Genomic DNA, 57,671 nt, shown 5'->3' with positions numbered 1-57,671 from the left:
GGCCCAATTCACGGGCCGGATAAAACCGACCATAAAACGCCATGCCAGGGTAAACAGGATAAAACGGCTTTTAAATATTTTAGATAAGGCGGAGAAAAAAGGCGGGGTTGTTATCTATTCCCTGGTTTCTGCAGAGCTTAGACAATGCATGAAAGAGCAGCAGCCCAGACCCAACCTCATGTTCATAGACCTCATGGGGCCTTTGGTGCAAAAGGTGACTCAAATGCTGGGGATCAAACCCACCGAAGTCCCCGGCATGGGTCACACCCCCCTGGAAAAATCTTTTAATCTGGCCAAGTCCATAGATTTCACCTTGCGCCACGATGACGGAGCCGGGCTAAACACCTTGGGCAGGGCTGATGTCATAATCACCGGAGTTTCGCGAACCTCCAAGACTTCCACCAGCATCCTCTTATCCTGCAACCATAACCTTAAAGTGGCGAACATACCGATCATCTTCGGTCAGTCCCCCCCTGAAAAGTTGTTGACCTTAAAAAGGCCACAAAAGGCGGGGCTGATTATATCCCCCGGCAAACTCTTCACACTACGTAAAAAACGCTACAACGGGGCGCTGCTTCCCGGATATGCCGATATGGAATCCATAAGACGGGAATTAACCTATTGCCGCAGAGTCTTTAGCCTTATCAAGGACCTGTTTATCATAGACGTAACCAACCTTTCCATAGAAGAAGCGGCCGCCAAGCTGGCCCAATTGAACAAGCAACGGGAAAAAAAATGTAAAATCCTATAAGAAAATGTCGACGGAAAATGATCGTGTTTTACTGTATGCGGAAGAAGTTTTTTTACTCACAGGCCCTGGCGCGCAGGCAGGTTGTGGTATATGTTTCATTTGAATGCCAAAGACTTTTTATTGGCGAAAAAACCTGAAACCTCGAGCCAACCCTGCCTGACTATCCGGGACTTGAAGCCCCGGCCTAAGAGGCGGGGCGTTTTTTATTATAGTGCCGGGAGATGCATCGATGAACTCCAACTTACCTGAAAAAGCAAGATTGCTAGAAGTGCTCCGGCGCGGCGGATTCAATGTGCCAGACTTTATTTACGTTCCGGCAGAGGATTTCAGAACTGAAAACTTCTCCCAGTTACAAGGTTTTTTACAAAAAAATGCCGACGCTTATAAGGTAATCGCCAGAAGCGGCCACCCCCAGGAGGACCTCTTTAAAGGCGGAACTTTTGATTCCCTTGAGACCTACGCCGATTTAAGCGGTGTACAATACGCCAGAAAGCACATCATCAACGCAGCCCACACGGAAAAAAAGCTCTCTATACTAAGGCAGCAAAAATTCACCAATGCTCCGGAGATAGATCTGGACAATATGGGTGTAATTGTCATGCCCTTTATAGAGGGCTTAAGCGTAATGGGCAAAGTGGTGGGGGATCACTGGGAGTTCGGCTATTGCAGGGACAGCAGCCGCAGGTTCCAAAGCGAGCCCTACATCACCTCCACGCCGCATGATCGCAAACTGTTGACCATCTCCAAAGATATTCAAGAATATCTGGGCTTTAAAACAGAGATAGAGTATATAATCAGCCCGGACGGTGAGATCAACGTTGTCCAGGCCAAGGATATCTCCAAGATAGACACCTTGGAATTAAAGGAAAGCGGCCTTTCGGTGAAGCTTGACGGCCTGCGCCGTATAAGGAAACGGCGCAACTACCGGGAGCGCCCGGTTTTTGTCATGGATGTCAAATCGCTTTACATTGAGATCATAAGCAGGTGCGAGGATGTCTTTTCAGCCAAAGCCGATGAGCTTCCTTTGGACATAGAAGCGGTTTTGGATTTGGTCGCCGCCTTTGAAAAGGAGATGGAGGTCTTTGCACTTAAGCACGAACGGTTTGGGGTTCTGGGCATTACAACCGAGGTTCCGGCCGATCTGTTCCAGATAGCCAACCACTACCTGGATGACTATCCCGAGTTGCAAAAGCAGCTTTCCCCTGTTCTGCACGGCAACAATTACAAGATCGACCAATTTTTGTCAGAGGCTGATACGGTCATCACCCAGGAAGGCTTTCACAGACGCCTCTGCTCTCACGACGCTTATGGAATCAATACGGTGCGCAATCCCATATGGTCCGCTTTTTGGCGGGCTGAAAGGGCGGACGAGGTTGTCAACCTGTTCAGGCAACTTGGCTATAAAACCGGTGACACCATTGGCATAGACGTTGATCAGGACGACATCCCCACCATGCATCGCCTGTAATTTTCAAAGAAGATAAAAAAACCGGGAAGACAGGCATCTTCCCGGTTTTTCATGCTCTGGCGACACGTCTCTGAAGGGCGCCTAAAACACCCTTTTTTACAGGCATTATCTAGCTCAGCACATTCTTTATAGTTTCAAGCATATCCACAAAGCGGTAGGGCTTGGCCACAAAGTCAACCGCGCCGGCGACCAGGCTTTCTCTTATTTTGGCTTCGGAAGCATACCCGCTGGCAACTATCACCTTCAGGCCGGGTTCAATCCGCAAAAGCTCCTTTAGAGCCCGGCTGCCGCCCATGCCCGGCATACCCAAATCAAGAATCACCAGCGCCGGGGGGTCATCCAGTTCACCCACCAGGTCCAGGGCCTCTTCCCCGCTTCCGGAGGTCAGCACCTGATAGCCGAACTCAGAAAGCATCTGACCGGTCATATCGGTTATGGCCTTTTCATCATCTACTAAGAGGATAGTCTCACCTTTGCCCTTTTCAGGCTGTTTAACCTCTTTGGCTTTTTCAACCTCACCGGCCACCTTTGCTGCCACGGGCCAATATATGCTGAAAACGGTGCCCTCTCCCGGTTCGCTTTCACATTCAATGCTTGCACCATGGGCCTTAACAATGCCGTAAACCATGGAAAGGCCCAACCCGGTTCCCTTACCCACCTCCTTTGTGGTGTAAAAGGGATCAAAGACATGCTCCTTGGTTTCAGGGTCCATGCCCATGCCGGTATCCCTGACTTCAAGCAGCACGTACTCCCCCGATGACAACTTAAAGGGGGGCTTTCCCCTTTCGTCAGTCAGCATTTTCAGTCTGGTGGAGAAGAAAAGCGTTCCTCCCTCAGGCATTGCATCCCTGGCATTGGAGCCCAAATTTAGAACCAGCTGCTCCACTTGATTGGCGTCGCCTTTAATGCTCTTTAGGTTCTCCGCCAGATCAAGGCGGATTTCAATCATGGGGTCTAAACTCCTGCGCAGAATCTCCGAGGCCAGTGAGACCCGATGGTTTAAATCAAGGGGTTTGAAATGGGGATCAACCTTGCGGCTGAAGGTGAGCATGCGCCTGACCAGGTCCGAGGCCCTTTGGACCTCACGATCCATTTGCTCAAGGTGCTCAAGGTCTTCGACGCTCCTTTGAGAATCCTTTTTCATTAATTGGATATCGCTGGTTATTATCTGAAGGATATTATTGAAATCATGGGCTATACCACTGGCCAAGGTGCCGACCGCCTCCATTTTCTGGGCCTGCTGGAGTTGGGCTTCCAGTTGAGCTTGCCTTTTTTCGCTTTGTATGCGCCCGGTTATATCTCTCACCACAGAAAGTAGAATCAAATTGCCCCTTACGGTGATCACATTCAGATTTACTTCTGTGTCAAACTCCGAACCATCAAACCTTTGCTGACGCCAATTGAAAAACTGGGGTTCACCTGAAAGGGCCTTTTCGGTGTATTTATGCCAGAGTCTTGTTGATTCATGACCACCGGCCTGTTTGGCGGGAACATAGTCCAGGGGCTTGGTTCCGATGAGTTTTTCACTTTTAAGGCCAAACATCTTTTCCGCTGCCAGGTTGCAATCCGCATACACCCCGTCGATCAACAAAAACATGCCGTCATAGCCCGACTCAAAAAGCGCCCTGTAGCGGGATTCGCTTTCCCTGAGGGCCTCGTCAGCCTCCTTACGCTGGGTTATATCCCTGATAATCCCCACAGCGCACCATTCTCCCCTGAGCCGCAGGGCATTTATCGAAATTTCTATGGAAAACTCCGAACCATCCTTTTTTTTCGCGATCAACTCCGTTACCCGGCCCACAATAGCTCCCTTACCGTTTTTCTTGAACACTTCGAATGCAACCTGATATGCAGAGTGATATTTGGCGGGAGCCAAAAGCAGATGCAGATCCCGGCCCAATGCCTCGTTTTCCGAATAACCAAACATACGTCCGGCTGCCTTGTTCCAGAATGTGATCTTGCCTTCATGATCTATCATGACTATTCCGTCCAGCGCATTGGCACTGATGCTACGGAATTTGCGTTCACTATCCTTTAGAGCTTCCTCCACTATTTTACGTTGGGTAATATCCGTGAGATTCACCACCATGCCCATGGGAATCTTTTCAGTATCCTTGTACATGGCGGCGCTGACGCTCACATCTATAACTCGGCCGTCTTTAGTCAGCCGCTTGGATTCAAAGGGAAGATGCTCTGTCTTGCCTGCGTAGAGCAATTTTATGGCCTGCATGGTCTCCGCCTTGTTTTCAGGCGGTACAAAATCTATGCGAGACCCGATCAGTTCCTCGGGCTTCCAACCGAACAACCTGGTAAAGGCGGGGCTTATGTATTCCGCCCTGCCGGTATGGTCGTAGACAATCACCGGGTCCGGAGAAGACAAAAAAACGGCTTCGTATTTCTCTTTGGTGTGTTTATAGGCCAGCATTGCTTCTTTGGTAGCCTTTTCAGACTGATACTGGCGATAGGTGAGGTATCCGGCCAAAAGGCCAATGGGTATGAGAATAAATATTCCGGTGCTTATGAACCGCTTTTCCATACGGGCCATCTCGGCCTTGACATCCTCCAGGTAAATCCCCGTACCGATAATCCAGTCCCAGGGTTTGAATTCCTTGACATAGGATAATTTCGGGGCAGTGCGTTGGGGATCGTCTTTCCATTGCCATTCATATTGGACAAACCCCTCACCTGTGGATTGAACGACCTTAACCATATCCCTAAACAAATATTTTCCTTGGGGGTCTGTGTAATCATAGACGCTGGTGTTTTCCAGTTCCGTGCGATAGGGATGCATGAGAAGATTATAAGAAAGGTCATTGACCCAGAAATAGTCTTTACCGTCCTCGCCGTAACGCAGATCCCTGATCTGGGCCAAGGCCGCTTTCTGGGCTTGGTATAAAGTCAGAACTCCTTGTTTTTCCTTCTTATTATAGGTTTCCAGGATACTTATGGCAGTGCGGCTCAACTGCTTGAGCATCTCTTTTTTCTTGAGCATTATGGCTTTTTCAAAACCGGGTAGGACATAACCAAAGCCGATAGCTCCAAAAAGAGCTATACATAAAAAAGCCGGGATGAATATCCCCATATGGCGGAGAATTCGGTTTAGCATGCAAAGAGGTCCATCAGCCTCACTCGTTAAAACAGATAACTCCCCCCCAAAACCACGATTAATTATTTACAGTCGACTCCTTTTGGGTAAATAGTAAAAGGCCTTTAATTTAAATTTAAGTATAGCCCCCTGATATGCTATTCGTCCACAATCCCTTCAAACATCCCCTGATCCGAATAAATGGGAAAGAAAAGCCGGAAAACAGACCCCTCACCAGGGGTGGTCTCAATATCGATGTGTCCGCCATGGGTTTTTACCATGCCATAGACCATGGGCAGGCCCAGGCCGGTTCCCTGGCCCACTTCTCTGGTGGTGAAAAATGGGTCGAAAATACGGTCTTTTATCTTTTGATCAAGCCCTGGACCATTATCCCTGATCTGCAGCAGGGCATACTCTCCCGGAGAAGCCTGGGGATGCTCACGGCAGTAATCGATATTCAAATCCACCTTTGCAAGATCTATCCCCAAACGTCCGCTTTGCTCCATGGCCTGAACCGCATTGGAGACCAAATTAAAAACTATCTTCTCCACCTGGGCCTGATCAGCCTTGACCAGTAAAGGATCTTTTGAAAGCTCCACCTTAAGATCAATCTCCGAGGGCAAAAAATCCCTTAACGAGCGGCTCACCGCCATCACCACCTGGGTGAAATCGCAAGGTTTGAGCTGTGATTTATTCCACCGGCTGAAGAGCAGGATCTGATCAACCAGCCCCTTGGCCCTTCTGGCTCCGTCCAAAACCTTTTCTAATAAAGCCGGATCCACCGACTGGCTTCTGGCGTCTTCCATGCATAATTCGGTGAACCCCATGACACTCGTTAAAATATTATTAAAATCATGGGCAAAACCGCCGGCCAAGGTGCCCAGGGCCTCCATTTTTTCAGACTGCTTCATATAGGCAAGCAGACGGTCTCTTTCCAATTCCGCGATGCGCCTGTTAACCTGGTTCTTCACCCTGGCCTGGACGATCATCTTATGGTAAGGCTTTTTGATATAGTCACAGGCCCCAAGACCAAGGCCTCTGGTTTCGTCTGTAATTTCGTCCATGGCGCTGACAAAGACAACGGGAATCCGCTTGGTGTCCGGGTTATTCATGATCTCCCGGCAAACCTCGTAACCGCTCATCTCAGGCATCATCACATCCAACATAATCAAATGAGGCAGAGGCTCGGTTTTCAGTATCGTAAGGGCCTGGGACCCGCCAGTGGCCCTTATGGTTTCATAATCATCAGCCAAAACCCTTTCCAGCACCTTTGCATCCATGTCTGAATCATCAACAATCAGTACTCTTGGCCTGGATACTCTGAGCTGCATTTTCTTTTCCTTTATGCGGGCAAGCTTTACGTCAGGGGATTAAGGTACCAACATTTTCGATCGAAGGAGTAATCACAATCCATATTGTATAGTGTAAAGAATTACGCCCACAACACTCAAACCTTTAACCAGGGCTCTTACTTTAAACCCCCAAAAAGCCTCACCGGGAATACCCGGTTCTATTTTTCAATTAACTTTAAAAAAATCCTTTAACGCCCGATAATTAAAAAATAATCACCGTTTCATAGCCCTTGCATAACTATAAATCCGAAAAAGAAATAAAAAAACCTTGCAGTCTGCCCATGGACAGCCTGCAAGGCACGCAACATACGGGTGACACCAGTCTGGTTGCTTAATACAACCGTTTTACTTTTCTTAAGAGGTAGTTATCCTCTATTCTGAACGCCGCAGGAAACGGCCGGGGGTCGAACCGGTGGGAAGTCCTTTTTCCATGACCGGCTCGCCGTTTACCATAACCAGTTCCATGCCCGGAGGAGTTTGACAGGGATCGTCATAGGTGCTTGTATCTATAAATTCCTTTGGATCAAACAAAACCAGGTCCGCGATGAATCCTTCTTTTAACATGCCCCTTTTTTTCAGGCCCAGTCTGGCCGCGGGCATGCCTGTCATCTTATGCACTGCCTCGCTTAAGGAGAAAATGCCTCTTCCCAGAGCCAGGCGGCCAACAACCCTGGGGAAGGTTCCATAAAGCCTGGGATGGGGCTTTGAGCCTGCGGCAATGCCGTCTGAGCCTATCATGGCAAAAGGCAGGGACAAAAATTTCTCCATCACCTTTTGATCCATCATTTCAAAAACCGCGGAAACCGAACAGTTATCCTGAATCAAAAGGTCAAACAAAAAATCAAAGGGGTCCCCACCCGCTTTTTCCGCCAGATCAGCCAGGTTGCCGCCCTCCAGATGCTTCAAGTCCGCGGACTGCACACCAGCTATGCGCACTTTTTCCATTGAAGAATCCAACAAAATATCATGCCAGCCCGGCAGGCCCTTTATAATCTCGTCTCTGATGCGCGCTCGCAGGTCCTTTTGTTTCAGCCGCTCCATGATGCGGGCGGCTCCACCTTCCAACGCCCAGGGAGGCAACACAGCGGCCAAGGTGGTGGCCGAGGCGGTATAGGGGTACACATCACAAGTTACATCCAGGCCCTGTTTCCTGGCCTGTTCCAAAAGTTCCACCACTTTATCGGTCAATCCCCAGTTTTGTTTTCCGCTTATCTTCAAATGGGAGATTTGCACAGGCGCCCCGGCCTTTTGCCCGATAAGGATTGCCTCTTTAAGGGCCGGCAAAACCTCGGTTGATTCATTCCTGATGTGCGAAACATAAATACCCCCTTTTTGGGCAAGCACCCTTGCCAGGGAGATCAACTCTTCCGTATCTGAATAACAGGCAGGCAGATAGATAAGCCCGCTGGAAAGGCCCATGGCTCCCTGCTCCAGGGACTGGGCCAAAAGATCTCCCATTTGGGCAAGTTCACCAGGGGAAAGCCGTTTTTCAGACAACCCCGCCACCAGGGTGCGCAGGGTTCCGTGCCCCACAAAGGCAGCCAGGTTTCCGGTGAGGCCCTTTGCATCCAAGGTGTCTGCATAAGAGGCAAAATCAGAAAAATTCATTTCGGATTCAGGCTCGCCCAGAATGCCGGTGAGGTTCTGCCTGGCCTTGATTGCATAGTCCCCGCTTAATGGAGCAGCGGAAAAGCCGCAGTTACCGCCTGTATCCGTGGTGACTCCCTGGCTCAGCTTGATCAGGGAATCCGGATAATCCAAAAGGTGCAGGTCTGAGTGGCCGTGGATATCAATAAATCCAGGAGCCAAAACCAGGCCCTTGGCATTGAACACCCGCCCGGCCTCAATGCCGGATTCAAGCCCCAACAGCCTTATGCGGCCCTTTATAACGCCTAAGTCCCCCACTTGCCCGGGTTTGCCTGTGCCGTCCACAATCAGCGCATTTTGGAACAGATAATCCAACATTTGGTCTTCCCTTCAGTCAGAACAGTATCCATGAAACCACACCACCGTCTGGGGCCGGTCAAGTGCCCCCAGCATAAACCAACGGCTTATTTGAAAGCCACCAACAAAAGCCTCTAGGCTAATTGAACGGCAAGCACTGGCAATCCAACATCAGGCAGGCCGGAGCGGCTTTTTGGTTGGCAAGCTCTTTCAATTTTCCGGGTGAAACCTTAGAATGGGTGAGAGGGCAAATTCCGTAAAAACTCCGTTAGTTTTGCAAGCATACTTTCCCATTGGCCTGTCTCTGCGCTGTGTTAGCCCATTGCCTTTTGATTCCATGGTGACTTAAGGAGAAGTTGTTATCCCAAGTCGTATTTTGACGGTTTTATTTCATGCCGCCCCTTTCCAAGACATTGTCCCATTTTTAGATAGTTCAAAAATCAGGCAATCCGGGAGGAAGCAAATGAAGCACAGCAGACTGGTTTTGGCGGTAATCCTGGCTATGGCTCTTCTGGCCTCGCTTTTCAGCGCAGGCTGCGCCAGCAAGGGGGGCACCGGGGCCCTGGCCGGGGCGGGTGTGGGTGCGATCATGGGTCAGGCAATCGGGCGCAACACAGCCGGGACCCTGATCGGCACGGCGATCGGAACCGGAGCCGGTTACATCATCGGTAATGAACTGGACAAGGCAGAGGCTCGAAAACGGCACACCCAGGGCCTGCCGCCGGAAACGGGCAATCTTGCGGGAAGCAGGTGGAAAGCCGTAAAGGTGGACCCCATGCCCCAACCGCCCTATGAAACCTATGTGATCGAGTTTGGCAAAGACGGCTGGCTCCGAACCACGGAGACCTTTGCCAACGGCGCTCAAAAGACAGACAAGGAGCATTACCGGATCAAGGGAGACATACTGATCATCCATAATCCGGGTTATCTTATCAACGCCAAATACACCATTTTGGGCGATCGTCTGATCATAAGCTCCCAGGAGTTCACCGCTGAATTCACCCGCATGTAGATTTTAAGGGGAAAAGCGGCTAAGAATAAAAAAGACCCGGTGAATTATCACCGGGTCTTTGGAAGGTTTTTCAAAACCTTTTAAACTCTGGTGGGCTGCCAGTGGATCGAACACTGAACCTACGGATTAAGAGTCCGTTGCTCTGCCAGTTGAGCTAGCAGCCCTTGGTGTTTGTGACCGTCTTTTCTAACAGGCGAATTTGGATTCGTCAATAAAACTTTCATTTAAATGAAATAAAAAATCCGCATTTTTGAGCCCATATTAAAACCGCCTGAAAATAAACGCCTTTTACCTACCTAAATACACTCACTAAAGACCGCATCAGGCATGACGGTAAGCGATTACGTGGGCCTTTTCCAGGGTGACCAGACCTTCTGTGATCATCTCATCCAAGATGGGCAGAAAGTCCTCTATATTCTCGGGCGTATCCACAATCTCCACCACCACCGGCATGCTCTGGGAAAGGCGCAGTATCTTGGAGGTGTGAACCATGGAATTGGCCCCAAACCCCAGCATGCCCCTATAGACCGTGGCTCCGGCCAGGCCTTCCTCCCTGGCCTTGAGCACAATGGCTTCATAAAGGGGCTTGCCCTGAAACTTGTCATCCTGGCCAATGAATATGCGTAAAAGCTGGGCATCGGTGGGCAGCCTCATGGTTTTCCTCCTACAGGTTTTTGGCCAGGGCGATCCCCGCGAAAAGGGCCACAAGCCCCAGCAAATTCTGACCCAACAGGTTCAAAAGAGCGGCCATCCACTGGTTGTCTCTGATAAGCATCTGGCTCTCAAAAATAAACGTGGAGAAAGTGGTGAAAGAGCCCATAAAACCGGTGAGCACGATCATGCGGTGATCTGCCGTAAAAAAAAGACGGTTTTCAGCCCAGGACCAGATAAAACCAAACAAAAGGCAACCGGTAATATTCACAAGAGCTGTGCCCCAGGGAAAAGACTGGGTCACAAATCTATGCACCAGGCCTCCCAGGCTGTAACGGGCCAGCGCGCCCAGCCCGCCTGCTCCGGCCATTAAAACATATTTAAGCAAAATCAAAAACTCCTTGGACTATTTGATCATTGTCCGAGGTTTTACCACAACGGCAGATGCGATTCATGAAAAACCTTGTAAACCGGCTGTCAACAGAAGCTATATGTTTTGTCCCAATTAGGGGAAGACAAGTCAAGTTGAATTGGGGCATGGTTAAAGATAGACCTTAAAACGATCTCTTACGCGAAAAGGAGCAACATGAAACTTTTTCTACGCCTGGCACCCATTATCATCCTGGTCCTGGCCTGGAGTCCGGCCCGGGGCTATGAAAAACTGGGTCCGCCCGACCTTGGCAACAATCCCGGGCTTGATGTGGTGGTCACCAACCCAAGGCCTGTTTTGAGTTTTTACAATGCCAAAGGCGGGGTCAAGCCCAGGGCCTACACCCTTGAGCTGAGCCCCAATCCGGAGTTTACGGGCCCCGGCCTTTTGGTCTATGAAAACCTATTTGAGACAGATAAATGGGTCACCACCTGCCGTATAAAAACAGGCGATCAGTTGCAGGATAAAACCACCTATTACTGGCGGGTGCGGGCCACGGACGGCAAGAGCAACCAGGGCCCCTGGGCCGAAAGCCGCTTTCTGGTCGACATTCACAGCGACGACCATTTCATGGGGCTCAGCCGGGCCGAACCAAAGCGCCTGGCCGCTTCCAGCGGATACAACCCCCAAAACGTCTGCGATCTGGACGACCCCGGCCAAGTCAGCTTTTGGCAATCCGCGCCCTTTGACAAATCACCCCAATGGGTGGAGCTGGACCTGGGCAAGCCCCTGGTCATACAAAAAGCCTGGGTGCTCTCCAACCCGCAAGGTGAAAACGGCCGTCTGCTTAAGTTCTCCTGGCAATACAGTCATGATCGGAAAACCTGGGAAACAGCGCCCGGAACCGAACGTGAAGATAATTACACTCACAGAAATATACTGGATTTCAGCCCGCAGAAGGCCCGCTACTGGAGGATCAAGATTGACAAATGGCAGGGCTACTGCGCCCAGATCAACGCCCTGACCCTCTACACCCCGGAGATGCCGCCGGTTCACAAAGCGCCCCAAGGCGACTATGTATTGATTGTGGGCGATCAAAAAAACGGCTACACCTTCACCCAGTTGGAAAGGCGGGTGCTCTCCCTTGGACTGGGGCTTGAAACGCTGGTGGTCCCCCATTTTAAAATTTCTTTGAAGATGGTCGAATCTCTTACCAAAAAGCCCGTGGCCATCATTCTCTCGGGCAACAACGCCGACTACACCAACCTGCCGATGTTTGAATACAACGGAGTCTATGAGCTGATCAGAAAATGCCCCCTACCGATTCTCGGCATCTGCTGCGGGCATCAGCTTACTGTCATGGCCCATGGGATCACCTTTGCCAGGGGAATGGGCTTTTCCGACATCACCGACCTCAGCCCAAATCCGGCGGAAAAGCGCATCAACATAATCACCCAAAACCCGCTTTTTCAAGGCATTGAGAGCCCCTTTTCCGCCCCTGAAATTCATGGCTGGGCTGTTTACACCCTACCTGAGAACTATGAGGTGCTGGCCAGGAGCAGCTATATTCAAAGCATCAGAAGTAAAGTGAAACCGCTTTACGGAGTTCAGTTCCACCCAGAGATAGAAACTTCTTACAACCAGGCCATGGCGGTTTTGAAAAATTTTCTTTTAATTGCAATTAAAAGGGTGGAGACAAGGGGTAAAACCGAATAGTATTAGCCGGTTCAAACTTGCCCTGGCCTGCCGGATAAAGACAGAACCGACAGAAATATAGAGATTCTTGGCGCAGTATTTACAACCGTCTGCGTGAACACGGCCACAACTAAGCCTTGATGAATTGGGAAAATAAGTGCCTACACGAAAAAAATTAACCTGTTTTTTCTGTTTATTAACTTGGATTATTCTGATTGCTCAGCCCAGCCCAGCCCGGGAACCAGGCCAGGCGACCAGGCCCCATGCCATGGTCACTTCATCAAAACAGGCCAAGGACCCACGAAATCCCCGTCATATTGACCTTAAGCTGCTTCACCCCACAAAAACCCTGATCGCCGGACAGACCGGCACAGTGGAACTCACCGCCAGAATCAAGGAGCAATCACCAGACTGTGGCCGGCATGAAGGCCTGAACTGGGACTGGAGAACCAAAGCGCCTTTGACTGTCTGGATATCCACTCCCCAAGACAGCGGCATAACCTTTTTGGACAAAGACAACCCGGATTCTCCCCATCACCATATCCTGGTGAGGTTCAGCACGAGTTCCCTGCCCCACTCCAAAACACTCAATAAAAAGATCCAATACACGGTGGCCCCGCGCACCAAGACCGGCGACCACGCCTTTTGGCTGGAGGTCTCAGGAAAATTGAGCACCCAAAAGGGTGAGCTGATCGAAGACGCGGGCATAGCCAAGGTTCCTTTTATGGTGGACACCAGCCTCTCCACCAAGCTTTTGATGCTGGCCGTGGTGGGGCTGGTGGTTTTTCTGTTTATCATGGAATGGGTGCGGGTGGATGTGGTGGCCATCGCCATGATGGTGCTTTTGCCCGAACTGGGCCTTTTAAACGCCCAGGACACCTTCAAGGGGCTTTCCAGCAATGCGGTTATGGCCATTATCGGGGTGATGATCATCAGCTACGGCTTGAACCGGGTGGGCTTGGTGCAGAAGATGCTTCAGCCTATCTTAGGTTTTGTGGGCAAGGGAAAATCCCGCATGGTGATAACCTTCTCCAGCCTGATAGCCGTCATCTCAAGCGTAATGCAAAACACCGGAGCCGCGGTTTTGTTTTTACCGGCCATCCGCACTGTGGCCACTCAAAAGCTTAAGGTGCATCTTTCCCGGGTGCTGATGCCGATCGGCATGGCCGCTATTTTAGGCGGCACCCTGACCATGATCGGAACCAGCCCCTTGATCCTTTTAAACGACATCCTGCCTCCGGGCATGGCCAAGTTCGGTTTTCTGGAACTCACCCCCATAGGCCTGGCCATCGTGGTGGCCGGTATAGCTTTTTTATCAACCCTTGGCATGCGTCTTTTGGACAAACCGGCCAAGGATGCGCAACCCGGGGAAAAGCAAACGGGTAAGGAGACAGACCAAAGTCCCCTGGTCTCCTATTCCTCCATGGACGGGCCTTACGAAATCCTGGTTCCCCCTGATATGGTCTGGAACCATACTCCGCCGACTGTCTCTGAAATCCAACAGCAGTTCTTGGTTAATGTGGTGGCCATCAAAAAAAAGAACGGGACCTTGACCCTGGCGCCGCATCCCACAACCGGCCTTAAAAACGGGTTTTCCCTATGTGTCTACGGCACCCTGAAAAACATCGGCAATTTCACAGATACATATGGGCTGAAGAGGATAGAGGAGCCCCAAGCCTTTAAAGAAAACCTTTTCAATCATTCCTGGGCAGGGGTCTTGGAGGCAGTGGTTTCACCGCGCTCGGACCTGCTCTGTAAAACCATTATAGATTCCAGTTTCGGCCATAAATTCGGAGTGACCCTTTTGGCCCTGCATAGAGGGGATAAAAACCTGTATCAAAACCTGGGTGAAAAGCCCCTTAAAGCGGGCGATATCCTTTTATTACACGGCACCTGGAAGCATCTTCAGGACCTTTTTAAATTGCTTCGCGGGCTGCACACCATAACCCAGTTTGAGAAAGAATATCACCGGCCGGAAAAAGCGAATGCAGCCCTGTTTTGTTTTGTGGTCTCACTTATCCTGATGCTTATCTCAAGCTTTTGGTTCCAGAAACTGCCCTACAACCCCATCCCCCTTTCCATCTGCCTCATGGCCGGGGCAGTGGGCATGATGCTGCTTAAGGTCATAAGTGTGAACGAGGCCTACCATGCCGTGGACTGGCGCACGGTTTTCCTTTTAAGCGGCCTTATCCCCCTGGGCATGGCCGTGGACCAGACCGGCACGGCCCAATGGATTGCCAAGGGCATTGTGGAAGGACTGGGCTCTTTCATGTCTCCTCTGGTGCTTTTATTTGTCTTGGCAGGCCTTAGCTGCGCCTTCACCCTGGTAATCTCCAATGTGGGGGCATGCACCCTTTTGGTTCCCCTGGGAATATCCCTGGCCAATCACGTTGGCATTGACCCCAGGGTGGCTGCCATTGTGGTGGGGCTGGGGGTTTCCAACTCCTTTATCCTGCCGACCCACCAGGTTAACGCCCTTTACATGGGGCCGGGAGAATATGTAACCAGGGACTACCTGAAGATAGGCGGCATCTTAAGCGTTATCTATATTGCGGTCCTGGTGGTCATGGCCTATTTGTTTTATATGTAGACCATCTGACGGCAGCCAAAAAACAGCCTCGACCCGGCAATGTGTAATCGAACCGGGCCGGGGCTGTTTTTACTGACTGTTTATAAATCCAGGTGGCGGCGCATGATCCGGGTTCCGGCAAACAAGGTGAAAACCGTGAAAAGGGCCAGCCCGGTAAAAAATCCTGAATAGCTCAAGGCCTCGCCCGCCATACCGGCCACAGGCAGGATGCCCACGGAGAACAAATGATTAAGGCCGCAAAGCACCGCGTAGTTGGTGGCGGATTGAGGGCCTGCGCTGAGCTGCATGATAATGCTGTAGATCAAAACCATCATGCCCCCAAATACAAACTGATACCAACCCAGCATGATCGCTGCGGACCAGTAAAGATCGCAGACGCCCTGAGGCACAAGAGAAGAAAACCAGCACAGGCCGATACCAAACAGGCAAACCAGAATAAAACCTTTTAACGGACCCCATTTACTCAGCACACCCCCCCAGATCAAAGACCCCAGAATGGAAAGCGGCGACCCCACCCAAAGGAGAAATTGCCCCAGATCACGGGGGTTGAGCCCCAGATCCGCCAGCATGGTCAAGTGCAGCTGTTGGCCCGCATGCTGAGACATGCCTAAAAGAAGCAGAAACAACACAAACCAGCGAACGCGGGGCAACTTTAGAAAGGCGCGTGCGCTGGGCTTGAAGTCCTCGGCGGTTTCCGAAGCCTGTTCAATAGCTATGGCAGGTATCTCACTGTGAATGACGACCGGAAGAAAAAGCAGCAGGTGCAGGCCGGTCATAATGCACAAGGTGTTGAACCAGCCCAGCCACTGATAGACGATCAAAAACACGCCCGCGCCCAGCATGTGGCCTATTATGTAGCTCACTATCTGGACCGTGTTGCCCATGGATCTCTGGCTTGGTTTCAGCATGTCCGTGGCATAGCCGTCCACCGCAATATCCGTGGTGGCTATGGTCAGGTTCAACAGAAACACCACAACTAAAACCAGCGGCAAAAATTGTTTTGGGTCAATAAAACCCAAAGCAAACAAAAGAATTATGCTTAATCCGGACAAGGGGATGATCCAGGTTTTGCGTTTTCCAAAACGGCTGTTAAAACGGCGGTCCACCTGCGAGGCCCAAAGGAACTTGAATGCCCAGGGGCTGTAGATCAGGGCGCTTAAACCTATGCTCCCCAGGCTCAACCCCTGCTCCCGCATCAAAAGGGGTAAAAGGGTCCAAGTGAAGCCGAGTGAGATATTCTGCAGGACAAACAACACAAACAAAAGGCCCATCTTTTTCCAGACTGGAGCCTCGACCGGTTTAGCTTGGGGCATGTGTCCACTCACATTAACTTAAGGCCCCCCGCCAACAAGACGGCGAAGGGCCTTAAGTATGAGGAAAGAAGGGCAAATTATCAGGAAAGCTTGAAAGCCACGTCCAGGTCCATGGGTCCGGCGGCTGTTTCCAGGGTGCGGGAGCGAACCTTGTTGAAACCGGCGTCGAGCATGGTCTGGGCGATCTCCCCCTGGTGGAAGGCTGTCATTTCGTCCCGCAAATGCGCGGTAAAGGCGGAAAAAAGCATTTCCTTGGGCTGGGTTCCCTGATGGGTCAGGCCGTCCTGGAAGCAGGCGAAGACTCCGCCCGGTTTCAGAGACTGATGTATTTTCTTGAAAATATCCGGCAATTCAGAACGGAAGAAATTAAAAGTCGCACTGGCCCAGACCAGATCGTAACTTTCTCCGATATCATCGTTTACATAGTCCGCGCCCAAGACGCTCACCCGTTCGGAAAAGCCGTAGCGATCTATGTATTCCTGGGCAACCTTGACCACAGCGGGCTGATCCAGAACCACGGCCTTGAGATCTGGATTGGCCTCGGCCAAGGCCAAGGCCACCAAACCCGGTCCCCCACCCATATCCAGCATCTTGCGCATTGAGTTGAAACTCGGCAAGGCTGACATCTGTTCCACTGCCAACTGGGCCAAACCCGCCCGGGCATATTGAGCATTGGCATGGGCCATTTTGGTCCATACCTCTTCGCTTCCGATGTGTTCGTGTTCCGTATCTTCTTCGAAACCCTGCTTCAGGTCTTGAGTCAGCGAGTTTAAAGGATCCAGCATCATTCTCCAGGAACCGAGCAATAACTCGCCGAGGCTGGCCTCGCCCTGAGAAGCCAGATACAGGGCGCCGGCTCTTGTGTTGGTATAAGTGTCTTGTTTTTTAGTCACAAAGCCAGAGGCCGCCAGGGTGTCTAAAAATATCCGGCAACGGAATTCCGGCACCTTGATCGCCTCTGCCACCTGCCCGACGGTTGCGGGCTCTTCCAAATAATCAAAGACTTTAAGTTCAAGGGCGCTCATCAATACGCGACCCTGTATTGTTTGATAGATCACATCGTGAATTTCCTTGAAGTCCACATCAAGGTCCGGCAGAAAAGACATCTATTTCACCCCTTTGCTGGAAAGTGCTCTTGATTGCAACAGGGCATTGGGCCAAGCAGGTTAAAATCGCCATGCCAGGCTTAGGCCCACCATCCTGGGAGCCGCCTCGTAACCCATGATGGAGCCGCCCCAATCGTATTTTTTAGTGAAGTAATCCTCGTCAAACAGGTTTTTGCTCCACAGGATAACCTCGTATTTTTCAGAGACGTAGCCCAGGCGCAGGTTCACTATGTTGTAGGCGTCGGTTTGGACCAGGTTGGTGGCGTCGTTATAAAACTCGCCCACCCCCAGGAAATCGACCCGCGCGGTCCAACCGGCGGCGTGACGGTATTGCAGGCCCAGGTTATAGGTGTATTTGGGCACATCCGGCAGGTCTTTGTCGCTGTAGTCGTATTGATAGACCCGGCCCATGTCGTCCATCTCCGTGGCCAGCCAATTGTCTATCTTGGCCTCTGTGTAGCCAAAACCGGCAAACACCTCAAAGCCCTTGGGCAAAATCGCCGTGGCCTCAAGTTCAAATCCCTGGGAATGGGCCTCGGCCGCGTTGCGCAGCTCGCTGTCGCCGATATCCGGGCTGTATTCCAGAACCTGCTTATCCTGCATGTCAATATAGAAAACACTCAGGTTAAGGGCCAGGCGGTCCTGCCACAGGCTGGTCTTGAGGCCCATTTCATAGTTCCAGGTGTATTCCGGCTCATAGCTGAACTGCTCTACGCTGGAATTGTTCCAAAAGCGGTATCCCCCGCTTAGATAGCCCTTGGCCGCGGAGGCATAGGCCATGGTTTGGGGGGTGAGGTCATAAGACACCGCCACACGGGGCAAGACCTCCTGGTTATCTATATCCTTGGACCAACTGTTGTTTGTCTGGCTCAGGTCCGTGACTGTCTGGTCTCCGGATTGATCCATTTGCTCAAACCGTAGGCCTGCTGTTAAATGCAACCTTTCAAAAAAGGTGTAGGTGGTCTGGCCAAAAAGCGCCGCGCCCTGGCTGTCCAACTCTGATTTGGTGCTGCCAAAGGTGGAAAAACTAAAGACTACGTCGTCGTCCTGCTGAAAAAGATACAGGCCCAAAAGCCATTTCCAGGGGTCTTTGTCTTGGGCCGCGGAGGAGATTCTGAACTCCTGGTTTATCAAAGAACTTTCATAGTCAGCTTCTGAAAAACCGTAGGGCATAAAAGAAAGATCCAGGTCTCCCGCGGTTTCGCATTCCCAATTGCGTCTGCCGGTTACTGAAACCAAATCTAATGTTTCACCCTGATATTTGATGCGCAGGTTCTGGCCGTTGCTGGTCTGCTTGTTCTTGCTTTTGGTGTAGTCGTAGTTAACTTTATTGCGTTCTGTTTCAAGAGGGCCTTTGGTAAAACGGTATAACCCGTCTCCGTCATCTGTGCTCAAGACATCGCCGATCAGGGCGATATCCCATTTTTGGGACGGAGTCCAGCGCAGGGTCGCCCGTGCGTTTGACCGGTCCACCCTGCCGATCTCATCGTCGTCATTGTAGATGTTCTTCATAAAGCCGTCTGAATTCTCAACCTGGCCGGCAAACCCCAGGTAAAGGGTGTCTTCCACCATGGGGCCTGAGACACTGGCCCCCAGCTTGTAGGAAGGGACAGAACCGTGGGAGGTGTCATAAAGGCCCAGGTCGGTGAAGACCTTGCCCTGCAGGTCGTTGCCCGGCTGTTTGGTTACGATCTTGATAAGGCCGGATTCGGTATTGCAGCCGTAAATCGTGCCCTGAGGGCCCCTCAAAACCTCCACCCGCTTGAGGTCGTATAGATCCCAATTGAACATGTAGTTAAAGACCAGGGGCACATCATCAATATAAACACCGGCCGGGCTGCTTAAGGTGTTGCTCATGGGAGTCACACCTCGAATCACCAGGTTGTTGGCATAGCTGTCTCTTTGGAGATAGACATTGGGCACATAGCGGGTGATCTCATCCACATTGAAAACACCCCGCTTTTCCAAGGCCTCACCACTAAATGCCTGCATGGAGACCGGCACTTTACGGATGTTTTCTTCCTGTTTTTGGGCAGTTACGATCATCTGACCCAGCCGGGATGAGTTCGGCTGTTTTTCTATTTTGGCCAGGGCATTGCCGGAAGCAAAAAGCCCCAAGGCCGCTGCCGCAGTCCCAAACACCAATATTTTCCTTATTGCGCTCTGCATTTTGGCTGGTTCCCCTTAATTTCAGAAATTTAAAACACTCTAAAAACTTTAAGAGGCCCAAAGTTTAAGTTGTTATCAGCTGGCTGTATTTAATCCCTTGCACAAATTTTTATATAAAAGGCACAAGGATAATAAGGGCGGGTTATGGGTTAAGATGCATCTTGAAATCGCGAAAGTGTTTAGATTTGTTAATTAAATCTATCGAGGAACTCTTCAGCTCCCTGGTTGGCCTGGCTTTGCTTGCGGAACTGGCCGGGTGATATGCCGAATTCGGCCCTGAAAGCGCTGGTAAAATGACTTTGAGCGCAATACCCGGAAGCCTGGGCAATCTCGGCCAGGGACATGCCGCTGGACTTCAGAAAAGCCATTGCCCTTTTGAGCCTTTCGGTGCGCAGCATTTCAAATACAGTCAAGCCGTAAAGTTCGCGAAAGCCTTGGGTAAGGCTGTTGCGGTTGAGTCCCACCCGCCTGGCCAGGTCTTCCAGCCTGGGCGGCTGGTTGAGGTTGGCCAAGAGAAATTCCCTGGCCCTGCGGACTGCATCCAGGAATTTATTTTCAAACTTAGACTCCTGGTTAATCCTCTCTTTTTGGGTCAAAAGGCATACCTGTAAAGCGATAAGCTCCACGGCCTTGGCATCCAAGAACAACTCGCGCGCGATTCCGGTATACGGGCAATCCAGCATTTGCCCGGCGATGGAGAACATAGCCTCATTCATGGGACCGGACTGCAGGCTGGGATTTTGGGGCGAGGCGTGACTGGCTTTTTGCAGGACAGGCAGCAGGAGCCCGGCCATATAGGCAGACCCCCGCATCAGCTCTTTGGGCTCCAGGACAATAGACAGGGTTATCCCTTTCTCACAAGGCTGGGGCTCAATTTCCCCCTGACATTTTTCAAAGGAATTGAAAGACCAAAAACCCGGCAATGAATTGGTGAGAAAGGTGTTCTTATCCTGACTTTCAATTAAAAACCGGCTCTTACCCATTAAGTGAAGTTCCAGCTCCACATATGGTCTATGAATCTCGAAAAAGAGTTTGCCTGGATAAGGATGGACCTGCTTCCACAGGTGCACTTGCAGGCCGGGTCGCCTGAACAATACCAGAGACAGGAAAGGCCCACCCTGCCCGCTTATGGTGAAAATTGGATCTTTCTCAATCAATTCGCTCACCTCACTGATGCCAATATCACCTAATTTTAGAAAAATAAAAAAATTAACATCTTCTAACTATATATGCACTATCTTATTTACAAGAACCGCAAACCCGCAGTCTTAAAAATCTGCTCAAGGCATAAAAAAACCCCGAGACAGCAAAAATTTGCCAACTCGGAGCGCACCCTACTTCTTTGCCCCCGAAGCTTCGCCCTTTCTTACGTATTTCCACGTACGCTAAAAGGCCTCTGACGAACAGGTATTCTGGCTCCCGGATCATCCCCGGCCGCGCCTTCCCACCCCTATTAAAAGCGGTAGTGGCTTAATTGCGGCCTTAAGTCCCCGATCACAGCGGCGGGACCGCGCCGGATTTCAACCGGCTTCCCTGCGATGCCTGACAGGCATCCGTCTGAGTTATGTGGTGTAATTAATTAACATTGTTGGGAAGGGGTGTCAAGGTGGGGGGAGGTGGGTAGCAAATGGGATATTTTGTGCCACGGAAAATAACGCTAATGGGTATAGTTCAAACACGCTAAAAGTTCTCAGTTTGTCTGGCACTACTTTCTGGAGAAATGCATAGGGCCATTGGGGGGATAGAAAGAAAAGTTTAGCCACTGCAAATAGCCGCCAGGTGAAATGCTTTCTTTGGAGGTTCTTCGAAATTAATATATCTCTTAAGTATTAAAGAAGTTGGGTCATTTTTAATATAAATTCTAGCCACACTCAACATCGGCCCATATGCAGATACCTCAAGACGGAAAGCATCTGCCGCGTTTATCTTAACTTTTGGCTCCTTAAAAAATTTATTCCCAAGTTGATACTCAACTTTTTCAATTTGCCCATCTGATAATGGACCTTTTCCATGTTGCTGAAGCCAAATGACAATATCTGCCACTTGACCTTCTATCAGAGACGGCCGCCATGTATGTACGAGAAATAAACCTTTATTGCCTTCATAAGTTTCTATACGTATACTTTCCAAATTTCTTTTACTGGTAGCTTCTCCTGCGATATTTACAGAAGAAATGTCCTCTTGAAAATAAAATTATTTTCTGGGTTGAACCCCTTAAAAATCTCCTGTCTTTTTAAGTATTCAGAGTAATATGGATCATCTTGTAATTCTTTTCTGAAGACTGTTTGCATAAAAAAAATACAACCGAGAAATAGTGGAACAAATACAATTGCAGATATTGCTAGGGATGGAGATAGCCATGAAGGGATTGCTAGATTAATAGCCGCTGTAAGGAATGCAGAAACTATAAGGAGAAGAGCTACAAACCAGACAGCCATTAATTGAATAGGCTTAGTAATTTTATACGCATCAATTTTTTGAGTTTGCATCTTACTCTACTTATCCATTAATAATCATTCTATACAACCACAGAACCATGTTTTTTGACATTTAGTTAATTTGAACATCCAAGCTAAGATTATAGAATCCTCCTAACAAAAGGTGCATGCGCATATACGGATTACTAAAATCCTTTTTAAAAAATAAAATATTTCCAACACCCAATTGTCATAACTGAAACGAACTATAATAATCTTCCATGCAAATTATCACGCCCACGTTCTTTGAGTATAATCCTTAAATCCGGCACCTTGCCATTCGAAGACCAAAAAATACTTTTCCCACGATATGCCATCACACGCCAAATCTTCTTGGCCAATAATAACAAGCAATTCTTCATTTAAATCTGGCTGCATTGCCCCTCTACAGATATAATTTTCTATCCTACTTACGACTTGTTCAGCATCAGATCTGTTTTTCCTGTATATAATGAGAATCTTTACCCCAGCTTTGACATTCAACAATTTCCACAAGCACCACAAGATCTTACTCATATTGTTTTCGTTCTCATGTTCAACTACTGCTAGTGGTTTATATATAGGCCATTCCTTTTCGATTTGTTCATCCCAATAGTCAAGAAATGTAGCATCAATTGAAAGGTATTCTGCGCTGGTATCATCTCTTTTCTGGTTTCTACAAGCCAATTTAGTACCCGCTTTTTTGGCCATCCTCCCAAATACTTTTTGCATAAATTCAGTAGTTTCTGTAGCAGTATTTGCATCGCAATCATTACTATTAATGACTTCAAAAAAAAGATCGTGCCAATTTTCAGCTCTCATCATCTACACTCCTCATAGCAAATAGATTATAAATATTTATATAAATCTCACAATATCGTGTTAGTATTCAATAATTTAAAAACATCAATTTGATGTTTTAAAACCCTATACCTCAAACCAATAAAGGCTTTAACTATTTTAAATAATAACTTAGTCAATTGCTATTAAAGCTGTTAAGCCGTTATTGCCAATTTTTCCATTCAAACCGACGAGAATTAGTAATTAATTTTACGACTAGCCTTTATCACTTTCACTTGGGCACAAGTTTAATAAAATATTTAATCGTGGTATCAACGATATATCCAAAATAACGAACAAGGGCGACTACTAAAATAATACAGTTATTAATAAGTTATCACCCACACTCATTAGACCTGATCCAAGGTAACAGCCTTTTCTTAATCCCCGAATTAACATGCGCCGGGTCACTTCCGAACGCCTTAAGGTTGGCTAAAACAAATAACTGGAGCAAGTGTGCCAATACTTAAATTAATTCACTAGTTTTTTAAAATTTGAACTGACTGTTTGGAAAAATTAATGCTGTCATTTCCAAAACCCTTATTCATATCTATTATCATGGCCGAGAGATCCCCTAAGGTGTGGTTAGCTCGGCTTTCTGATCGCGGCATAACCAAAACTCCAATTTACTTTAGCTCAAAACATATTTTTTTTACAAAACCTTTTTGAGATGAATATTAAAAAGTCCACGCGCAATTTTTAAACCAATAAACCGCTGGCACCAATTCCGAGCAACCCATTTGATTAATTATTCCCCAAAATAAAAAAAACGGTTAGGCCATTTTGACCTAACCGTTTGAAATATCTTTGGTGGGCTGCCAGTGGATCGAACACTGAACCTACGGATTAAGAGTCCGTTGCTCTGCCAGTTGAGCTAGCAGCCCTTTGTTTTGTGGCCGTTTTATTATCAGCCAATGACCCGGGCGTCAACCTTTTTTCTAAATAAGCGCTTCCCTACAGAGCTTTTCAAAATAGGCAAAACCCTTGGGGCCTTGTTCCAGATCATCGAGCCAGGCCTTGGGGATGGCGTCAAGGCCATGGTAGGCGCCTGCCATGGCGCCTGCCATGGCGCCTATGGTGTCTGTGTCCCCGCCCAGGGAGACGGCCATGACGACTGCATCTTTAAACGAGTCTGCCCACAAAAAAGCGCCCAAAGCCGGGCAGACCGCTTCCATGGTGCGCAGGTTCATTTCATATTCAGCCCAAAGGGCATCTTGGCACTCTTCTTCTGTGAGGCCCTGGGTGTCTGGCAGGGCCAAGAGGCGATCAGCGGCCTCTGGCGAGATATCTTCTATCTGCTCGGCCAGATAGGCCGTTACTATATCTGTTTGGGGCTTTTCCCCTTTTGCGCCCAGATCGCAGGCCAGGCCCACGGCCAGGGCCTGGGCGCAGGCCCCTGCCTGGGCCAGGGGGTGGGTGTGGGTGACCCGGCACTGGGCCAGGGCGGCCTTTTTTATCTCATCAAAGTGGCCCGCAAAAAAAGCCCCCACCACTCCCACGCGCATGGCCGCGCCGTTGGCCCAGGAATCCGAGGATATAGAGCGCCAGTCAGCTCCGTTTCTAAGCCGGTTCAAGGCGTCATAAGTGCGGCCGCCATAGCCCCTTTCAGGCTCGAAATTTTCGGCAAAGCGCCGGGCCAGATCTTGGGGTTCAATCTTTTTGTGCTTGACCAGGGTCTCGAGCACAGAAAGCATCATCTGGCTGTCGTCTGTGTAAGAGCCCTTGGGCAGGCGTCCGGGGCGCATGGAATCCAGGCGTCCGTGCACCTCTTTTATCTGGTCCGGGGGCCAACCCTCCACCGGCATGCCCAGGGCATCGCCGCACAAGCTGCCGAACACAGCCCCGGCCAGCCTCTGGTAAGCAAGCGCCTCTGAATTATTGCCCATTGTTCAGCACAGTCATAAGGGTAAGGTCGTCGTCCAGGGCCACGGTTTGGGAGTGTTTTAACAGGTTGTCCTCCAACTTGGCCAAAAAGCCCGGGCAATCGGCAGGATCCGCCTCGCGCAGAAGATCGGCCAGGCGATCATGACCAAAGGCAAGCCCCTTTGGATCGGCAGTCTCAAAGGCTGCGTCAGAAAATAAAAACAAAAGTTCACCGGGCTTCAGTTCATACTCAACCTGCTGATATTTCTGATTCTTGATTGTCCCCAGGAGCATATCCAGAGGCTCGAGTTTATCCAGGCTGCCGTCTTTGTGGCGCACCAGCGGGGGTGGATGGCCGGCAGAGGCATAGACCACCCTGCCGGTCAAGGGATCAACCACACCCATAAAAGCCGAGCAGAAGCTGTCTCCCAGAAAAATATTTTCCAGATCATTATTAAGCACAGTGAAGAGCCGGGCCGGCTGATGATGCAAGGGGCTGCGCTCCTGCCACATGGCATGCAGGGCCATGGTGTAAAGCGCGGCCGCTGTGCCGTGGCCGGTGATATCAGCCATTAAAAAGGCGTGTTTCCCGTTTTTAAGGGTGCGGATATTAAAATAATCCCCGCCTATGGCCTCGACCGGGTGATATACGGTCTCAAAACAGATTTTGCCCTTGGGTTTTTCAAAGGACATTACATGATGCTGGATCTGACGGGCCCTTCTCAAGTTCCTGATCCTTTCGGTCTCATCCCGAAAGACCTCGACCCCACCAATGACCTTGCCGTCTTTATTGCGCAAAGGCGCTACCGAGACCGTCACCGGCACCCTGGAACCGTCCTTTTTCTTGGCAAACAAAAGCACGGCGGATTTGGATTGCCGATCAGAGGCCATGGCCCTGTGTAAGGGACAGAGGCCGGGCTTGCAAAGGGGTTTTCCCTTTCGGTCCACATGCACCAGTACATCATTATGGCAGGGAACGCCTATCACCTCTTCGGCACTCCAGCCGGTGATGCGCTCGGCGGCCTTATTCCAATAGAGAATCCGGCATTTAAGATCTGTTACATAGATCCCGTCTGTGGTGTGATGCAAAATGGTCTCGGCGTTTATCCCGTTGGGCAAAGGCGTCATTCAAAACTCCTAAGACGCGGCAACAATAAGGGTTCCTGTCAGTTATCCATTACAAAACAACCAATTGGCCATAAGCCCTTGGTTGCGGTATCTTCATGGCAAGTATACATGGAGTGTTTTATGAATTACACCTGTAAAGACTATCGCCTGGAAAACCGGCTTCTGGCCCTGAAAAAACAAATAGAGGCCCCAGATCTGGATCCTGAACTACAGAAGGAAATCGAAGAAGAGATAAAGGAGCTGGAAAAGGCCCTGGGCATGGATTAAAAACGGCCCAAGGCGCTAACCTTGGGCCGTGGCATTCTTTGAGGAACCACTTTAACTTTAATCGATCTGGGCTTGTTCTTCGGCCTCTTCCACGGCCAGGGCCAGGTCTTCCCATTTGGTGGAAAGCTCTTCCAAGCGGCTCTGCACCTGGTTGTGCTCCTTGGAGAGTTCCTGCCAGCCGGACCAGTCGTCCTGAGGCGTCACCTCCACCATGCGGCTGGTAAGCTCATCCAGCCTTTGGGTGGCTTGCTCCACCTCTTCCTCAACCTTGGCCAGCTTATCCTTAAGGGGTTTGAGCTTGCGGTAAAGGGCGTTTCTGGCCTCTGCCCGCGCCCTTTTCGCCTCCTGGCTCTTGGGCTTGGGCTGATCCGGCTTTGATCCGGTTGCCGCCGCTTTTTTGGGGGCTTCCCCCCCCTGTTCGAGCCGGGAACGCCACAACCTGGCGAAATCGGTGTAGTTGCCGGGGAATATGGATATATTACCGTCATCCACATGCACAACCTTATTGGCCACCGAGTCTATCATATGGCGGTCGTGGGTGACTATGACCACTGTGCCGTCATAATTTTTAAGCGCCTGTTCCAGGACCTGACGCCCGCCGATATCAAGGTGGTTGGTGGGTTCATCCAAAAAGAGCACATTCGGCGACTGCAACAATAGTTTGGCCAAAACCAGGCGGCTGCGCTCGCCGCCGCTCAAGACTTTAACCTTTTTAAAGACCTCGTCGCCTTTAAACAGAAAAACACCCAAAACGGAGCGCAGCCTGGACTGAGGCATCAGACCGGCCACGCCTGAAAGTTCATTCAAAACATCGTTCTCAGGGTTCAAGTCTTCCAGGGCATGCTGGGAAAAGACCCCCATCTTCACCCTGCCGCCCACCAGGCGTCTGCCCTTGGTGGGCGGGATAATCCCGGCCAGCAGTTTGAGCAAAGTGGATTTACCAGCCCCGTTGCGCCCCAGAAGCGCCAGACGGTCGCCCCTTTGCACTTGAAAATCAAGCCCCTGATAAACCTTTTTCTCCCCATAGGAGAGGTCCACATCCAAAAGCTCGACCACCACCTTGGCCGAACGCTCCACAGGCGGCAGCTCCAGGGCAAGGCACTCTTCACTCGGCGGGGGTTTCAAACGCTCCATCTTTTCCAGTTGCTTGATGCGCCCCTGCACCTGTTTGGCCGTATCCGCCCTGGCCCGGTTTTTATCTATAAAGGTCTGGATCTCTTTGATCCGCTCCTGCTGCTGTTCATAGGCCGCCTGCTGGGCCTTGCGCCTGGCTTCGCGGTTGACTTCATATTCCGTGTAATTGCCGCCATAGGTGTAGAGCTTGCCGTCTTCCACCTCCACAATGCGGTTCACAACCTTATCCATGAAAACCCGGTCGTGGCTCACCAACACAATGGAAGAGCCGCTTTTGACCAGCTGCCCTTCCAACCAGAGCAAGGACTCCATATCCAGGTGGTTGGTGGGTTCGTCCAGGAGGATCACATCCGGGGCGGAGAGCAGAATCCTGGCCAGGGCGGCGCGCATTAGCCAGCCGCCGGAAAGTTCACCCACATCCCGGTTCAACTGCTCGGGCCTGAAACCCAGGCCAGCCAGGACCTTCTGCGCCCTGGCCTCCAGGTCATAGCCGCCCAGCCCCTCGAAAATGGTCTGAAGCTGACCCTGGCGGGCCAGGAGTTCGTCAATCTCCTCGGGGTCGGGATCATTGGCCAGGTCGGCATGGATCTGATGGATTTCTTCTTCTATCTTGGCAATGCGGTCGCCGGTGTCCATGGCCAGTTCCAAAACGGTCTGTCCGGAGAACTGCACCAGGTCCTGGGGCAGATACCCCACCTTTATTCCCTTGGCCTTGAAGACCTCGCCCCCGTCAGGGTCCACCTCGCCCAGAACAACCTTCAAGATCGTGGATTTACCGGCGCCGTTGGGGCCCACCAGGCCCATGCGCTCCCCCGGCCCCACATGCAGGCTGGCATCTCTTAATACATCCTGACGTCCGAAATATTTCTGAACTTGGTGAAGGGTTATCATGTCTTCTCTTTGGAATTTGAGATTTGAGTCAGCTGGAAAAACCGGTTGCAGCGGCTGTCTTCACTGGCAGGAAAAAACCACTTGGCTAAAAAAATATCAGGGCAAACCTAAATCATCGGGATGATTCCCCTGCCCTATCCTGCCAAAGCGGGAATCAATATACCTCATTTTGATGGTTTTTGCCGCCCGGAGCTTTGGGTTTCAGGCCTTGGGCTCGGATTCATCCTTGGGTTTCACCTTGGGCGCTTTCCAAAAGGCATTGGAATCGTCTGAATCAAAGGCCGTGGTCAGGGTTCGGCCACCCGTGTAAAGCAAAATCGCACCCAATACCTGAAAAATCAAGGCAGTGCCAAAAGACGCGAATATCCAGGGCAAAATAAAAGTGGCCAGGCAAAACCCTATCAAAAGTCCGGCCACAATCTTGTGGTGCCTGCGCAGAAAGGCCTCGAACTGAAGTTTTTTTTGCCTTTCCGGGTCGTTCTCGTACATTGGGTCATCCTCTACCGTGATTGGTTTCATAAAAACCGGCGATAAAACATCCGGCCCGGATCAGGCCTGTTTCAGGAAAATCCAATCCTACCAGAGCAACTTATCTTTTGCCTTAATGCTGCGTTTTGATATATGCTATCTATCATTATAGGTATAGTATGAAAAAACCAATCCCCATAATGCCGCGAAGGAGTGTGCACTCCTGTCGATTGCGCGGCGTCGGGGCCTTTAGTGAACCTTCCTTTTGCAAGAAGGTCAGAGGGCTTCGGCGTCACCCCGAAAACAACAAGGCACAGCTTTGGTCAAGGCCTATCATCCCCGCGGAAGCTCACGCACAACTCTGTCCTTTATTTGCGAATCCTGAACAGTCAAGCGAAAACAGGAACCTTTTCACCGACTTAAGCAAATCCCCCCACCCCCGATTTTCCGGGGCCTTAAGGCAAACAACCCGGAAAAGACGATGCAGTTCGGCCCGGCCAAACCGGCGGAACCGGCAAACGGGCTTTTGAGGGCAGGCCATATGCCTGCCTCGTGGAAAGCCCGCATGTAGAAACACCGGGCCGTCTTTAACAGAGCGGTCCGGCGGAACATGTAATCAACGCAGAGCGGGGTTGTTGTCAAGCCAACCGGTCTGCGGCTGGAAAGTTCAGGAGGACTTTGTCAGCAATCAGGGATAGTCGGTTTTCATTACGAAAGGAGTTTACCGCATGATCAAATTCAGTGATCGCCAACTGAAAACCCCCAGATTATTACGTCCGGTATATCTGGTGACCGCGGGACAATCCAAATTTGATCGGGCCATACCTGAAAAAAGAACCGAGGAACTTTGCATAGACGCCCTTACCATGGCCGCCAACCTCATAGGCAAATCTCCGGCTGAACTGAAAAGTTATATCCATTCCTGCTATTACGGGCACTTTGCCGATCACTTTGGCGATCAACTTTTGGGAGAAGCGGTAATCCACGACCGGCTGGGTATGGACCCCTTGGGCAACATAGGCATAAAGACCGGCGGGGCCACCGGCGGCTCCACCCTGTGGGAGGCTGTCAAGGCAGTGGCCTCGGGCTATTCGGACTGCGTGCTGGCCATGGGCTGGGAGCGCATGGACGAGGTGCCCACAGACGAAGGCAATAACTATATCTCCTGCGCGGCCGACAAAGACTGGGAAACGCCCCTGGGGCACATCTACACCGGTTATTACGCGGTCATGGCGCAGCGCTATTGGCAGATCTTCGGCAAGGAGGAGGAGAGCTTCCGCCGCACCATGGCCGAAATCTCGGTAAAACATCATGAATACGCCAGGCACAATCCCTTTGCCCATGCCCCCTTGAAGATCACGATCGATGACGTGCTCAACTCTCCGGTGGTGGCCTATCCCCTGCGCGCCCTGGACTGCTGCGTGATGAGCGTGGGTGCGGCCTGCGCCATTATCTGCGACGAGGATACGGCCATGGAGCTGACCAAGGACTCGCCCCACAAACCCTTGCGCATCTGGGTGACGGCCGGCTCCCACACCTTAAGGGTGGCGGACAGAAGGCACATGGAGATTCCGCTTCTCCCCCATGAAACCCCCGGTATGTATGCCGATCTGGGTGAACGCTTCCCCGGCGGTGACCGCTATCCCGGATTCACCGGTTTTCTGGCCACCCGCATGGCCTGCTACTATGCCTACCGCATGGCCGGGATACGTGACCCCCTGGAAGACTTTGATGTGGCCGAGCTGCACGACGCCTTCACCATCAGCGATATCCAGTCCTATGAGGATGTGGGCTTCAGGCCCTATGGCCAGGGCAGGGAGTATGTGGAGAGCGGCGACTGCTACTTTAAAAATCCCAAAACCGGGGAGCCGGGCAAACTGCCCTCAAACATCTCCGGCGGGTTGATCGGCTGCATGCACGCGGTTGGGGCCACGGGCATCATGCAGACCTTTGAATGCGCCCTGCATATCTGGGACCGCTGGGCGGAGCTGCACGGCGATGAAGCCAGGTGGAAGGAATTCAACCGGGAAAAACCGGCCGACTGGAAAGACCTCACGGTCAAGGGAGCCAAACGGGCCCTGGCCATAAGCCACGCCGGGGTGGGCTCTCATGTTACGGCCACTATCCTCATGGACCCGGATAACGTTTTGGTTTAGGGGTGTAAGGCTTCCTTAGCCGGAACCAATGGCCCAATCAGCGCTTTTTCAAAGGTAAGTTGCGCCAGGCGCAAAAGGGAGAATCAAGCATGAGCATATTCGGAACCGTGCAGGTAAAGGACGGCAAATATAAGATCAAGGGAGATTTTCACCATATAACCCCCAACCAGCCCATCAGAAATGCGGATGAAGGCTGGCGGCTGGTAGGGGTGACCAACCCCAGGGAGATCATCCACATTCACACCTATGGCGGAGAAGCCCCATTTTTCGAAAACCTGGGCAAGGGAAAGATATACGCCACGCGCTGCGACAACCCGGACTGCGAATTCAAGGGCACCATCTATCTGCCGTTTCGCATTCACTGCGCGGATTGCCTCTCTAAAAATACGGTAATCGACCTGACAGACGTCTGCAAAACCACGGCCCGCATCCACTCCTTCATGATCTGCGAGCGTTCAGGGGCCTTTAACACGCTGGAAAAACCGATTAAATTCATAAATGTTGAATTCGACGGGGTGGACACAATCCTGATGAGCTATCTGCAGATAGGCAATCCCGCCATAGGCGACAAGGTGGTCCCCATCTTCCGCACCGTAAACCCCACCTACACCATCCAAGACCTCTCCTGGGTGGTGGAGGGCGTTCCGGAAAGCGATCTTCCCGAAGGATTCACCTACGGCTGAGCCTTAATCACCAGCTAAACCATGCTCCGGGGCCTCGTCAGGGCCCCGGAGCATGCCTCCTAAATCCTGATTTTGTTTTTCCATGCAACCAATCTATTTGGTGGTATACTGCCATTTAGCCTGGGACCGGCCGAGTCTTCAAGACCAGCCGGGGCTGGGCATTTTTGCTTTTATAACAAGGATCTGACCTGAGCTAAAAATCCAATAAAACCCCGGCCTTGTAAAGAGGATTTAGTTGGACAACACACAAGATCAAAAAGCAGGTTTCGCCTATGCCCTGGCGGCCTTTCTCTTTTGGGGATTAAACCCCTTATATTTCAAGGCAGTGGGAAGCGCCTCGCCCATGGAGGTGTTGGCGCATCGCATACTCTGGTCCGTGCCCTTTATCGCGATAATGCTTTGTTTTGGCAAGCACTGGGGAGAGCTTAAAAAATCCGCATCCTCCCCCAAGGTGCTTGGCACCCTTTTTGTCACCGCTGTTCTGGTGGCGGTAAACTGGTTGATATTCATCTACGGCATATCTGTTGACAAGGTGCTCTATTGCAGTTTGGGTTATTATTTCACACCGCTGTGCAATGTCTTGATGGGAATGATCTTTTTAAAGGAAAAACTCAGCAAAAAACAGATCCTGGCTGTCACTCTGGGCCTCATAGGCACCCTGAACCTGACTATCTATTACGGCCAATTACCCTGGATATCCCTGGCCCTGCCGCTCACCTTCAGCACCTATGGCCTTTTACGCAAAACCGTGGCCATTGAATCCATGCCCGGCCTGTTTGTGGAAACCGCCCTACTCTCTCCCCTTGCCCTGATTTATCTGATCTATTTGAATAACGCGGGTGAGATGACCTTTTATCACCAGGGCTGGGACATATCCCTTTTACTGATAGCGGCAGGGGCCATCACCTCTTTGCCCCTGATCTGGTTCACCGCAGGCGCCAGGCGCATGCGCTTTGCCACTATAGGCCTTTTTCAGTACATAGCCCCCAGCTTCACTTTTTTCCTGGCCGTGGCCATATTTGACGAACCCTTCGGCCTGCCGCACCTGGTTACCTTTGCCCTTATCTGGGGCGGTCTGGGCATCTTTGCCTTTGATACCTTTAAACAAGCCAGGGCCTGAATAACAACTCTGCTACGGTTTTTCCCGGAAAAAACGTTTTTATTTTCCCGGAAAAACCGTTTTTTATCACCCTCGCCTTTTTTCCTGTGAAATATAAACCCGTTCCTTGTCTTTTGTGGGTAATACTTATGCACCAATTACTCCATGCTGAACCTTTCCAGCAAGTTCTGCCCGATGCAAGTACTTGGATATAAAACATTTATTCGAATAAATTAACATTTGGCACACCCTCTGCATTATAGCAAGCCAAACAACGCGGAACCCCAAATTAAAGGAGCATATAAAATGAAAAAAACCGCGATTACCGCAGTAGTGTTCGGCTTGATCGGACTTGTCAGCGTGGCCGCCTGGGCCGCCCCCAGGGGAATGGGTTATGGTCAGGGTCAGGGCCCCGGATTTCAGCAAATGACACCTGAGCAGCGGGCCGAGTTCCAAAAGAATGCAGAAGAATGGCAAAAGGCTCATGCCGCCTTTTTGCAGGACACCGTGGAATTGCGCAAGCAGCTCGCCGACAAGCGCATCGAGATGCGAGCGCTCACCAGCCAGCCCGGGTTTGATCGGGCGCAGGCGGTGGCCATGGCCAAGGAGATGATCCAGCTCAGGGGCAAGCTGGCGGAGAAGCGCGTTGACCATATGTCCAAGTTCTCCAACTGGGGTCTCGGCTTTGGCCCCCGCTTTGGCAAGGGCGGCCCTGTAGCCGGCGGTTTTTGCCCTAACGGCGGCAGCCCCAGGGGCAGAGGTTATCACCACCGCGGGGGCGGCCATGGCTACGGTGGTCATAACTGGGGCGGTGGTTACGGACCCGGCGGCGGAGCCTGCTTCCGCTAGACAAGAAAAATATACGCCGGATACTGAATCTCGGTTAATCTATAAAACATAAATCCGGGGCAGACCTGATAACCGGGTCTGCCCCGATTTCTTGCCCCCCCAATAAAACCGGCAGGAGTTCCATGGCAAAGGCCAAAGACAAAATAAAAACTCAGGAAACCGCCTGGACCTGGTTCATCCTGGCCGCTCTCATGGTGCTTATCTTCAGCGTGCTTGCCATAACCACCTTGCAACGCCTGGAAGCAGGCAAACAACTCCAGGAACAGGCCCTTGAGCGACAGGGCCTTGACAGGGTCCGAATTCTGGAGGGTTTGGTCAGGGCCACCATGCGGCGGGGATTCTGGCGTCCCAATCTTCTGGAGACTCTTTTGGAAGAGATGCTGGCAGACCCGGCAGTGACCGGCCTGGCCATCATCAAAGACCAGAATAACGTATTGGCCCAAACCGGGGCCAAAGGCTGGCCCATGTATGAGAAGAACGCCCTCACAGGGCTTTCGCCTGAAATAAAAGACCGCATCAGCCGGGGCCTTACGGTGCAAGGCTTTGTGGGCGATGAATTCATTGTGGGAATGCCTTTTGAGCCCCTGCGCAGGTTCAGACGCATGGGACGGTCCCTTCCCGCCTGGGCCCAACGCCTTGACCAGGAGCCACCGCCGCCACCGGGCATGGAGCGCGGCCCAGGGCCTCATCACGGCGGACACATGATGATGCGCCACCAAAATATTCAACCCTTTGAGGCCTATGCCCTGGTCCGACTTTCGGCCGAAAATTATCACGCAAATCAAGCCCAGGCCTTGAACCAGGCGCTCTTGCTGGGCCTTTTGATATTCCTGGCCGCGGGCACGGTGGCCAGCCTGATCTGGGTCTCAGCCAGGAGGCGCTCCCAGGAGTTGGACCGCCTGCGCCGGGAGGTGGCGGAATCCAGCCACTTGGCCGCCCTGGGCAGGCTGGCGGGTTCTGTGGCCCATGAGGTGAGAAACCCTCTAAGCGCCATCAGGGGGATGGTGCAGTATTTGGCCAAAGGCAAGGCCCCGGAATCCAGAGAGGCGGAGATAGCCAAAACCGCCGTATCAGAGGTGGACCGCCTGGAAAGGGTTGTTTCCGGTCTTTTGGAATACACCAGGCCCAGAAAACCGCGCATGGTTTCCCTGGATCTGGGGGAAAGCGTTGAGAGTGTGGTTGACCTCCTTGGCGGTGACCCCAGGTGCGAGGGAGTAGAGCTAAGGACAGAGGTTAAGCCCGATCTGCCCCCTGCCCTGGCCGATCCGGATCAGGTGCGTCAGGTTCTGGTGAACCTGGTTGTCAATGCCGTACAGGCAGTGGACGGTGAGGGAAAAGTGGAAATCACCGCCCGTGTGTCAGGAAAAATGCTGTGGGTGGATGTGGCGGACAATGGTCCGGGCCTGCCCCAAGGTGAACCGGATCAGATATTTGATCCATTTTTCAGCACTAAAGAAAGAGGCACCGGCCTGGGGCTTGCCATTGTCAGGCGCATCATAAAGGCCCATGGTGGAGAGTTAAAGGCTCAAAACCGGGAAAAAGGAGCCTTGGTCAGCTTTTCATTGCCCAAGGCTTAGAACGAAAACCGCTTCCTCACCGAGCAGACCAGTCATCAAGGCTATGGAAAGGGTCATCAGGGGTTGCAATCAGGCGGTAATCAATAAATATGGTTCTATCAAATTCTCGTCCTGCTCCCCGGCCTTAAATAAATTTTTCAATGTGAACATGGAAGCCCTTGAAAAATAGATAGAAAGGTTCAAACCGGAAGCATTGGGCAACAACTGGAAATGATAGCCCATTCTAAGAAAACACTTGGCCGGGTGAATCTAAGGGTTCAAAAAATATGTCACGCTCATAAAAAAGCTGGCGCTATGGTTAAGGTTAACACATTTTTATCGTTCATCTATTAAAGCCAGCCGCACCCCTTACAGTCGCCTTCCGGCCAACACTTGAGGTGAGCTTCACACAGCAAAGCCGGGTCGGGGTATAGCTGTTGACTTGTGGCTTCTCATTTCGATCAAGCTTGGAAGTCACTTCAGTTATTAAACCGAACCCCCCGGACAAAATTTCGGGCAAAAATCCGTCAAGTTCCGCACCGCATGCGGGTTGTTAACGGTTACTGTATTCAGTACTTTTTCATGGCAGATACGATTAATTCCACCCTGCCCCGGCCACATTGACCATTTTCAAAACAAGCTCAAAATAAAAACCGCCCTACACAGATGCTGCCTTCAAAACCCGTGACAAAAAGATTTAGGCCGGATAACAAGGCAAAATAAGCCATGATCTGCCTGATAGAGTTCAACGCCTGTGTGTTCCCACTCTCCCACCTCAGTTCATCTCAAGCATTTTATCTTGCCAACACATCAAAATAACAAGCTTTTTTCGTTTACGCTTGAGACGTATTACCGTTTAGCACTAAAAAATTAAAATAAAACAATAAAAAATTATTGAAAAATATTACTTTCTACTTGACTGCCTTTAATTAAAGCTCTAAAGTTGCCCGTGAGATCCGGGTTGGTTATGGGATTAATTCCATTCTTCTACTGAGTGAGAGGTAAAACCAAAGAGCCTTGCCAAAGGAAACAAAATGCCTGAATTTGCAAAAACAACTAAATCAGCCGTGTTTTCCTGGCCCCTGCTTGCCTTGGGCGCAGTGCTCCCCTTGGCGGCAATCATGTATTTGGCGACCCGGTGTTTTGAGATGGATTTTGTGAATGAATTTTCGTTAACGGCGCTTATACCCATCAAACTAGTGACGGAGCTTTTTTAACCATGGACAGCATGAGTAAAATTAAAAACACCAGCAGAAAACTGCGCTTTTGCTGCCTCGGCATAATGATCGCAACGCCGATTGTCATCGCCCTGGCTTGGATAAACCTTAACCACTATCCTGCACTGATCAGGGAACTCCCCATAAAGCCAATGGCCGAGTTGCCGGCAACCGCACTTTTGCTGGGCTTTGGCATAGACATGATCAGCGCCTCGATCATCATGTATGCAGTTTATAAACTTTACAAACTCTTTGGGCTCTACGGTGAAGGGCGGATATTTAACAACCAGGTGGTGAATTGCTACCGCATGTTGGGACGAGTGATCATCATAGCGGTGCCGCTGGGTATATTGGAAGAAACCCTGATGGTGCTGATGATCACATTTTTCACTTACCCTCCGGGTCAGAGGCTGTTATCCATAGGGCTTTCCAACGACAGCTTCATGCTTCTTTTCATCGGCGTCTCATTGCTTACCGCTTCCTGGGTGATGGATGAAGCCAGAAAACTCAAAGAAGACCAGGAATTGATTATCTGAAAGCTTTTCCATTAACTCAGCGGGAGTTGCCATGTCCATAATCGTGAATCTGGATGTAATGTTGGCCAGACGAAAGGCCAAATCAAAGGATTTGGCCAAACATATCGGCATTACCGAACAAAACCTGTCTTTGATTAAAAACGGCAAGATTAAAGGCATACGTCTTGCCACACTGGAAGCAATTTGCGAATACCTCGAGTGCCAGCCGGGTGACATTTTAGAGTACAGAAAAAACAGTTGATAAAAAAACAGGGACAACCATGCCCCTTCAACAGCCCGATAGAAGAAATGGTTAGAAGGAGGATTTTTAGATGAATAAATCAACAGATATTGAAAAGGCCAGCAGCAGAATGCAAAAGGTCTGCGCCCTTTTCATGATTCTTCTGCCCCTTGGGGTGGCTTTGATCTGGTTCAATGTAAATCAAAAAACGCCTAACCTGGATCCTTGGATTTCAAGCCTGCCCATAGAGCCCAAAGGCCCTATCCCCTTTACCGGCATAATCATGGGCATGCTGGCCGCCATGTTGCCCACAGGAGTGGTTATTTATGCTCTGGCCAGGCTTAGAGGGCTCTTTGGCCTTTACGCAAAGGGAAGTGTTTTTGAATTTGAAAACGTCAAATGCTATCGGGATCTGGGCAGGGCCATCCTCATCTGGGGCCTGTTCTGCATGCTGAGCAAAACGTTGCAGGTTCTCATAATAACCTTTTTCACCTACCCTCCAGGGCAAAGGCTTTTGGTTCTGGGAGTCGGCCCAAACGAAATCGGAGCGGTTTTTATCGGGGTGGTGGTGATAATAATCAGCCGGGTTATGGAAAAAGGGCGTTTAATCAACAAGGAAAACTCATTAATCATTTAACCTTCAAAACACTAACTGGGAATATTTATCGATTATTGGATAACGTTTTCCCAATTAAGGCCTGACAGAAGATATCAACTTTAAGGCGGTGCAAAACAAGGCCAAAAAGACTTAATTCTCAGTTTAATTGGTTTATCCGATCTAATAGTCAACAAATAAAAGGGGCCTTGATCTTTCCACAACAATAGATATTGTAAAGATCAAGGCTCTCTTTTCCGAAAAAATTACCTTTTAAAATATTCCTAAAGGATCATCAATCGGCTTTCCTTATCTCAGCGCTAACCTCATGACCAAGCTCATCCAACTCCATGGATGAGGCATAAACTTCGCCCACCCGGCATATCGGCACTGCGGCCCTGGGTTCAGTATCATGGCTCATCGGCGTGGGGCCAAAGAACAGACAGAACCAGTTATTTGACTGATGATAGGCCAGCTCGCCGATCTCCATCTCCTCAAGAGTGTCCTGTTTTACGCCCATTACCGGCTTATCGATTTCTCCGTAAAGCTCCTCGCCCCAGGTTGTGGCCTCCCAGGTAAAGGGGAGTTGAGCGGCCAAAGCCCGACCCAGAGGGGAATTATCCAGTTCTCCCTTGATCCGGGTTCCTCCTACCTCAATTATGATTGCAGTTGACATTTTTCTCCTCTTTGATAAGGGGATTAAGATTTATATTTTTACTGAATCCGATGTATCCAAAGAGCCCTTTAATTCCATTGTGGCGAAGGACTTTCAAAGCCGCAAGTATTTATGAGATTCTGTAGTGATTTTTTTGATATTAATTTAAAAATATAACAAAAAATTAATATCTCAATAAAAGTCTGAAGTCCTAATCGATAAATAATCTAAAATTGTCCCAAAAATCACAAACGTTACAATTTAGGTAAAAACAAACACTTGGCTTTTTACATGCCAAAAAAGACATATTAAATAAATTCTATACAGCCACTAAAAATTAAGTTTACACATAGCCTGATTCCAGACTGGACTTGACTTAAAAATGTGAATAAAATAACGATGTTTTCTTTCCCAATCACTTTGGAAGAACTAAGGACGAACACATGTCACAAGGCAGGACCATACTGATAGTGGACGATGAAAAGGCTCATCGCCTCATGCTGAGGGCACATCTGGAAGACGAGGGCTACAGCGTAATAGAAGCTGCGGACGGCCTTAAGGCGCTGGATATGGCGGGAGCCCAGCCTGTGGACCTGGTATTGATGGACGTGGTCATGCCCCGTATGGACGGCATGGAGGCTCTACCCGGCATGCGGAGCCTTTTGGCTGAGACGCCGATTATAATGATGACGGCTTTCGGCAGCATAGAAAGCGCGGTCGTTGCCTTAAAGGCCGGGGCGGAGGACTACCTGCCCAAGCCCCTTGATATGGAAGAAGTTCTGATCAAGGTCAAGCGCCATTTAAAGGCCGCCGGATTAAGACAAACGGTGCGGGTTCAGGCCGAAAGGCTGGACGAGCGTTTTGACTTTTCAGCCTTGATCGGCGAGAGCACCCCCATGCTCCAATTGAAAGAGACGCTGGCCATGGTGGCCCCTTCCGAGGCCACGGTGCTGATCACAGGCGAAAGCGGAACGGGCAAGGAGGTTGTGGCTCAGATCATTCACCAGAACTCAGGGCGCAAAAACGGCCCCCTGGTCAAGACCAACTGCGCCGCCCTCGCTGAGAACCTTCTTGAATCAGAACTTTTTGGCCATGAAAAAGGGTCGTTTACCGGAGCGGTTTCCCGCAGGGACGGCCGCTTCAAGGCAGCCGACCAAGGTAGCCTTTTCCTGGACGAGATAGGGGAAATAGCAGTAACCACCCAGGTAAAGCTTCTAAGGGTGCTGCAGGAGGGTGAATACAACCCAGTGGGCTCTGACAAAACCTTTAAAACAGATGTCAGGGTGATCGCGGCCACTAACCGTGACCTGCCCAAGGCAGTTGCGCAGGGTGAATTCAGGGAAGACCTTTATTACCGACTGAATGTGGTTAACCTGCACATGCCGCCCCTAAGGCAAAGGGGTGAGGATGTACTTATTCTGGCGGACCGATTCTTAAAGGAATTCAACAAAAAAAACAACCGGGAACTCAAGGGGTTCAGCCCCGAGGCCCGCTCCAGGCTGCAATCATATTCCTGGCCGGGTAATGTCAGGGAGTTATTAAATGCGGTGGAGCGTTCGGTGATCATGAGCCGCGGCCCCATGGTGGAGATAACAGACTTGCCCTTGGCTTTGCAGCAGGAAGCCAACAAACCCGAAGGGCAAATCCGCCCCGGCCTGACCATCAGGGAGATGGAGCGCGCCTTAATCGTGCGGACCCTGGAAGCCACGGGTCAAAACCGCACCCACGCGGCAGAGCTTTTGGGGATCACCAGAAAAACTCTGCAAAACAAAATTAAGGAATACAACCTGCCCAAGGTTTAAAAAATCCGGACCCGGCTTGCTACACTTAATTCAACCGGGTCCGGATTTACCTTTTCGGCGCTTTAACCGCCTTCAAGCAAAAACAAGCCAAGCGCCGTCAAGGGAATGGGCTTTTTTCTAAGGCCTTGATTGATTTTACTTAGAACCTGTAAGTAAACCTCACCCCAATGGTCCTGGGGTCTCCATCCTCCCCAATATCACCTACAAGATAAGTAGACTTACTCTTAAAATATTCCTTATCAAAAAGGTTCTGGCACCAAAGCGCCACTCCGAAATCCTCGGCCTGATAACCCAGGCGCAGGTTGATAAGCTGGTAGCCTTCCACCTTGCAGTCGTTTTTGGCTTCCGTGTAAAAATCGCTTATACCGGTCATGTCAACCCGGCCGAAAAGACCGCTTTGGTGGTTGTAGTCCAGGCCCGCGTTAAAGGTGAATTGGGGGGCGTAGGGCAGGCGCTTGTCGTCATAGTCATAGGAGCCTCCAGTCGTTTCAGCGCTGACCCAATCATCAATAACCGCGTCGGCATAGCCGATGCCTCCGAAAAAGCGCCAGCCCGGCGCTGGCCTAGCCTCGAGCTCCAGTTCAAACCCCTTGGAAGAGGCCTTGGCCGCGTTGGTTACGCTTCTCACAGCCGGCCCGGCGAGATACTCCTCAACCTGTTTGTCTGAGATATCAACGTAAAACAAAGAAGCGTTTAATCTGATTCTGCTATCCAGCCAAGTGGATTTGAACCCCACCTCATAGTTCCAGGTTTTCTCCGGCCCAAAGGTGAGGTTATCCCTTCCCTCGGCAAAGGCATAGTTGTAGCCTCCGGCCAAAAATCCCTTGGCAACCGTGGCATAGAGCATGACATCATCTGAAATGTCAAAAGAGACCGAGCCCTTGGGCAATACTTCACTATGCTCCAGGTCTTTGGAATAAGAGTCGGGCAGCATATTGAAGGTCTGGGTGCCGTCGGACTTCTGGTCGTCATAACGCAGGCCGGCGGTGAGGTGCAGGCGGTCAAACAAGGTATAGGTGGCCTGGCCAAAGACAGCGTAACCCTTGTTGTCATACTCTGTCTTTCTGGCCTGGTTAAAAAACTTCGCTGTCGCGTCTACATCTTCAGTGAACCCGTAAAGACCGGTGAGCCATTTGAGGGGGCTTTTTTCATCCGGCGAAGAAAGGCGGATCTCCTGGCTGTATATGGTGCTGGTAAATACAAAATACTGATCAGGATAAGGATAAGGCCCAAACTCGCCGTCATTGGCAAAATCGGTCTCATAATCGTTTCTGGTGGTGATTGCGACCACGTCGGCAGTCCGGCCCTGGTATTTGATACTGAGCGCCTGGCCGTTGTTCTCGTCTTTCCAATGGTTCACCCCGTCCCAGTTGGTTTTATAACGATCGCTTTGGGCCGGGCCGTTTATCAAACGCAAATAACCATATCCGTCATCTGTTTTATAGGCATTAGCCAAAAGGGAGATGTCCCACTTTTCCCCGGGGGTCCAGCGCAGTTTGGCCTGACCGGTTTTGTGATCAACCTTGCCTGCCTTGTCGTCCAGATCATAGATATTTTCGGTAAAACCGTCTGTATCCTTAGTCAGAAGAGAAACCCCGAAATAAAGGTTATCCTCAACCACCGGGCCGCTCACGCTCGCCCCGGCTTTAAGAAAAAACGGATTATCATGGGGAGTGTCGTAGAAACCCGGTTCCAGAAACACACTCCCCCGGACCTGGTTGCCGGGCTGGCGGGTGATTATGCGCACAGCGCCGGATTCGGTGTTGCGACCGTACAAGGTGCCCTGGGGCCCGCGCAAGACCTCCACCCGCTCGATATCCATGAGATCCGGATTCTGCATAAAGGTCATGGGATAGTTGATATCATCCACAAAAAGACCGGCCGGGGTGTTAAGTATTACATTGTGGGACGAAATCCCCCTAATTATGAGCATATTTTGGTTTGTATTCTGCTTTGAATACACATTGGGCGTGAAATAGGTCAGGTCGGTCACGTCAAAGATTCCGGCCTCCTCAATATCCGAAGAGGTCAGCACGCTCATACTTATGGGAACCTCCTGTACACTCTCTTCCCTTTTTTGGGCCGTAACAACCACGCCCGCAATTTTTTGCCCTTGGGCAGGGGCCTCTTGCGAAACCGTTTTCCCTGTAATCTTTGGCCGGGCATGGCCGGGCAAGGCAGAGCCAAGGCAAATAAAAACCAGGCACGCTAAAAGCAGCCATGCCTTTGAGGCATATGGGACAGCATTTACATCTTTTTTCATTATCCGTAACTCCTGAAGTTTCAAGCGCAGTTTAAGATGCGCCTGAAAATTAAATAGAACATGCCGTCCATTGCTCTTACTCTTTGGCGGCTCCTTGAGGCTAATCCCAAATGAATTATCTTTTGTTCGAAATGAAAGTTGAGATATTTAGCTGAAATAACAGCTTTTTTCTCTCCTATATTCAATAAATTACTTACAGGGCTTTCATTTTTAAAAAAGCAAGAAAAAAAGCCCCGGTAGGGCTTGCCCAGACCTACCGAGGCCTGTTCGTTTGAGACTGGAATCATGGTTGGGAGAAAAGCGAAGCCCAGGACGAATTTAGAAAATAAAGACCCGCGAATTAACGGCAATGGTTTACGGAAAGGCTATCAAGTTCTAAAAGGCCCGGAATCTCAACAAAAGGGTTATGAGATCCGGGCTTTTCTTCAGCATGCCATTAAAAAACCACACCCATTTTTTTATGGCATGAATTAGGGTTTAAGCCATATTGATTCATAAAGGCCCTGGAAAAGGAGGAAAGACTGTTATAGCCAACCTCAAAGGCGGCTTCGGTTACATTCATCCGCCTTGTTTCCAAAAGTCTTTTGGCGTTATCAAGCCGCACCTGCCGCAGATAACCAAATGCCGTGGTTCCAAATAAAACTCTGAATCCCTGATTTAACTTTCCATGGGAAAGCCCCACTGTTTTGGCCAGGCAGAACAAGGAAGGCGGATCTTTTTGGTTTTTATCCAGAAGATCGGCTGCCTGCCTGATTTTGTCCATTTCTTCAGGAGTTAAAGTTCGGTCTTGGCGGCTTTTATTTTTGAGATTCTCCAGCCTGAGGGCTGTTAGTTCCATAGCCTTGCTCTCCAAAAACAAGCGCCTGGTAGTTCCTTTAAAAGGACAGTTCAAGAACTGTAAAAAGGCGGAATACATCTGTGAATTAACTACATCTGTTTGGCAAAAACATCGCTCAATCGCCCCTTCCGCCACAGGTCTTAAGAAACGGGGAAAAGAAAATATTTCATCTTTAATCAGCTCATAGAAAAACTTAGGATCCATTATCAGTGAGAGGGAAAGCCTGGTTGTGGACTTTTTATCAGACACAAATCCCCTTTGATCGGGGAAATAGAATAAATGGCTCTGCCCCGCATTAGTTGTAACCCCATGCGGCATGTCTGGGGTTTTCCCCCTGAGACTGCCGGAAACACAAAATCCCAAACCAAAGGCGGGTTTTGGGCAATCCATAAAAAAACTCAGATCGTCCTTGACCTTGTAGTTGGCCAGAAAAGCCGAAAAGCCGGGTCTGAATTCAATATGCGTTAGATAGCCTTCGGCCACCTCTGAAGGCAGGTCCCAGGATTTTTCAAAACGGTTCGCACAATCGCCTGTCTGCTCAAAATCAAAATCACCCAACCGGCAGCTGCGATGAAATATGCTTGAGGTCATGGGGTTGGAATTCCTTTTGTTTTGCTGCCAAACCAGGCGCTTTAGTTTCGAGAGCGATAAAAAGTTTGGTAATACAAATTATTTTATAAACAATTAATACTCTTCCCTCATAAACCTGTCAACCACTTACTTGTCGCCTAAAAATCTATTGTAAAATACGATAGTTAACGGACCCTAAACAAGGTTTTTAAAACGCCCTGCCAGGGTTAAGGAGATACACGCACAAATAAAATGCCCATACCCAGGCAAAATTACAGGCCTGGGAATGGGCTTTGGGCATTTCGCTTTTTTATTTAATCAAACTCAGAGGCGGCCCTCCACCAATTGGCGCAGACGCAAAACCGCATCCTGCATTATGCCGGCTTGCCCTTCCAGTTGGGAAGATGAAGCAGCAGTTTCATCGGCTGTAGTCGCTGTCTGGGTTGTGACCCGGTCAATCTCCTGGGCAGAGGCGCTGACCTGTTCCAGGCCCTGGCGCTGCTCATCTGTGCTTTGGCTGATTCCTTCCACCAGTAAAGCCACCTGTCTGGAGGCTTCTGCCACCTCGCTGAAGACACCGCTTGTGTTCTGGGCAATCTCCACCCCGGTTGCAATATCCTGCTGGTTCTGCTCGATCAGCACGCTTGTATTCTGGGCCGCCTCGGCGGAACGCAGGGCCAGATTGCGCACTTCATCGGCCACCACGGCAAAGCCGCTGCCCGCCTCCCCTGCCCTGGCCGCTTCCACGGCTGCGTTCAGGGCCAGGAGGTTGGTCTGGAAGGCGATTTCATTTATGCTGCTGAGAATTTTAGCCATCTCACCACTGGCTAGGGTGATCTTCTCCATGGCCTGGGACAGCTCCCTCATGGAACTATCCGCCTGATCCACCATCTTGACGGTTCTTTTCACCAGGCTGTCCGCCTCTTTGGCGCTCTCGGCGTTTTGCCGGGTCATTGAGGACAGCTCTTCCAGGGATGCGGCCGTTTCCTCCACCTGGGCGGCCTGGTCACTGGATCCTTGGGCCAGGGCCTGGCTGGCTGCCGAGACCTGACTTGAGGCGGCGGAAAGGTTTTCACCAGCGTCGTTTAAGGGCTTGACTGCCGAGTTGATGGTTGCGCAAAGACTCCTGGAGCAGAAAAAGCCGCTTAAACCGGCCAAAATAAGCATCACCCCGGCGGTGATCATCATGACAAGGCCTGCCTTTTCGCCGGTCTTCTCCAACTGGTGGGCCAGGTCCAGGTATTCCTGTTTAGCGGCCGTTGCTCCTATAACCCAGTCCCAGGGTTCGAAATAGGCAAAACGAGTAATCATGGCCATTTCTTCACCATCATTGCCCGGCAGGATGTAGTTCAGCTGGCCTATCTCCTCGGGTTTAAGGGACAAGGCCTTTTGGCAGATAGAACTGATATAGGCATTTCCTTTAGCATCCTTTACCTGTGCCATGGGAGCGCGAGGCAGCACCCGGCCATTTGCCACCAGGCAATTCCCCTTGCTGTCCAAAACAAGCGCACCACCACTTTTGCCCAACCTAATACCTGCAACTTCCTCTAAAAGGGCCTTCTCAACATCTTTCTGCTTCACCCCCACATAAAGCACACCTGCCACCTGGCCGTCTTGATCATAGATCGGCTCATAGGCGGTGAGATACCAGGCATTCACCACATAGGCCCTGCCTTTGAAGGTCTGACCGGCCAAGATGGTTTTGATAACCCGATTGGGCGCTCCATCCGGATTCACAGCCGGGATATAGGTGCCGATGGCCCTTTGCCCCTGTTTGGTGCGCACGTTGGTCGCCACCCTCAGCATGGAGCCCTTTTCATCCATCCTCTGGAAAATCGTACAGGTCTGACCGGTCATCTCCATTATGTCATCTACGATCAAGGCGCCAGTGTCAAAGGACTTGATCTGCCCCAGCCACTTACCGCCGACCTGCATGCGGGGCAGTTCATGAAAATCATTTTGCCTGGTGTATTGATTCACCGCCTGCCAGGACACCTTTTGAGCCTCATCAAAAGAGACTTCTCCCGGCAGGGTGAAAATCCGATGAGCCACCTTTAAGGTGTTGTTAACCATCTGCTGGGCCAGTCTGTTTTGCGCAGAGGTCATGGCTTGGATGCTCTTGAGCGTCTGATTGAGGTTCTGGCTCACCAGGGAGCGGCAATTCTTCACTGAAAATTCAGTCATGGTCCGGTTGTTAACCAAAGCAACCGTCAAATAAACAACCATGGGAACCAAGGTTAAAAAAAGCGCAAATACAATAAGTTTAGTACGAAGCGCTAAATGCGAAAACATAACTCCCCCCAAAATGGCGCACAAATGGTAGGGGTAATTAAACCCAACGATACAAATAAACTAAAATTATAAAAATGTTCCAGCCCTGGAAAATACTAAAAAAGTATTAGACTACTCACTATAAGTTGGGTCGATATAACATGTCAACCGGAAGAAATAAGGAAGGTGCGCAAGAAGTTATGATAATAAGCTCTAGGTGCTGATTTTGTCAAAGAAATTAAGAAAGTAATTTTTTTAACTGGCCACTTTTAACAATAAATTAACTATAAACACCTGTTCTTTGTAGGTTAGTTCATGAAAAAGCGGTAGTGCAAGGCAGTGATCAAATACATATCTACTGCCCTTCATATCGTCTGTCAGATAAACATCCGGGTTTTGGTTAAAGGCCTTGTGCATATGTAAGGCATAGGTTCCTATCTGGACTTCCACTCCTTTTTCCCGCATGTTAGCCATAACCTCATCACGGTTTTCCACAAACACGCAAAAGGATTGAAAAGAGTGAACCCCGCCCTTGGCAACCTGACAGGGTTTAACCTTACTTGTATTGGATAGAAGTTTCAGATAACGCTCGGCCAGTTCCCGGCGGCGGTTTAAGAGTACATCTATCTCCTGCATCTGAGCCAGGCCCACTGCGGCCAGGATGTCGCTTAATTTGTAGTTGGTGCCAATACGCTGAAAATCAGCTGTCAGTCTGGATTCATAAACCCCCATGCCAAAATGTTTGTAAGAGTGCATCCAATCGGCCAGATGGTCTGAATCGGTGGTGATCATGCCGCCTTCACCGGTTGTTATGAACTTCCTGGGATGCAGGCTGAAAACACTTATATCGGCCCTGGTTCCCACCATATCTCCCTTGTAGGAAGCGCCCAGGGAGCAGGCGGCGTCTTCCACCACATAAAAACCGTGTTTTTCCTTAAGGCTGTCCAATGCGTCGTAATCCAGGGGATTGCCAAAGCCAGAGACAGGCATGACCACTTTGGTGGCCGGGGTTATGGCCCTTTCCAGGGCTTCAAAATCCATAAGCATGGTCTGGGGATCAACATCAACGATCAGCAGGCGGGCGCCTACAATGGAAACTACGTCACCCGTGGCGGGGTAGGTGTAATCCGGGATGATCACCTCATCGCCCGGCCCGACTTTCAAGGCGCGCAAGGCCATTTCAAGGCCTGTAGTGCAAGAGCTCACAGCCAAGGCGTGCTTTGCCCCCAAATAATCGGCCATGGCCTTTTCCAGTTCCCTGGCCACCGGTCCCTCAGTGAGGTAGCCCGAATCTAAAACCGCCAGCACTTTTTCTTTTACCGCATTGTTTATATAGGGCTTGATCAGGGGTATTTTTTTCATCACCGGTCGCCTTTCGTGCTGGATTCATCGCCTCTTAATTAAAATAGCATTTAGCCGGAGCTGGGGCTATTTTTATTCCTCTTCCAATAAATGCCCCAGGGGAACCGGCTTCAGGGGCGGACGAGTGCTTAATAGTTCGTCTTGAGCCAAGGGCCTGTTGCGATAACCGGCCAAAAAGTCATAAGCAATCGGCAAGCAGGTTCTGCCCTGGCAAGGCCCCATGCCCAGACGCAGAAAACGTTTCAAGGCGAGCGGGGTGTCATAGCCCTGGTCCACCGCATTTTTAAGATCACCGGCTGTGATATCTTCGCAACGGCAGATAATGCTGTCATCCGGCAGGTTGTACAGCCAGGCATCGGGATAAGCAGTTAAACGGTTGAGCCATTCGGCAAAAGCCAGGTGAGCCTTTCTTTTGGCCATCAATGAAGTGAAATCATGATCTGAAAACGGACGGCCTAATTTTTTGAGCATACCCAGGGCGGCCAGCTCCCCTTCCAAAAGGGATTTAAGGGCTCCGCCTATGCCGGTCACCTCACCGGCTGCAAAGATATTTTCCACTGAGCTCTGAAGCCCGCCTGTAGTCTGCACAATAAAACCGCCCAAAAGCGGTTCAAAACCCAGTTTGCAACCTGCCTGTTGGGCCAATTCCACATTGGGGGCAAAACCATGGCCCGTGGCCAGGCACTGGGTCTGATAGCGGGACTCGGTGCCCATAAGCACCCGCCCGGCTGAATCCAGGCGTGCCGTGATCACCTCTTCGAGTAAGCCCTTGCCCCGGGCTTCTATCACCACGGTTTTAAACCTGTGCCGCACCCTGTGGGAGCAAAAAGCGGCCATATAGCCCACTCCCTCCAGCAACTTGGGCCCTTGGGCCCTTAGCTGCCCCGGCTTGGGCAAAAGCCTGCTCAAAGAATGGGTGTGTAAAATTGCCTGCACCTTTGCCCCATGCTTAAGGGCTTCCCCGGCTCCTGCCCACAAAAGCGGGCCTGCGCCGTGAAACAAAAGCTCCTTATTGGGCATCAGCCCGGAACTCTTCATAAAGCACTGCAAAGCGCCGGTGGAGATGACTCCCGGGAGATCCCAGCCCACAAAAGGCAGAAACTTTTCCCTGGCTCCGGTGGCCAGGAGAATAAGCTGCGGGCTGATGCAAAACGTCCGGTCCTTCTCATGAACCAGAACCTGGTTCCGGTCAAAGATGCCGACCACCTCACTCAAGGGAAGAACGCGGATCTTTCCCTGCTCAACTTTTTCCAGAAAAAGGTGGCCGGTCCTCACTGGTCCGGGTTTGGCCTTGAGTTCGGCTGGAGTCAGGCTTGCCTTGAGCCTGCGCAGAAACTGGCCTCCGGGAAGCGGGTTTTCGTCCAGAATAATTACCTTGAGCCCCTCTCGGGCCAGTTTTTCCGCGCATACCAGGCCGGAAAGCCCCGCGCCCACCACCAGGGCGTCACAGATCTCAGTTTTCATCGGTGATTATCTCCATACCCGGTTCAAGCTGAGTCATGCAGGCCCGTTGCCTGGGTTGGCCGTTTATGGTCACCAGACAGCCGTAACACACCCCCATGCCGCAGAGGCATCCCCTTTTCCGAGATTTTTTCTTGCTGGTTCCAAGGCTTATTATGCCATTGGCCCACAAGGCGGCCGCCACACTCTGGCCCTCATAACCTGTCAGGGTCTTTCCGTTTGCCGTGAACTCAATTTTCCCGGCCAACGAACCGGGGATAAGGCTTACCGCTTCCATTTAATCAATCCTGTTCAGAAAACCGTGCCGGATCACACTGTTCCATAATCCGGTTGATTTGACCCGTGTACACATATTCAGCCACCAGGCGGCCGGTCACCGGGGCCAGGGCGATGCCGTCGCCCTCGTGCCCGGCGGCCATTATCAAACCGGAAAGGTTGGGCGCCGGCCCCAGTGCGGGAAGGCCGTCCGGAGTGTAGGGCCTGAATCCGGCAAAGGTGCGTATGGCCTTAACCTGGCGCAAGGCCGGGACCAGGCGGCAGGCATTGGCCGCGATTCTGCGAAACGACTCCAAGGTGGTCCTGCGGTCAAACCCCACAAACTCCCTGGTGGAACCGATAAGCAGATTTCCTTCCTCGGTCTGTTCCATGGAGACGCCCTGCCCTCCCTTGGCGGCCAGGGAAGGATCAAACTTGGCGGCCACATATTTGGCGGAAAGAAACCCCCGGTGGATCAAGGGCGCAACCGGCTCGGTAACGATCAGCTCTCCCTTGCGGGGCTTGATCGGCAGGCTGATCCCGGCCATTAAAGCCACTTGAGCCGCCCTGGCCCCGGCCGCGTTGATCACCAACCCGGTCTCAACCCTTCCCAGACTGGTCTTGACGGCCTTGATCTTATTTGAAGCGACCTCAAAACCGGTGACTTCAGCACCAGTGAAAAACAAGGCTCCGTTTTTCTTGGCCCCATGCATGAAACCGTGTGTCAGGCGAATGGGGTTCACCAGCCCGTCTTGGCTGCAAAAGCTGGCCCCGGTTATGGCTGGAGAAAGATTGGGTTCCTTTTCCAGGGCACGGGCGGTTCCGGCCAATTCGGCATCCAGACCGTTCTCCACCAGGTTCTGCACCAGTTTTTCCATGGCGTGAACCTCGGCCTCGGTCTCCATAACCAGCATGCCACCGGTTTGACGATAAGCCACATCAAAACCAAGCTCACCTGCCAGATTCTGGTACATCTTCATGCTTTCAATCGCCAATTCAAGGTGGATTCCAGGTTTTTTGGATTGCAGGAGAACCATGCCGTCGCAGGCTCCGGAGGACCCGTGGGCCAATTGGCCGGCTTCCAGCAAAAGGGGTTTCAGGCCCCTTACTGCAAGTTGATAGGCAATGGAGGCGCCGATTACACCTCCGCCAATTATGACAATATCAGCGCTTTTGGGCAGCATATCGGGAATTGCCGTTTATTTAGGAGATAAAAACCAAAGTTTGAAGACCTGGAGGCAGCGTGTGAAAAGCCATTTGAACAAAGTTAGGCCATCATGAATACCCCTGGCATTACAGGAACGGCCGTCCAAACCACCTAGGCTGAAAACTTACGTAATTTTGAAAAGTTACCTAAGCAGACCGTGGGTAACTTCAAAAATACAAAAACCCAAAATGGAATTTATGACATCCTCCAGGTTCAAACTTGAACCATATTCAAAGGCGATACTACACCCCCGTTTCGAATTTGACAAAAATTTAGGTCCCTTTACCACCCAACCCATGAAGCCTTGCTCTTAGGTTTTATTAAAATGGGTCGTCTCCCAGACAGTCCGTCCCAAGCCTTCACCCTGCTCATCCGGGATTTAGATTGTCAGCTAATTAAAATTTTATTTAATGTGCAAAAAATAAAAAAAGCGGACAATTAAAAAGTCCTCGCCGCCACATGAAAATTTACAATGTGATCTTATATGGTTAACAATTTTCACGATAACTGTCACTGAAATGAAAAATCCAAAAATAGAACTCTCTGGTAGAAGACTAGTAACTTTCCGGGTTCAAAATCAGACTGACGCATTAGAGATTTTCCTGTATCTTGCAAATATCTCATCCTCGCCTTACTTTGTTCTGTATTCCTAAATATAGGGAGATTAGTAGATGAAAAAACTGAACCTGAAGCTCAAAATCATATTACCGATAGTAACACTTATTGTTTTGAGTATGGGGTTTGCGACCTTCTTCTCATACCGCAGTTCGTCAATAATATTGGAGCAAAGCATAACCCAGAAAATCAAAGGCATCAGTTCTGCCGCAGCGCACAATCTGGGAGTCTGGTGCCAGGACAAAATCTGGGAGCTTAACGGACTTAGCGGGCTTCCCGAACTGAAACAAGGGGTTTTAAGTTACCAAGGCAAAAACCTTGCCCAGGCCGATGATACACTGGTTTCCTTTGGCGAAAAACGCAATCTCTATGAGCGCCTGGCCCTGGTAAACAAAAACGGTGAGTACCTGGCAACCAGTGACGGCGACCGGGAGGTCAGGCTCAATATTCAAGACAGGCCTTACTTTCAAAAGGCCCTGGCAGGCAACCCTGCTGTCTCACCGGTGCTGAAAAGCAGGGTAAGCGGGCATCCCATAATAACCGTGGCAGTTCCGATTAAAGAAGGCTCCAGTGTGGCGGGGGTTCTGGTCGGCATAATAGATCTGCAAAAAGTCACCGATCAACTCATCACTCCCTTGGATACGGGCGGCGCGGGCTATCTTTATGTTTTGGACGATAGCGGTAGAATCGTAAGCCACCCGGATCAGTCCCTGGTATTGAACAACCAGGTGGCAGAGACTGATTTTGGACGCCAAATCCTGCGTCAACAACATGGGGTGCATCTCTACGACTATCAGGGAATTGAAAAAATAGCGGCCTTCTGCACCGCCCCGCTTTTGAACTGGAGGGTGGTGGCCACAGCGGATACGGAGACACTCTTTGCAATGGCCAAGGTTGTTCGCAACAAAAGCCTTATGATCGGGGGAATCGTCATCCTGCTGGGGCTTTTCCTCACCCTCTGGCTTGGCGTATCAATTACCAAACCGGTGGTAAGGGAGCTGACAACCCTGGAGGTCAGTTCCGCTGAAGTGAGCACCGCGGCCAGTCAAGTGGCAGCCACCGGCCAGAGCCTGGCCCAGGGGGCGTCCACCCAGGCGGAGACTGTGCAGGACTTCAGCCTGGTGCTGGAAAGCATTTCCCAACAGATAGAAAAAAACAACCTGTCCACAGCCACGGCCCGAGACTTTTCCAAGGAAACCCAAGTCCTGACCGAAGAGGCGGGAGAGGCCATGCAGAACCTGGATCAGGGCATGGACCAGTTGCAGGAAGCCAGTGGCGAGATGGCGGGCATTGTAAGGACAATCGAAGAAATAGCCTTTAAAACCAATCTATTATCCCTGAACGCAGCCGTTGAGGCAGCCAGGGCCGGAGAAGCGGGCCGGGGTTTTTCAGTGGTGGCCGAGGAAGTGGGTTCCTTAGCGGCCAACACAGCCAAGGCGGCCCAGGAGACCGGAGCCCTGATACAGGCCAACCTGGAGAGGATCAAGGTCAATACAAACCTGGTGAGAACTACCAGCCAAGGGTTTGCCAAACTCACCGACATGGCGGGCAAGTCGGCGGTCTTGATGTCTGAAATCGCTGAGGCCAACCAGGAACAGACCAGGGAAGTCAAGCACCTGAACCAAAGCATGCGCCAGGTTGATGACACAATTCAGAACCAGTCCAGCTTTGCCGAAGAGTCGGCCGCGGCCAGCGAAGAACTCCACAACCAGGCCAGGGAAGTGGCGCAAGTGGTGGAAAATCTGGGGCAGGTTATCCACGGCATGAAGGACCGGGCAGACGAGCTCCCTGTCCGTACATCCCTGAACAAGCCGGTTACGGCCAGACTGCTCACTCATGGGGCCTGATAAGGGAGAAATAGCTACCCGGTATGGCTCGGTGATTTAAAACAGTCTTCCAACAAGGGAAAAAGGACCGCGGCGTATGTACTTTTCGCCGCGGCCCTTTTACATGGGCTGCCACAGAAACGGCCCAAAGCCATCTTCAAATAAAAAACCTCTGTTAATGATCGGTTGATATTCGCTTTTGGGTCCCGGCTTCAAAAAAATGCAAATCCTGCTGGGAAAATCTCAACTTCACCACTCCGCCCTCTTGGGCCCGCAGCTCTCCGGGCAAACGCAAAACCAGTTTTTCCTCTTCACCGGCCCCTAAGTCACAGTGAACCAGATTTTCAGAACCCAGGGGTTCTAAAAGTTCAACCCTGGCCTTCAGGCTGCACAGGCCCGGTTCAGGCTCCTGGCCGGGCTGTTCCAGGCTGATAAATTCGGGCCTGATGCCCACCATGACCTCACCCTGGTAATCTCCGGGCCTGGCCCCGTTAAGCTTAAGCCTGGTCCCGTCCGTGAGCAAAAGGCCCGCCCCCTTGGGCAGCAAAGATCCGCTCAACAGGTTCATGGCGGGCGAGCCCATAAAGCGGGCCGCAAACACGGTGGCAGGATTTTTGTAAATCTCTTCCGGCGTGCCGAGTTGCTCCACCTGGCCGTCTTTGATCAAAAGGATGCGATCGGCCAGGGTCATGGCCTCCACCTGATCATGGGTGACATAAATAGAGGTGGTCTTAAGGTTTTGATGCAGCCTTTTGAGATTAACCCTCATCTGAGTGCGCAATTTTGCATCCAGGTTGGAAAGGGGCTCGTCAAACAAAAAAACTCTGGGTTTTCTTACTATAGCCCTGCCCATGGCCACCCGTTGGCGCTGGCCGCCTGAGAGCTGGTTGGGTTTTCGCCCCAAAAATGGGCTCAGCCCCAAAAGAGAAGCGGCCTGGTCCACCCTTTGGGATATTTCCCGCTTGGCTATGCCTCTCACCTTTAAACCATAGGCGATATTCTTGTAAACGCTCATATGGGGATAAAGGGCGTAGTTCTGAAAGACCATGGCCACGTCCCGGTCCTTGGGCTCAAGCCGGTTCACCAGCTTATCACCTATATGGACTTCCCCTTCCGTGATCCTTTCAAGCCCGGCCACCAAGCGCAGTACAGTGGATTTGCCGCAGCCCGAAGGCCCCACCACCACCAGGAACTCGCCATCGGCAATAGTGGCGTTGATGCCCTTTAACACTTCAGTATCGCCAAAATTCTTTCTCAGATTCCGCAAGACAACTTGCGCCATGGATATTCTCCCAACCCGATTCCCAAAGGAATCAGATTATTTTTCCGTTTCAATCAGGCCTTTGACAAAAAGCCGCTGCATGGCTATCACCACCAGCATCGGCGGCAGCATGGCCAAAAGGGCCGTGGCCATGATGATGTTCCATTGGGCTACAGTGTCGGCCACATAGACCATGCGCTGTATCCCCATGACCACGGTGTACATCTCTTCCTCAGTGGTGATCAAAAGAGGCCACAAATATTGATTCCAGCCGTAGATAAAAAGAATCACAAACAAGGCGGCGATATTGGTGCGGGAAAGGGGCAGAACCACATCCCAAAAAAACTTCAGCGCACCTGCCCCGTCTATGCGGGCCGCTTCCATAAGCTCATCCGGGATGGTCAGGAAAAACTGCCGGAATAAAAAGGTGGCTGTGGCGCTGGCGATGAGGGGCACAATCAGCCCCGCCTGGCTGTTCAGCATGCCCAAATCCGCCACCACCTGAAAAGTGGGCAGGATGCGCACCTCAACCGGCAACATAAGGGTCATAAAAATCATCCAGAAAAAAAGCCCCCGTAAGGGGAATCGAAAATAAACCACCGCATAGGCGGCTGTGAGGGAGATCATGATCTTGCCGCAGGCAATGCCCAGGGCCATGTAAAGGCTGTTCAGCATCATGGGGGCAACCGCCTGCCCGCCCGAGGCCTGAAGGCCCCGGCTCAGGGCGGTTTTGAAATTGGCCAGAAGCTCTCCCCCAAACCAAAGGGGGATGCCGCCGATAAGTTCTGTGTTTTCATGACTGGCGGCAAGCAGGGCTACAACCAGGGGAAAAACAATAACGCTCACCCCCATGATCAAGACCAGATGGGTGAAAAAGGTGCGCCAGGGGCGATTCTCCACCATTACGGCACACTCCTCTCAGTAGTTAACCTTGCGCTCAACATAGCGAAATTGAATAACGGTAAGCCCGATGACAATGACCATCAGAACCACCGACTGGGCAGCCGAGCCGCCAAGGTCCAGGCCGATGAAGCCATCGCTGAAGACCTTATAGACCAGAATATCCGTGGCCTTTCCGGGCCCTCCCTGGGTGATCGAGTGGATGATGCCAAAGGTGTCGAAAAATGCGTATATCACGTTAACCACAACCAAGAAGAAAGTGGTGGGTGACAACAATGGAAAAATAATGCTCCAAAACCGCTTTAAAGGCCCTGCCCCGTCTATGGCTGCGGATTCGATCAGGGAGCGGGGGATGGCCTGCAACCCGGCCAAAAAGAAAAGAAAGTTATAAGACACCTGTTTCCAGGAAGCGGCCAGAATAACCAAGGCCATGGCCTGCCCCCCATCGAGCACGTGGTTCCATTCATATCCCAGGGTCTTGAGCAAAAAAACCACCACTCCGCAAGAGGGATTGAACATGAAAAGCCACAACACCCCGGCCAGGGGCGGGGCCACGGCATAGGGCCAGATCAAAAGGGTCTTGTAGGCCTTGCTCCCCTTGACTGCATTATCGGCCATGCCCGCCAGAACAAGGGAGACGCCCAAGCTTATGGCCATGGTAAAAAAGCTGAATATAAGAGTTACCTTAAAGGACTGGGCATAGAGCGGGTCGACAAAGAGGCGGCTGAAATTTTCAAACCAGACAAATTGGGAAGAAAGCCCAAAAGCGTCTTCCAAAAGCATGGACTGGTAAAGGGCCTGACTGGCAGGCCAGATAAAAAATACCATAGTGACAATTACTTGCGGAGCCACCAACAGATAGGGCAAAAACCTGTTCTCAAAAACTACCTTTTTGGACTGCATTTATATTGCCTGATTTGCCCGAGGTGTGCAGGCAAGGGACCTCCAAGCCCCCTGCCCCACAGCCCGGTCTTGTTTAAAAACTTATTTCACGGATTTCTCAAATTTGCGCAGGAGTGTGTTTCCACGGGCCACTGCATCGTCCAAGGCCTTTTTAGCGGATTTCTTTCCGCTCCAGGCGTTTTCCAGCTCCTCGTTGATGATGTCCCTTATCTGCACAAAGTTGCCCAGACGCAGACCTTTGGAATTCTCTGTGGGCTTTTTGTGGTTAAGCTGCTTGATGGCTATATCTGTTCCGGGATTTTTCTGGTAAAAGCCCATTTCCCTGGTCAGGTCATAGGCGTCTTTGGTGATCGGCACATAACCGGTCTGCTGATGCCACCAAGCCTGGACCTCGGGCAGGGAAAGGTAGTTCAAAAACTTGGCCACGCCTTTGTAGTCATTCCGGGAATGACCGGAGAGGACCCACAAGGTGGCTCCACCGATAATGCCGTTTTGGGGGGCGTCCTTAACATCCGGATAATAGGGCAGCATGGCCACGCCGAAATCAAACTTGGCCCCGGCCTTGACTCCGGCGTATGAGGCTGAGGAGTTCATCAACATGGCAGCCTCGCCGTTTATGAAAAGCGGGTTCGGGGTGCTTCTGCGGCCTCCGTACTTAAAGATGTTTTCTTTTTGCCAGTCAACCATGTTCTGGATGTGTTTTACGTGCAAGGGGCTGTTGATCATGAGTTTGGTGTCAAGCCCCTTGAAGCCGTTGGCCCGGCTGGCCATGGGAACATTGTGCCAGGCGCCGAAGTTCTCCAGCTGCACCCAGGACTGCCAGCCAGTGGTGAAACCATATTTGCAGGCCTTGCTTTTAACTATTTTGCGGCAGGCCTCGGCCAGTTCAGGCCAGGTTTTAGGCGGCTTGTCAGGATCCAGACCGGCTTTTCTAAAGGCGTCTTTATTGTAAAAAACCACCGGGGTGGAGCTGTTAAAGGGCATGGAGAGCATCTTGCCGTCGGCGGTTGTGTAATAACCCACCACCGCGGCCAGGTAGCGGTTCTGGTCAAAGGGTTCACCGGATTCTTTCATAAGTTTGTAAACCGGATTGACAGCACCCTTGGCAGCCATCATGGAAGCGGTGCCCACCTCAAAAACCTGCACAATGTGGGGATGTTTCTTGGCCCTGAAGGCCGCAATGGCGCTGGTCATGGTCTCGGTGTAGTTGCCTTTGTAAACAGCCTTGACCTTGTATTCGGACTGTGATTTGTTGAAATCAGCGGCTATTTTGCCTACCCGCTCACCCAGCTCGCCGCCCATGGCGTGCCACCACTGAATCTCCGTGGCAGCCAGGGCTGAAGCGGCGTTCAGCATGAAAAGGCTCATAAAAAAAGCAAACAAAACCCTGGGCAAAGACATTTTGGAGTCCTCCTTAATAACCAAATAACTTCTCGGAAATTCTTGCGAAACAAGACAAAACACAATTTGCAGGAAACTGTAGCAGGCAACTGTTACCGGGCGGTTACGGGAAGATGCCTATTAGGTAAAGGGAGGCTGTTTAAGAGGAAAAGGGGAAGAAACTATAAAAAATAGTATTCCGATATGTGCGAGGAGATACATCACCCTGGGCGTGGAGATCTAACAACCGCCCTGGATCTGAACGGGCGAAGGGTATCCGGATTAACTGCATATCGTTATGCCGGTGAGGTTGGATTAGAGAGTGCTGCACAGTATCAGGATGCGCAATTCGCTTTGGAAAGATTTAACTATTTGATATAGTGGTTGAAACCTGTTTTGGGGGGTGTGTAAATGGCTACAAGGTTCGATCACAAGGGCGGTTTCGCGGATCATGCGGCAATCAGGCGCAAACGCCGGGAAAAGACGGCGGACAAAATAGACAAAATTATCGATTGGCAGCCAATAGAAGAATTTTTGAAAAAAATCTTGGCCACCGCCACAATGCGGTGGGTAATCCCGCTTATCCTGCTCTTGGCATGTTCAAGGCTCTCTTGTTACAGTCCTGGTACGGCCTATCG

The 57,671-nt window shown here is 50.8% G+C and carries 45 protein-coding genes, 2 tRNA genes and 1 riboswitch (1 of these 48 running past the window's edge); of the genes, 18 read left to right on the top strand and 29 right to left on the bottom strand.

All coding sequences use genetic code 11. From position 1 onward, the window contains the following. Together ppsR and X474_RS17815 are read left to right on the top strand one after the other, a co-directional pair. Window positions 1-751, top strand: the 3' portion of a protein-coding gene (ppsR, locus tag X474_RS17820; protein ID WP_044350831.1) for a pyruvate, phosphate dikinase/phosphoenolpyruvate synthase regulator. Its footprint begins 86 nt before the window's first position; 751 of the gene's 837 nt are visible here — the last part of the coding sequence; its start codon lies off the left edge, out of view; the stop codon is at window positions 749-751. A gap of 229 nt (window positions 752-980) precedes the next feature. Next, window positions 981-2,219: a hypothetical protein gene (locus X474_RS17815; protein WP_044350829.1), complete on the top strand. Its 1,239-nt coding sequence runs from the start codon at window positions 981-983 to the stop codon at window positions 2,217-2,219. Between the two features lie 109 nt (window positions 2,220-2,328). Here X474_RS17815 and X474_RS17810 read toward each other — a convergent pair whose 3' ends face one another. The 3 genes from X474_RS17810 to X474_RS17800 form a co-directional block, all read right to left on the bottom strand. Beyond that, window positions 2,329-5,211: a PAS domain S-box protein gene (locus tag X474_RS17810; protein ID WP_197282178.1), complete on the bottom strand. Its 2,883-nt coding sequence runs from the start codon at window positions 5,209-5,211 to the stop codon at window positions 2,329-2,331. Window positions 5,212-5,462: 251 nt separating this feature from the next. Continuing rightward, on the bottom strand, window positions 5,463-6,635 hold the full coding sequence (locus X474_RS17805; RefSeq protein WP_052515370.1) for a sensor histidine kinase: 1,173 nt from the start codon (window positions 6,633-6,635) through the stop codon (window positions 5,463-5,465). Between the two features lie 393 nt (window positions 6,636-7,028). Next, entirely contained in the window at window positions 7,029-8,621 is a 1,593-nt protein-coding gene (locus X474_RS17800; protein ID WP_044350827.1) for an N-acyl-D-amino-acid deacylase family protein, read from the bottom strand. Window positions 8,622-9,063: 442 nt separating this feature from the next. Between X474_RS17800 and X474_RS17795 the strand changes: the two genes are divergently transcribed. Next, window positions 9,064-9,612, top strand: coding sequence for a YMGG-like glycine zipper-containing protein (locus X474_RS17795; protein WP_052515369.1), 549 nt, complete (start codon window positions 9,064-9,066; stop codon window positions 9,610-9,612). A gap of 88 nt (window positions 9,613-9,700) precedes the next feature. Here the strand turns inward: X474_RS17795 and X474_RS17790 are convergent. The 3 genes from X474_RS17790 to crcB all read right to left on the bottom strand — a co-directional run bounded on the left by X474_RS17790 (window position 9,701) and on the right by crcB (window position 10,633). Next, window positions 9,701-9,776 (bottom strand) — tRNA-Lys (locus X474_RS17790). Between the two features lie 157 nt (window positions 9,777-9,933). Beyond that, the gene (locus X474_RS17785; protein ID WP_044350826.1) at window positions 9,934-10,266 is read right to left on the bottom strand and encodes a DUF190 domain-containing protein; all 333 of its coding nucleotides are present in this window, start codon (window positions 10,264-10,266) and stop codon (window positions 9,934-9,936) included. Between the two features lie 10 nt (window positions 10,267-10,276). After that, a complete protein-coding gene (gene crcB, locus X474_RS17780; protein ID WP_044351083.1) occupies window positions 10,277-10,633 on the bottom strand; it encodes a fluoride efflux transporter CrcB in 357 nt (118 codons plus the stop codon). Between the two features lie 216 nt (window positions 10,634-10,849). On the opposite strand from crcB, the gene X474_RS17775 reads away from it, so the two are divergent. Continuing rightward, window positions 10,850-12,349: a glutamine amidotransferase-related protein gene (locus X474_RS17775; protein WP_044350825.1), complete on the top strand. Its 1,500-nt coding sequence runs from the start codon at window positions 10,850-10,852 to the stop codon at window positions 12,347-12,349. Window positions 12,350-12,596: 247 nt separating this feature from the next. Beyond that, on the top strand, window positions 12,597-14,918 hold the full coding sequence (locus tag X474_RS17770) for an SLC13 family permease (protein WP_052515368.1): 2,322 nt from the start codon (window positions 12,597-12,599) through the stop codon (window positions 14,916-14,918). An 80-nt stretch (window positions 14,919-14,998) separates the two neighbouring features. Here X474_RS17770 and X474_RS17765 read toward each other — a convergent pair whose 3' ends face one another. The 9 genes from X474_RS17765 to X474_RS17720 all read right to left on the bottom strand — a co-directional run bounded on the left by X474_RS17765 (window position 14,999) and on the right by X474_RS17720 (window position 25,793). After that, window positions 14,999-16,231, bottom strand: a complete 1,233-nt coding sequence (locus X474_RS17765) for an MFS transporter (RefSeq protein WP_082464472.1) — start codon at window positions 16,229-16,231, stop codon at window positions 14,999-15,001. Between the two features lie 80 nt (window positions 16,232-16,311). Then, window positions 16,312-17,337 carry a class I SAM-dependent methyltransferase gene (locus tag X474_RS17760; RefSeq protein ID WP_044350821.1) on the bottom strand — a complete coding sequence of 342 codons (1,026 nt, stop codon included), beginning with the start codon at window positions 17,335-17,337 and terminating at the stop codon, window positions 16,312-16,314. Between the two features lie 60 nt (window positions 17,338-17,397). Further along, complete coding sequence (locus tag X474_RS17755; RefSeq protein WP_044350820.1) at window positions 17,398-19,506, bottom strand: TonB-dependent receptor; 2,109 nt, start codon at window positions 19,504-19,506, stop codon at window positions 17,398-17,400. Window positions 19,507-19,694: 188 nt separating this feature from the next. Next, the gene (locus X474_RS17750; protein ID WP_156360825.1) at window positions 19,695-20,663 is read right to left on the bottom strand and encodes a helix-turn-helix domain-containing protein; all 969 of its coding nucleotides are present in this window, start codon (window positions 20,661-20,663) and stop codon (window positions 19,695-19,697) included. Between the two features lie 228 nt (window positions 20,664-20,891). After that, window positions 20,892-21,078, bottom strand: a riboswitch (cobalamin riboswitch). Between the two features lie 183 nt (window positions 21,079-21,261). Beyond that, entirely contained in the window at window positions 21,262-21,549 is a 288-nt protein-coding gene (locus X474_RS17745) for a pYEATS domain-containing protein (protein WP_156360824.1), read from the bottom strand. A 665-nt stretch (window positions 21,550-22,214) separates the two neighbouring features. Next, entirely contained in the window at window positions 22,215-22,787 is a 573-nt protein-coding gene (locus tag X474_RS17735) for a hypothetical protein (RefSeq protein ID WP_044350814.1), read from the bottom strand. An 823-nt stretch (window positions 22,788-23,610) separates the two neighbouring features. Beyond that, a tRNA-Lys gene (locus X474_RS17730) sits at window positions 23,611-23,686 on the bottom strand. Window positions 23,687-23,740: 54 nt separating this feature from the next. Next, window positions 23,741-24,688: an ADP-ribosylglycohydrolase family protein gene (locus tag X474_RS17725; protein WP_044350813.1), complete on the bottom strand. Its 948-nt coding sequence runs from the start codon at window positions 24,686-24,688 to the stop codon at window positions 23,741-23,743. Further along, complete coding sequence (locus X474_RS17720; protein ID WP_052515366.1) at window positions 24,678-25,793, bottom strand: SpoIIE family protein phosphatase; 1,116 nt, start codon at window positions 25,791-25,793, stop codon at window positions 24,678-24,680. Before X474_RS17720 ends, X474_RS17725 begins: the two co-directional genes overlap by 11 nt. Before the next feature lie 120 nt (window positions 25,794-25,913). Here X474_RS17720 and X474_RS26565 point away from each other — a divergent pair, with 120 nt between their 5' ends. Continuing rightward, window positions 25,914-26,060, top strand: coding sequence for a hypothetical protein (locus X474_RS26565; protein WP_197282177.1), 147 nt, complete (start codon window positions 25,914-25,916; stop codon window positions 26,058-26,060). Window positions 26,061-26,117: 57 nt separating this feature from the next. Here X474_RS26565 and X474_RS17715 read toward each other — a convergent pair whose 3' ends face one another. Continuing rightward, the gene (locus X474_RS17715) at window positions 26,118-28,085 is read right to left on the bottom strand and encodes an ABC-F family ATP-binding cassette domain-containing protein (RefSeq protein WP_044350812.1); all 1,968 of its coding nucleotides are present in this window, start codon (window positions 28,083-28,085) and stop codon (window positions 26,118-26,120) included. A gap of 201 nt (window positions 28,086-28,286) precedes the next feature. Then, window positions 28,287-28,574 (bottom strand): hypothetical protein, encoded by a 288-nt coding sequence (locus X474_RS17710; protein WP_044350811.1) that lies wholly within the window; start codon window positions 28,572-28,574, stop codon window positions 28,287-28,289. A 707-nt stretch (window positions 28,575-29,281) separates the two neighbouring features. Between X474_RS17710 and X474_RS17705 the strand changes: the two genes are divergently transcribed. The 9 genes from X474_RS17705 to X474_RS17665 all read left to right on the top strand — a co-directional run bounded on the left by X474_RS17705 (window position 29,282) and on the right by X474_RS17665 (window position 37,506). Further along, window positions 29,282-30,709, top strand: coding sequence for a thiolase C-terminal domain-containing protein (locus tag X474_RS17705; protein ID WP_052515365.1), 1,428 nt, complete (start codon window positions 29,282-29,284; stop codon window positions 30,707-30,709). Window positions 30,710-30,798: 89 nt separating this feature from the next. Then, entirely contained in the window at window positions 30,799-31,392 is a 594-nt protein-coding gene (locus X474_RS17700; RefSeq protein ID WP_044350810.1) for a Zn-ribbon domain-containing OB-fold protein, read from the top strand. A 235-nt stretch (window positions 31,393-31,627) separates the two neighbouring features. After that, on the top strand, window positions 31,628-32,512 hold the full coding sequence (gene rarD / locus X474_RS17695; RefSeq protein ID WP_044350809.1) for an EamA family transporter RarD: 885 nt from the start codon (window positions 31,628-31,630) through the stop codon (window positions 32,510-32,512). 285 nt (window positions 32,513-32,797) lie between these two features. After that, a complete protein-coding gene (locus tag X474_RS17690; protein ID WP_044350808.1) occupies window positions 32,798-33,340 on the top strand; it encodes a periplasmic heavy metal sensor in 543 nt (180 codons plus the stop codon). A gap of 122 nt (window positions 33,341-33,462) precedes the next feature. Then, the gene (locus X474_RS17685) at window positions 33,463-34,917 is read left to right on the top strand and encodes an ATP-binding protein (protein ID WP_052515364.1); all 1,455 of its coding nucleotides are present in this window, start codon (window positions 33,463-33,465) and stop codon (window positions 34,915-34,917) included. Window positions 34,918-35,930: 1,013 nt separating this feature from the next. Then, window positions 35,931-36,113, top strand: a complete 183-nt coding sequence (locus X474_RS17680) for a hypothetical protein (RefSeq protein ID WP_044350806.1) — start codon at window positions 35,931-35,933, stop codon at window positions 36,111-36,113. Between the two features lie 2 nt (window positions 36,114-36,115). Continuing rightward, window positions 36,116-36,649, top strand: coding sequence for a DUF2975 domain-containing protein (locus X474_RS17675; RefSeq protein ID WP_044350804.1), 534 nt, complete (start codon window positions 36,116-36,118; stop codon window positions 36,647-36,649). A 31-nt stretch (window positions 36,650-36,680) separates the two neighbouring features. Next, on the top strand, window positions 36,681-36,890 hold the full coding sequence (locus X474_RS17670) for a helix-turn-helix domain-containing protein (protein WP_044350803.1): 210 nt from the start codon (window positions 36,681-36,683) through the stop codon (window positions 36,888-36,890). 70 nt (window positions 36,891-36,960) lie between these two features. Further along, a complete protein-coding gene (locus X474_RS17665; RefSeq protein ID WP_044350802.1) occupies window positions 36,961-37,506 on the top strand; it encodes a DUF2975 domain-containing protein in 546 nt (181 codons plus the stop codon). 253 nt (window positions 37,507-37,759) lie between these two features. Here the strand turns inward: X474_RS17665 and X474_RS17660 are convergent, their stop codons facing one another. Further along, window positions 37,760-38,140 carry a cyclophilin-like fold protein gene (locus tag X474_RS17660; protein ID WP_044350800.1) on the bottom strand — a complete coding sequence of 127 codons (381 nt, stop codon included), beginning with the start codon at window positions 38,138-38,140 and terminating at the stop codon, window positions 37,760-37,762. Between the two features lie 422 nt (window positions 38,141-38,562). Here X474_RS17660 and X474_RS17655 point away from each other — a divergent pair, with 422 nt between their 5' ends. Next, the gene (locus X474_RS17655; RefSeq protein WP_044350799.1) at window positions 38,563-39,921 is read left to right on the top strand and encodes a sigma-54-dependent transcriptional regulator; all 1,359 of its coding nucleotides are present in this window, start codon (window positions 38,563-38,565) and stop codon (window positions 39,919-39,921) included. Between the two features lie 139 nt (window positions 39,922-40,060). Here the strand turns inward: X474_RS17655 and X474_RS17650 are convergent, their stop codons facing one another. The 7 genes from X474_RS17650 to X474_RS17615 all read right to left on the bottom strand — a co-directional run bounded on the left by X474_RS17650 (window position 40,061) and on the right by X474_RS17615 (window position 50,125). After that, the gene (locus tag X474_RS17650) at window positions 40,061-42,184 is read right to left on the bottom strand and encodes a TonB-dependent receptor (protein ID WP_052515363.1); all 2,124 of its coding nucleotides are present in this window, start codon (window positions 42,182-42,184) and stop codon (window positions 40,061-40,063) included. Window positions 42,185-42,620: 436 nt separating this feature from the next. Beyond that, window positions 42,621-43,613, bottom strand: coding sequence for a helix-turn-helix transcriptional regulator (locus tag X474_RS17640; protein ID WP_052515362.1), 993 nt, complete (start codon window positions 43,611-43,613; stop codon window positions 42,621-42,623). A gap of 303 nt (window positions 43,614-43,916) precedes the next feature. Then, window positions 43,917-45,776 (bottom strand): methyl-accepting chemotaxis protein, encoded by a 1,860-nt coding sequence (locus X474_RS17635; RefSeq protein WP_197282176.1) that lies wholly within the window; start codon window positions 45,774-45,776, stop codon window positions 43,917-43,919. Window positions 45,777-46,118: 342 nt separating this feature from the next. Next, window positions 46,119-47,225, bottom strand: a complete 1,107-nt coding sequence (locus X474_RS17630) for a DegT/DnrJ/EryC1/StrS family aminotransferase (protein WP_044350797.1) — start codon at window positions 47,223-47,225, stop codon at window positions 46,119-46,121. A 72-nt stretch (window positions 47,226-47,297) separates the two neighbouring features. Next, window positions 47,298-48,689 (bottom strand): NAD(P)/FAD-dependent oxidoreductase, encoded by a 1,392-nt coding sequence (locus tag X474_RS17625; protein ID WP_044350796.1) that lies wholly within the window; start codon window positions 48,687-48,689, stop codon window positions 47,298-47,300. Further along, window positions 48,679-48,963 carry a (2Fe-2S)-binding protein gene (locus X474_RS17620; RefSeq protein WP_044350795.1) on the bottom strand — a complete coding sequence of 95 codons (285 nt, stop codon included), beginning with the start codon at window positions 48,961-48,963 and terminating at the stop codon, window positions 48,679-48,681. Before X474_RS17620 ends, X474_RS17625 begins: the two co-directional genes overlap by 11 nt. A 4-nt stretch (window positions 48,964-48,967) precedes the next feature. Next, entirely contained in the window at window positions 48,968-50,125 is a 1,158-nt protein-coding gene (locus X474_RS17615; RefSeq protein ID WP_044350793.1) for an NAD(P)/FAD-dependent oxidoreductase, read from the bottom strand. A 694-nt stretch (window positions 50,126-50,819) separates the two neighbouring features. On the opposite strand from X474_RS17615, the gene X474_RS17610 reads away from it, so the two are divergent. Then, window positions 50,820-52,610 (top strand): methyl-accepting chemotaxis protein, encoded by a 1,791-nt coding sequence (locus X474_RS17610; protein ID WP_044350791.1) that lies wholly within the window; start codon window positions 50,820-50,822, stop codon window positions 52,608-52,610. A gap of 154 nt (window positions 52,611-52,764) precedes the next feature. On the opposite strand, the gene X474_RS17605 is transcribed toward X474_RS17610, so the two are convergent. The 4 genes from X474_RS17605 to ugpB form a co-directional block, all read right to left on the bottom strand. Then, complete coding sequence (locus X474_RS17605; RefSeq protein WP_044350789.1) at window positions 52,765-53,871, bottom strand: ABC transporter ATP-binding protein; 1,107 nt, start codon at window positions 53,869-53,871, stop codon at window positions 52,765-52,767. A 36-nt stretch (window positions 53,872-53,907) separates the two neighbouring features. Then, complete coding sequence (ugpE, locus tag X474_RS17600; RefSeq protein WP_044350787.1) at window positions 53,908-54,753, bottom strand: sn-glycerol-3-phosphate ABC transporter permease UgpE; 846 nt, start codon at window positions 54,751-54,753, stop codon at window positions 53,908-53,910. Between the two features lie 15 nt (window positions 54,754-54,768). Continuing rightward, window positions 54,769-55,653, bottom strand: coding sequence for a sn-glycerol-3-phosphate ABC transporter permease UgpA (gene ugpA, locus X474_RS17595; RefSeq protein WP_044350786.1), 885 nt, complete (start codon window positions 55,651-55,653; stop codon window positions 54,769-54,771). Between the two features lie 81 nt (window positions 55,654-55,734). Continuing rightward, on the bottom strand, window positions 55,735-57,054 hold the full coding sequence (gene ugpB, locus X474_RS17590; RefSeq protein WP_082464471.1) for a sn-glycerol-3-phosphate ABC transporter substrate-binding protein UgpB: 1,320 nt from the start codon (window positions 57,052-57,054) through the stop codon (window positions 55,735-55,737). A gap of 359 nt (window positions 57,055-57,413) precedes the next feature. Here ugpB and X474_RS26930 point away from each other — a divergent pair. Further along, the coding region (locus X474_RS26930; protein WP_492226173.1) for a transposase at window positions 57,414-57,671 on the top strand (258 nt) is incomplete at its 3' end.

Source organism: Dethiosulfatarculus sandiegensis (genome assembly GCF_000931935.2).
Lineage (GTDB): Bacteria > Desulfobacterota > Desulfarculia > Desulfarculales > Desulfarculaceae > Dethiosulfatarculus > Dethiosulfatarculus sandiegensis.
This window is presented reverse-complemented; position numbering and strand designations above follow the sequence as displayed.

Excerpts from the sequence above, each read along its gene's own strand:
- X474_RS17660 (WP_044350800.1), bottom strand. The coding sequence starts at position 38,140 with ATGTCAACTGCAATCATAATTGAGGTAGGAGGAACCCGGATCAAGGGA.
- X474_RS17630 (WP_044350797.1), bottom strand. The coding sequence starts at position 47,225 with ATGAAAAAAATACCCCTGATCAAGCCCTATATAAACAATGCGGTAAAA.
- X474_RS17785 (WP_044350826.1), bottom strand. The coding sequence starts at position 10,266 with ATGAGGCTGCCCACCGATGCCCAGCTTTTACGCATATTCATTGGCCAG.
- X474_RS17680 (WP_044350806.1), top strand. The coding sequence starts at position 35,931 with ATGCCTGAATTTGCAAAAACAACTAAATCAGCCGTGTTTTCCTGGCCC.
- X474_RS17755 (WP_044350820.1), bottom strand. The coding sequence starts at position 19,506 with ATGCAGAGCGCAATAAGGAAAATATTGGTGTTTGGGACTGCGGCAGCG.
- X474_RS17665 (WP_044350802.1), top strand. The coding sequence starts at position 36,961 with ATGAATAAATCAACAGATATTGAAAAGGCCAGCAGCAGAATGCAAAAG.
- X474_RS17670 (WP_044350803.1), top strand. The coding sequence starts at position 36,681 with ATGTCCATAATCGTGAATCTGGATGTAATGTTGGCCAGACGAAAGGCC.
- X474_RS17690 (WP_044350808.1), top strand. The coding sequence starts at position 32,798 with ATGAAAAAAACCGCGATTACCGCAGTAGTGTTCGGCTTGATCGGACTT.
- X474_RS17720 (WP_052515366.1), bottom strand. The coding sequence starts at position 25,793 with ATGACGCCTTTGCCCAACGGGATAAACGCCGAGACCATTTTGCATCAC.
- ugpB (WP_082464471.1), bottom strand. The coding sequence starts at position 57,054 with ATGTCTTTGCCCAGGGTTTTGTTTGCTTTTTTTATGAGCCTTTTCATG.
- X474_RS17715 (WP_044350812.1), bottom strand. The coding sequence starts at position 28,085 with ATGATAACCCTTCACCAAGTTCAGAAATATTTCGGACGTCAGGATGTA.
- X474_RS17805 (WP_052515370.1), bottom strand. The coding sequence starts at position 6,635 with ATGCAGCTCAGAGTATCCAGGCCAAGAGTACTGATTGTTGATGATTCA.
- X474_RS17620 (WP_044350795.1), bottom strand. The coding sequence starts at position 48,963 with ATGGAAGCGGTAAGCCTTATCCCCGGTTCGTTGGCCGGGAAAATTGAG.
- X474_RS17735 (WP_044350814.1), bottom strand. The coding sequence starts at position 22,787 with ATGATGAGAGCTGAAAATTGGCACGATCTTTTTTTTGAAGTCATTAAT.
- crcB (WP_044351083.1), bottom strand. The coding sequence starts at position 10,633 with ATGGCCGGAGCAGGCGGGCTGGGCGCGCTGGCCCGTTACAGCCTGGGA.
- X474_RS26565 (WP_197282177.1), top strand. The coding sequence starts at position 25,914 with ATGAATTACACCTGTAAAGACTATCGCCTGGAAAACCGGCTTCTGGCC.
- ugpA (WP_044350786.1), bottom strand. The coding sequence starts at position 55,653 with ATGCAGTCCAAAAAGGTAGTTTTTGAGAACAGGTTTTTGCCCTATCTG.
- X474_RS17605 (WP_044350789.1), bottom strand. The coding sequence starts at position 53,871 with ATGGCGCAAGTTGTCTTGCGGAATCTGAGAAAGAATTTTGGCGATACT.
- X474_RS17775 (WP_044350825.1), top strand. The coding sequence starts at position 10,850 with ATGAAACTTTTTCTACGCCTGGCACCCATTATCATCCTGGTCCTGGCC.
- X474_RS17815 (WP_044350829.1), top strand. The coding sequence starts at position 981 with ATGAACTCCAACTTACCTGAAAAAGCAAGATTGCTAGAAGTGCTCCGG.
- X474_RS17625 (WP_044350796.1), bottom strand. The coding sequence starts at position 48,689 with ATGAAAACTGAGATCTGTGACGCCCTGGTGGTGGGCGCGGGGCTTTCC.
- X474_RS17710 (WP_044350811.1), bottom strand. The coding sequence starts at position 28,574 with ATGTACGAGAACGACCCGGAAAGGCAAAAAAAACTTCAGTTCGAGGCC.
- X474_RS17760 (WP_044350821.1), bottom strand. The coding sequence starts at position 17,337 with ATGTCTTTTCTGCCGGACCTTGATGTGGACTTCAAGGAAATTCACGAT.
- X474_RS17795 (WP_052515369.1), top strand. The coding sequence starts at position 9,064 with ATGAAGCACAGCAGACTGGTTTTGGCGGTAATCCTGGCTATGGCTCTT.
- X474_RS17655 (WP_044350799.1), top strand. The coding sequence starts at position 38,563 with ATGTCACAAGGCAGGACCATACTGATAGTGGACGATGAAAAGGCTCAT.
- X474_RS17640 (WP_052515362.1), bottom strand. The coding sequence starts at position 43,613 with ATGACCTCAAGCATATTTCATCGCAGCTGCCGGTTGGGTGATTTTGAT.
- X474_RS17765 (WP_082464472.1), bottom strand. The coding sequence starts at position 16,231 with ATGCCCCAAGCTAAACCGGTCGAGGCTCCAGTCTGGAAAAAGATGGGC.
- X474_RS17615 (WP_044350793.1), bottom strand. The coding sequence starts at position 50,125 with ATGCTGCCCAAAAGCGCTGATATTGTCATAATTGGCGGAGGTGTAATC.
- X474_RS17650 (WP_052515363.1), bottom strand. The coding sequence starts at position 42,184 with ATGAAAAAAGATGTAAATGCTGTCCCATATGCCTCAAAGGCATGGCTG.
- X474_RS17610 (WP_044350791.1), top strand. The coding sequence starts at position 50,820 with ATGAAAAAACTGAACCTGAAGCTCAAAATCATATTACCGATAGTAACA.
- ugpE (WP_044350787.1), bottom strand. The coding sequence starts at position 54,753 with ATGGTGGAGAATCGCCCCTGGCGCACCTTTTTCACCCATCTGGTCTTG.
- X474_RS17705 (WP_052515365.1), top strand. The coding sequence starts at position 29,282 with ATGATCAAATTCAGTGATCGCCAACTGAAAACCCCCAGATTATTACGT.
- X474_RS17800 (WP_044350827.1), bottom strand. The coding sequence starts at position 8,621 with ATGTTGGATTATCTGTTCCAAAATGCGCTGATTGTGGACGGCACAGGC.
- X474_RS17700 (WP_044350810.1), top strand. The coding sequence starts at position 30,799 with ATGAGCATATTCGGAACCGTGCAGGTAAAGGACGGCAAATATAAGATC.
- X474_RS17810 (WP_197282178.1), bottom strand. The coding sequence starts at position 5,211 with ATGCTCAAGAAAAAAGAGATGCTCAAGCAGTTGAGCCGCACTGCCATA.
- X474_RS17770 (WP_052515368.1), top strand. The coding sequence starts at position 12,597 with ATGGTCACTTCATCAAAACAGGCCAAGGACCCACGAAATCCCCGTCAT.
- X474_RS17685 (WP_052515364.1), top strand. The coding sequence starts at position 33,463 with ATGGCAAAGGCCAAAGACAAAATAAAAACTCAGGAAACCGCCTGGACC.
- X474_RS17725 (WP_044350813.1), bottom strand. The coding sequence starts at position 24,688 with ATGGGCAATAATTCAGAGGCGCTTGCTTACCAGAGGCTGGCCGGGGCT.
- X474_RS17635 (WP_197282176.1), bottom strand. The coding sequence starts at position 45,776 with ATGACTGAATTTTCAGTGAAGAATTGCCGCTCCCTGGTGAGCCAGAAC.
- X474_RS17675 (WP_044350804.1), top strand. The coding sequence starts at position 36,116 with ATGGACAGCATGAGTAAAATTAAAAACACCAGCAGAAAACTGCGCTTT.